Origin of the sequence: Lysinibacillus sp. RC46 (genome assembly GCF_041262385.1) — a bacterium.
Taxonomy (GTDB): Bacteria; Bacillota; Bacilli; order Bacillales_A; family Planococcaceae; genus Lysinibacillus.
Map to the genome: position 1 here is coordinate 346029 of NZ_JBGCCF010000001.1, position 44394 is coordinate 390422.

The following is a 44394-nucleotide window of genomic DNA, read 5'->3' on the forward strand; positions in this document are numbered from 1 at the left end:
TTTCTGGATTCGAGTTAATAATAATTGCTTCGTAGCCTGCTTCTTGAATTGCCCATACTGAGTGTACTGTTGCGTAGTCAAATTCTACCCCTTGCCCAATGCGGATTGGACCAGAACCAAGTACAATAACTGATGGCTTGTCTGATTTGATCGATTCGTTTTCATCCTCATATGTGCCATAGAAGTATGGTGTTTCAGATTCAAACTCCGCTGCACACGTATCCACCATTTTGTATACTGGGATAATGCCATTTTCTTTACGATATGCATATACTTCTTCTGGTGTTGTTTCCCAAAGCTCAGCAATTTTCTTATCTGCAAAGCCTAGTCGTTTTGCTGTACGTAACACTTCTTTATCGTCTTTATTGTCAGCAAGTGTTTGCTCCATATCTACGATGTTTTTGAATTTATTTAAGAAGAATAAGTCAATGGCAGACCATTCATGGATTTGCTCAATTGTTACACCGCGACGAAGTGCTTCACCAATGAAGAATAGACGCTCGTCACCTGCTTTGCGAATACGTTTTTCAATCCAAGAATCAGAGTTCTCTTCTGCATGTTTTAGCTCTAAGTGAACTTGACCTGTTTCAAGAGAGCGCACTGCTTTTAGCATAGCTTCCTCAAATGTACGACCAAGTGCCATTACTTCACCAGTCGCTTTCATTTGTGTACCAAGATTACGTTTTGCTGATTCGAATTTATCGAACGGCCAACGTGGAATTTTCGCCACGATGTAGTCTAAAGCTGGCTCGAAGCAAGCATACGTAGAACCTGTTACAGGGTTTTTGATTTCATCTAATGTTAAACCAACCGCGATTTTTGCTGCTAGCTTTGCAATTGGATAACCTGTTGCTTTTGATGCTAATGCTGATGAACGCGATACACGAGGGTTTACTTCGATCACATAGTAATTAAAGCTATATGGATCAAGTGCTAACTGTACGTTACAGCCACCTTCAATTTTTAGTGCTCGGATAATATCTAATGAAATATTACGTAGCATTTGGTTTTCTCGATCTGAAAGTGTTTGTGTAGGTGCCACTACGATAGAGTCACCTGTATGAATACCAACTGGGTCAACGTTTTCCATGTTACATACAACGATAGCGTTGTCAGCAGCATCACGCATTACTTCATATTCGATTTCTTTATAACCAGCGATTGATTTTTCTAGTAAACATTGTGTTACTGGTGAATATTTTAGACCAGATGTAACGATCTCCTCTAGATCTTGATCGTTGTAGCAAATACCGCCGCCTGTACCACCAAGTGTGAAGGCAGGACGAACGATTACTGGGTAGCCAATTTTCGCTACAAAGTTTTTCGCCTCGTCTAAGTTATGAATAATATCTGATTCAGGTACTGGAGCACCTAGCTCATACATTAAATTACGGAATAGATCTCGGTCTTCTGCTTTATGGATCGCTTCTAATTTTGTTCCAAGAATTTCAATATCAAGCTCATCTAAAATTCCTGATTTATCTAATTCAATGGCCATGTTTAAACCTGTTTGACCACCAAGTGTTGGTAGGATTGCATCTGGACGCTCTTTACGTAGAATTCGTGATACGAACTCAAGTGTAATTGGCTCAATATATACTTTGTCAGCAATTTCTGTATCTGTCATTATTGTTGCAGGGTTTGAGTTTATTAAGATAACGCGATAGCCTTCTTCTTTTAATGAAAGACAAGCTTGTGTTCCTGCGTAGTCAAATTCTGCTGCTTGTCCGATTACGATTGGACCTGATCCGATTACTAAAATAGTTTCAATATCTGTACGTTTAGGCATGTTGTTTCCCCTTCCCTGCTTCTACTTCCATCATTTCGATAAATTCATCAAATAAGTGATTTGAATCCTCTGGACCTGGTGATGCTTCTGGGTGATATTGCACCGTGAAGATTGGATATTTCTTGTGACGTACACCCTCACAAGTGCCATCATTTAATGCGATATGTGTTATTTCTAAATCTGTATCTTTTAATGAATCAATATCGATTGCATAACCATGGTTTTGAGATGTTAAGTCTGTACGACCAGTACGTAAATCTTTTACCGGATGGTTACCACCTCGGTGACCGAATGGTAATTTGAAGCTTTGTGCACCACATGCTAGCGAGAAGATTTGGTGACCTAAGCAAATACCGAACATTGGCACTTTTCCGATTAAATTACGTACGGTTTCAATGCCTTCTACTACGTCCTCAGGGTTACCTGGACCGTTTGACAGCATAATTCCATCTGGATGCCAAGCTAAAATTTCTTCTGCTGATGTATTGTAAGGTACTACAAGCACATCGCAATCACGTTTATTTAACTCACGAAGAATACCGTGCTTCATACCATAATCAATTAATACTACTCGTTTGCCACGACCTGGTGATGGGTAGGCTGCTTTCGGTGATACTTCACGAACATGATGTGTAATCGCTGGTGTTGCCTGTAATTTTGCTACGACTTCATCCACATTCACTTCTTCATCAGCCGCCGTTAAAATAGCCTTTACTGACCCTTTACTGCGAATAATGCGTGTTAATTTTCGTGTATCAATTCCTTCAATGCCCGGAATATCCTTTGAAGTTAAGTACTCATCTACCGTTAAATCACAACGGAAGTTTGAAGGGGTTTTTGCTAATTCACGAACTACAAACCCACGGATAGCTGGTGTGATTGATTCAAAGTCATCACGGTTAATACCGTAATTACCGATTAAAGGGTAAGTTAACGTTACGATTTGTCCGTAGAATGAAGGATCTGAAATTGTTTCCTGATAACCTGTCATCCCTGTCGTGAATACAACCTCACCTTGTGAAGCTCTCTCACTACCGAACGCTGTGCCTGTAAATACTGTGCCATCTTCTAAAATAAGTAAACGTTTTTTCATTACTCTGCCTCCTGGTATACGATATTGCCTTCAAAAATTGTTAGAACCGGCCACCCTTTTGCAACCCAACCATTGAATGGTGTATTGCGTCCTTTTGATACAAAGCCTTCTGCATCAATTGTTTGCTCTTTATTTAAATCAATTAAAATCATATCTGCCGAAGCACCAACTTCTAATGTGCCATATGGTAAATCGAAAATTTGAGCTGCCTTGACAGTCATCCAGTCAATCAACTGTTTTAACGACCATTTCCCCGTTTCTACAAACTGTGTGTAAAGCAGTGGGAACGCTGTTTCAAAGCCTACAATGCCAAACGGAGCACCAACCATACCACAGCATTTTTCTTCTACTGTATGTGGAGCATGATCTGTAGCGATACAATCGATTGTGCCGTCCAGCATAGCTGCGTGAAGTGAATCTTTATCATCTGCTCCACGTAATGGAGGATTCATTTTCCAGTTCGCATCATCTGATGGGATATCCATTTCTTCAAGTAATAAATGATGTGGGCAAACTTCTGCAGTGACACGAATACCCGCTGCTTTCGCATCACGTACTGCACGTACAGATTCCTTCGTTGATACGTGACATACGTGGTAGCGTGCTCCAGCTGCTTCTGCCAGTAGTACATCTCGTGCAATTTGAACAGATTCACAAATTGATGGAATTCCTGGTAAACCAAGCTCTTGATTACGCTTCCCTTCATGCATCACTCCGTCGTAAATTAATGAGTTATCTTCGCAGTGAGCTACAACTACCATATCGTGCTGTGCGGCATCCTTCATTTGCTCATACATTGTTGAAGCAAGCTGGATCCCAACACCATCATCTGAAAATGCGACAGCCCCATGTGCTTTTAATTCTTCAATATTTGTACGAACCTCACCTGAAATGTCCCTTGTTAATGAGCCGTATGGAAGTACTCGAATAGCTGCACTTTCTTTAATAAGTCCGTTAATCAGCTGCATGTTTTCTACTGAATCTGGTACTGGTTTTGTATTTGGCATCGCGCAAATTGTTGTGAAGCCACCTTTTGCTGCTGATGCTGACCCTGTAGCAATTGTTTCTTTATGTTCAAAGCCTGGCTCACGTAAATGTGTATGAACATCGACAAAGCCTGGTGCAACAACTAAACCATTTCCTTCGATCATTTCTGCGCCTACTACATTTACATTTTGACCTATTGCAGTAATTTTGCCATCTGTCATAGCGATATTTACTGTTTGTAGCTCACCTTGTTCATTTAGCATTTGTACATTTTGAAGAACCTTTGTCATGTTACTCTCTCCCCTTTAAAATTGTTTCAACTATAGCCATCCGTGTATAGACACCATTACGAACCTGCTCGAAAATTCTAGAACGCTCGCATTCTACTAGCTCTGACGCAATTTCTACATCACGATTGACCGGTGCTGGATGCATAATAATTGCCTTTTCCTTCATTTGTTTCTCACGTTCAATTGTTAAACCGTACTCTTGATGATAGCTCTCTTTTGAGAAGCTTTTATTTACCTTATGGCGTTCATGTTGCACACGAAGTAACATAATCACATCGCTTATTTCGATTAAATCATCCCAAGAATGATGCGCTTCGAAACTGCCTTCCCACTCTTCCGGACAAAGGAAATGAACATTTGCCCCTAAGCGCTGTAACGCTAACGCATTCGATTTCGCTACACGGCTATGGCATATATCTCCAGCGATTGTCACATTCAACCCTCTAAAAGAACCAAACTCTTTTTTGATTGTATAAAGATCTAATAATGATTGAGACGGATGCTGACCAGTGCCGTCACCTCCATTAATGATTGACACATTGATGCCTTCAAGTAATTCATTGTAATACGCATCTTCTTTTGCGCGAATGACTACTGCATCCATACCAATCATTTCTAGCGTCTTTACCGTATCGTACAATGTCTCCCCTTTAGAGACGCTCGAAAAGCTACCGTCAAATGGGATAACGATACAACCAACTTTGCGCTCTGCCATTTCAAAGCTTGTTTTCGTGCGTGTACTTGGTTCAAAAAATAAATTTGCGACGTTGTGTGGGCGAGATAATGATGATGCTTCACCATTCTCAAAAGCTTGCGCACGATCTAGAATGTTGTTAATCTCTTCAATTGTTAAATGTTCCATCGATAATAAGTTCTTCATCATGTACCTCCACTGGGTTGTGTTTCATGAACGTTATGTATAACTAACGTTTTATAAAATCAATTTCGCCTTGGCGTAATTGCGTCCGGATTTTGAATTGTACGAGCACAATTCATTCCTTTCAAAATCCGTGACATCCGCCGGAGGCTTTACCTTCATACATTTCACCTTCAGAGGTGGGATGCATGAAGATAATAAAAGCCCCGTTGATGTCATCAACGAGGCATAAGGAGGCGTGACAAACTACAGCAGGATACATTCCTACTACAAGCTTATCTACAACTTCCCTTTTTTTGCCTCTCTGGACAATTCATTAAAAGGTACTTCTATGAATTTTTATTTTGATTGTACGGTACTGGTATATCTGCTTCTTTTTTACCTGGTAGAATGGCATTTAAAACAACACCTATAATCGCTGCTAATGCCATACCTTCGATACTTAGTGATTCCGAAATAACGAACTTCGCACCACCGATGCCAATGACTAAAATAACAGAGGCAATGACCAAGTTACGACTATTCCCAAAGTCGATATGATTATCAACTAACATTCGTAATCCACTTGCTGCAATGATACCGAAGAGCAAGATGGAAACCCCACCAAGTACAGCTGTTGGAATCGTTGCAATAACTGCCATTGCTTTCCCGAAGAATGATAGTAAAATTGCTACGACTGCTGCACCTGCAATGACATACACACTGTAAACACGCGTGATTGCAAGGACACCGATATTTTCACCGTAAGTTGTTTTCGGTGGACCACCGATTAATGCACTAATAAATGTTCCAATTCCGTCCCCTAATAACGAACGATGTAACCCTGGCTCTTTAATATAATCTCGATTAACAACTTTCCCTAATACTAACTGGTGACCGATATGCTCTGAAATAGTGACGATAACGATTGGTACCATTGTTAGGAGTAGCTTTGTTGTGATTTCAAAGTCGTAATGAACACCTGGGATTAAAAACTCAGGCTTTGCAAAGAAATCTGCTTTGGCAATTGGTGAATAATCTACAATTCCGATCATCATTGAGTAAATATATCCCACGATTAAGCCAATTAAGATTGGCATTGTGCTTAAAATACCTCTAAAGAAAATCGTGAAAATAATAGCTGTAAATAATGTAACTAACGCTGCTGAGAAGTGTAAAAAGCTATATTTACCATCAACATTCATCGCCATACTTACCGCTGTCCCTGATAATCCAAGACCAATTACCATTATAACAGGTCCTACCACAATCGGTGGTAAAATTTTCATAATCCATTTGTAGCCGCTTTTCCAGATGATTAGGGATACGATACCATATGTAATCCCGACTGCCATTGCACCAATCATCGCATGACCTGGATTAACACTTGAACCATCTTTATTTAAACCACCTGCGACAAGTAAAATCGGGGCAATAAAAGCAAAGGATGAACCTAAATATGCTGGCACTTGAAATTTCGTAATTAATAAGAAGAACAGTGTAGCAATCCCACTTGTTAAAAGGGCAATCGCTGGACTAAGACCAACCAACTGAGGAACTAAGATCGTTGACCCAAACATGGCAAACATGTGCTGGAAACTTAATGTCACTAGTTGGACTGGGGTCGGTTTATCCTTAATATCTAATACTGCATTTGACATAATGTTTCCTCACTTTATAGTTAGTCTTCTTTAAAAATGATGACGCAATCTTCTCCGTCTACCTCTTGTAAATTTACGACAATACGCTCTGTTCCAGATGTTGGTACATTTTTGCCAACATAATCAGCTCTTATTGGTAGTTCTCTATGTCCTCTGTCAATCAGGACTGCGAGTTGAATTTGTGAAGGTCGTCCTAAATCCATTACTGCATCAAGTGCTGCGCGTACTGTACGTCCTGTATAAAGTACATCATCGACTAAAATAATTTTTTGATTAACGACCACATCATCAATATCTACTTGTTCAACATGTGCCTGTTCATTATCATGCTTTGTCGTTAAATCATCTCGATAGAGGGTGATGTCTAGCTCCCCCGTACGGATTGGTTTGCCTTCAATTTTTTCAATTCGTTCTGCAAGGCGTCTTGCAAGAAAGGCACCTCGTGTTTTAATACCAACTAAAATACATTCATCGATTCCTTTATTACGTTCAATAATTTCGTGTGCAATGCGTGTTAACGCTCTTGCCATAGATGGGCCATCTAATAGCTCATTTTGTGCCATGTAAGTTTCCTCCTCTCTTTTATTTATTGTTGGTCATGTGTCCATAAAAAAACCTCTCAAGGCGAATGGCCTGAGAGGGTTATATACGTGTTTAAATAGTATGTTGAAAAATTTGCAGCACAAATTTTTTACAACACATTCACATGTACCTTCTCAGCCTCTCTGGACTGTCATTAAAGGTGAATATTTAGTTAAGTTGTTCATTCACTTTCGTTAGTATAGACCTTCTTTTCCTATACGTCAATGCTTATTTCTTAAATCTAGTAATAATTGTTCATAATCAGCAGGAAGTGGTGCTTCGAACTCCATATATTCGCCTGATGTAGGGTGATCGAATCCTAAAATTCCTGCATGTAATACTTGTCCATTAAAGTCTATTGTCTTTTTTGGTCCATATTTTGGATCACCAACAAGAGGGTAGCCAATATATTTCATATGCACGCGAATTTGATGAGTTCGTCCTGTTTCTAAACGACATTCTACAAGAGTGTATTCACCAAAGCGTTCGATAACTTGGAAGTGAGTTACTGCATGCTTCCCTTTATCGACAACTGCTTGTTTTTGACGATCTTTTTGATCGCGTCCAATCGGTGCATCAATTGTGCCTTTATCATGTGCAATATGCCCGTGAACTAGCGCCGTATATTTACGTGTCACTGTTTTATTGACTAGCTGATTCACTAACGATTCATGAGCTGCATCATTTTTAGCAACCATCAATAATCCTGATGTATCTTTATCAATACGATGCACAATTCCTGGTCGCATAATGCCATTGATACCCGACAAATCCTTACAATGATGCATTAAACCATTCACTAGTGTACCCGTCATATGTCCAGGCGCTGGATGGACAACCATGCCCTTTGGTTTATTCACAACAAGGACATCTGCATCCTCATAAACAATATCAAGATCTAAGTTTTCAGGAATGACATCTAATGGCTCTGCTTCGGGTACATCAATTTCTACAATATCCCCTACTTTTACCTTATACTTCGCCTTGACAGTCTCTCCATTTACTTTGACAATACCATCAGTAATCCAATTCCCGATTTGTGTACGCGACCACTCTGATTGCACACCTGAAAGCGCCTTATCAATGCGCTCTCCCTGTTGTTGTTCTTCCATTGTATATGATACTTGCGTCATTCTTTCACCTGTTTCTTTCCTTTTTTATCTTCCATGATTATGCCAATCATTAATATTACTACCGCCATTGTTAAAGCTGCATCCGCAATATTGAAGATTGGGAAATCATAATTAATTACTGGAATTAATACATTTACAAAATCGACCACTTCACCTCTAAATATACGGTCAATAAAATTCCCTACAGCTCCGCCTAATAAAAGCATTAAGCCCACTTGAAAAATAGGTTTACCTTTAGCCTCTTTATGATAAAAATATAGGATGGCACAAATAACACCTATCGTAACAATGCTAAATAACCACATTTGGCCTTCTAACATTCCCCATGCTGCTCCTTTATTTCGATGAGACAATATCCCAAACCACGGATCCCATACTGAAATTCGTTCGCGTAACTCCATATTTTTCACAATTAGCCATTTCGTCCATTGATCTAAAAGAATCACGAATGCGGCCAATCCATAATATTTATACACAGACACTCCTCCGTTCGCTCAACATCTAACCTATTCTACCATAACAGCCCATCTCAGAATAACTAATATAGCATGAAAATATGGATCAATACCATTGTGTGGGGTTGATTTTCATTCCGACCAAGCGCTTTCCTGCGGATGTTTGTTGAGCTATCCCTCGCTTTGGTGGTTCTATCCATCATTTTGACTCTTCTTTCCGTCACTCTGGTTTCAATCCGTCATTCTGGCTCTTCTTCCGTCTCTCTGGTCTTTCTATCCGTTGTTCTGGCTCTTCTTTCCGTCACTCTGGTTTCAATCCGTCATTCTGGCCCTTCTTCCGTCTCTCTGGTCTTTCTATCCGTTGTTCTGGCTCTTCTTTCCGTCACTCTGGTTTCAATCCGTCATTCTGGCCCTTCTTTCCGTCGCTTTGGCATTTCTATCCGTCGTTCTGGCTCTTCTTTCCGTCACTCTGGTTTCAATCCGTCATTCTGGCTTTTCTTTCCGTCGCTTTGGCATTTCTATCCGTCGTTTTGACTCTTCTTTCCGTCGCTCTGGTTTTCTTCCGTCGCTTCGGCTCTTCTTTCCGTCGCTCTGGCATTTCTATCCGTCGTTTTGACTCTTCTTTCCGTCGCTCTGGCCTTTCTATCCGTCGCTCTGGTTTTCATCCGTCACTTCAGCTCTTCTTCCGTCGCTTTGGCATTTCTATCCGTCGTTCTGGATCTTCTTTCCGTCACTCTGGTTTTCTTCCGTCACTTCGGCTCTTCTTTCCGTCGTTCTGGATCTTCTTTCCGTCACTCTGGTTTTCTTCCGTCACTTCGGCTCTTCTTTCCGTCGCTCTGGACTTCCTATCCATCGCTTTGACTCTTCTTTTCGTCGCTCTGGTTTTCTTCCGTCGCTTCGGCTCTTCTTTCCGTCGCTCTGGACTTCCTATCCGTCGCTTCGGCTCTTCTTTCCGTCACTCTGGTTTTCTTCCGTCGCTTCGGCTCTTCTTTCCGTCGCTCTGGACTTCCTATCCGTCGCTTCGGCTCTTCTTTCCGTCACTTTCGTCTTTCTATCCGTCGCTTCGACTCTTCTTTCCATCGCTCTGATTTTCATCCGTCGCCTTGGCTCTTCTTTCCGTCGCTCTCGACCTTCAAAAAAAACGCAAGCCCCCATTACCAAGGAGACTTGCGTTACTAATTATATAGAATGCAGATTCTTATTTTTAAGCGTAATACTTTTCTACAACTTCTGCACAACGCGCACATACTGTTGGTTGTGCTTCATTTGAACCGACTGTTTCAGAAATAGACCAGCAACGCTCACATTTTTCACCTGTTGCTTTTTCAACAACAATCGATGCATGCTCTAGAGCTAATGCATCTGCAGGTGCAGCTTCAATTGACGCTACTTCAAAAGCAGAAACGATTGAAAGTTGTGCAAAATTAATGCTTGCATCATTTAATAATGCCGCCACATCTTCTTTCGCATAAACTGTCACTTTCGCTTCAAGTGATTTACCGATTGTTTTTGCATTACGAGCTTCCTCTAATGCTTTTAAAATATCATCACGAACATCAATAATTTTTACCCATTTTGCACGTAGACTTTCGAAGTTTTCATGTTCATCTACCTCTGGGAAGTCTGTTAATTGTACAGATACCTCTTCTACAACACCTTGAGCATGTAAGTAAGACCACATCTCGTCACTTGTATGAGGGATAATAGGTGACATGACTTTTACTAATGTCATTAATGTGTCATAAATAACTGTTTGCATCGCACGGCGATCTTTGTTGTCATGGCCTTCGATGTACACAACATCTTTTGCAATATCTAAATAGAATGAAGATAATTCTACTGCAACAAAGTTATTCACTGCATGATAAACAGCTGCGAAATCATAGCGATCATATGCAGCACGTACAGTTTTTAATACATCCTGTAAGCGCATATAAACGTACTGATCCATTTCACGAAGATCCTCATATGCTACTCGATCTTTCGTTACATCGAAATCAGCTACATTTCCGTGTAAGAAACGGAATGTGTTACGGATTTTTCGATAAACCTCAGATACTTGCTTTAACATATCCATTGAGATACGAACGTCGGCTGTATAATCTACAGAAGCAACCCATAAACGCAGAATATCTGCTCCATATTGATCCATAACTTTTTTCGGGATAATGACATTCCCTAAAGATTTACTCATCTTACGACCTTCACCATCCAGCACGAAACCATGTGTTAATAGTCCCTTATATGGTGCATAGCCATTAATAGCTACAGAAGTAATTAATGATGAGTTAAACCATCCACGGTGTTGGTCAGAACCCTCTAAATATAAATCAGCTGGATATTTCATACCACGTTCTACTAGCACACCTTGGTGAGAAGAACCTGAGTCAAACCAAACGTCCATAATATCGTTTTCTTTTGTAAATTCACCGTTCGGGCTACTTGCATGTGTGAAGCCTTCAGGTAATAATTCTTTAGCTGTTTTTTGGAACCAAATATTTGATCCATGCTCACGGAATAATGCTGAGATATGGGCAATTGTTTCTGGTGTAATAATTGGCTCTCCATTTTCAGCATAGAAAATTGGAATTGGCACACCCCATGCACGTTGACGTGAAATTACCCAGTCTCCACGGTCACGAATCATATTATAAAGACGAGTTTCACCCCAAGCAGGTGTAAATGTTGTTGATTTTACTGCGTCTAGTAACTCATCACGGAATGCATCTATTGACGCAAACCATTGTGGTGTTGCACGATAAATAACTGGTTTTTTCGTACGCCAGTCATGTGGATAAGAGTGTGTAAAGAAGTTAAGCTTTTCTAATGCACCGACTTCTTTTAATTTTTCTGTGATTAATTTGTTTGCATCATTGTAGAATACACCTTCAAAACCAGGTGCTTCATCTGTATAGCAGCCGCTATTATCAACAGGGCTAAGAATTGGTAGACCATATTGCTTACTAATATGATAGTCATCTTCCCCGTGTCCTGGTGCTGTATGAACACAGCCAGTACCCGCTTCAGCAGTTACGTGCTCTCCAACCATCACAAGAGATTCACGGTCATAGAATGGATGCTGTGCAACAATTCGATCTAATGCATCACCTTTAATTTCTTGAACAACTTCGTATGCTTCCCACTCAAGTTCGTTAGCAACTTTTTCTAATAATTCTTTTGCAATAATGAATTTTTTATCTGCAACTGCGACAACCACATAGATAAATTCAGGGTTCACAGAAATCCCTAAGTTTGCAGGAATTGTCCAAGGCGTTGTTGTCCAAATGATCATTTTAGCATCTGCTGGGACAACACCTTTAGCATCTTTAAGCGCAAAGCTTACATAAATAGAAGGAGATTTAATATCTTTATATTCAATCTCTGCTTCTGCAAGTGCAGATTCAGATGATGGAGACCAGTAAACTGGTTTTAAACCTTTATAAATATAGCCTTTTTCAGCCATCTTTCCGAAAACTTCAATTTGACGAGCTTCAAATTCAGGCTTTAATGTAATATATGGATTTTCCCAATCACCACGAACACCTAAACGGCGGAATTGTGTACGTTGGTTGTCGATTTGCTCGTAAGCATACTCTTCACATAATTTACGGAATTCAGCAACAGACATTTCTTTGCGCTTTACACCTTTATTCGTAAGTGCTTGCTCAATTGGTAAACCATGTGTATCCCAACCTGGAATATAGTTTACATGGTAGCCAGTCATAGAGCGATGACGCGTAATCATATCTTTCAGTACTTTATTTAAAGCATGGCCGATATGGATATCACCATTCGCATATGGAGGTCCATCGTGTAACACATACTCAGGGCATCCTTCTGTACGCTCCATTTGTAATTTATTAATGTCCATTTCATTCCATTTTTCTTGCATCTTCGGTTCATTTGCCGGTAAGTTCCCACGCATTGGGAAATCTGTTTTTGGCATTAATAAAGTATCTTTGTACTCAACCATTTTTCAATTCCTCCTTTATTTTACAAACAAAGAACATATGCACTTAGGCGCTCATACAATTACGACAGTTATTAGGCTTATCATTATAACGTGTGGTTGATTTCCGTTCCGGCCGGGCGCTTTCCTGGGGGCGTCCGATGAGCCGCTTCGCTTCGCTGCAGGGTCTCATCTGTGACGCTAATCCCCAAGGAGTCGCCCAGCCTACACTCCAATCAACTTATATACATGACATACGTTTTGTGAAATACCATCCTCAAGTTCTATTTATCGGCAAAATCAACACGTTTTAACAACAGAAGTATAAGTTACCTCCATTTGAACATAAAAAAGCCTCTCAATCCCTCAAAGGGACGAGAAGCTTATACTCGCGGTACCACCCTAATTGTAGCACAAAATTGTACTACCACTCTTAAAGCACGTTAACGTTGTGCATCACGAAATAACTTACTACATTCAGTTATTTTAGCTCAGAAGTGATGTTCATTGTTATTTGCTTGTTCGGGCTCACACTATCCCCAAATCGCTTAACTACGCCTAACAAATACTGTCTTCGTCTCTGCCTGTTTTGCATATGTGTTCAAAATAATTACTATTACATTAGTATATGAAAATCATACAATCACGTCAAGTTTCACTTATTGCTACCTAATATAGGATTAAACTTGATCGGCTTCCTGTGCTTCTTCAACAGATGCTTGAATTTCAGTAAGGTCAATATCGTATTGTAGCAAATGGTCCCAATCGTCTGCATTTAGTAAATCCAGTTGTGCCTCTACAAGCATTTTAAAACGATTACGGAATACCTTTGATTGCTTTTTCAGCTCATCAATTTCAATTGTTACTTTACGAGCCTTTGTTAAAGCCTCATTGATAATACGATCAGCATTTTTTTCTGCTTCCTTCACAATGAGTTTAGCCTCTTTTTGAGAATTTCTTCGTACTTCATCAGCTGCTTCTTGTGCAACAACAATTGATTTTTGTAACGTTTCCTCTAATGTGTTAAAATGTCTCGCTTGTTCTAAGGAAATTTCTAGTTGTCTGTCTACTTCCTTTTTTTCACGTAACAAAATTTCATAATCTTTGATAATTTGATCTAAAAATTCATTTACTTCATCTTCAGCATAACCTCTGAAAGATTTAGTAAACTCCTTATTATGTATATCAATAGGTGATAATGGCATACGATCCTTCTCTCCTTTACATGTACATTCGTACTTTCTATTATACAATTGTTCCAACAACTTAGCAGTAAAAATTAATGAAATTTACTTGATTTTTAGCTTTTTTGGGTCAATCGACCGATTTGTAAACGAATTTTATCTTTTTTTGTACGACCTTCAGTCATCATCATTTTTATTCGACCGCTTCCGCGTACAGATAAAATATCTCCTTCTTGTAATTCAAAAGCAACTGTATCCCGTTCAGTCCAATTGACACGTACCTTTTTACCTGTAATTAATGCTTGTGCCTTCTGACGAGAAATTTTTAAAACCGTTGAGATAATCACATCTAAACGCATAGAAGAAACCGTATGAGATTCTTCTAGCCACTCATCCTCGTTTTGTAGCAATGACTCCGTCTCTTTAATCGATTCTACATGTACCTTTACCTTGCCGATGCCTGTTAAATGTAAGCGTACATAATCAGCTACCTCAATCGCTACTACAAATTGTACAAGATGGTCATTGACACGAATATCACCGAATTTGCCACGATCCAATCCTAAAGATAACAAAGCTCCAAGGACATCTGGATGTCCTAATTGGACAAATTTCACAGGATATTGAATCGTAAATACTGTAAGCTGAAAATCTTCCTCCATAGGCTCATAATAAGTAGGATAAATCAGCATGCGTTGTCTTTCTGCTTCATCAAAGAGCCCAGCACTAGCTGTTTTTAATGTGTCATACTGTCCAATTATCGATGCTACAATAAAGCGCTGTCGAGGATCTAGAAAATCCGTAAGCTTTGGAGCATATCGATCCTCTACCTCATGCTGCCAGCCCATAACCTGTTCAATGAAAGGCTGTTCATCTTTTCTAAAATGCTGTATTAAATGCTCCATATAACTTCACCTCTATTATCACTCTTTTATTTGTACAATTTCATTGGTATTTTAAGGATATCTAAAAAATAGGCTCACAGGGGGCACGGGGCGTCCGACGAGCCGCCTCGCTTCGCTCCAGGGTCTCGCTACTCACGCTTAGGAATTCTAGGGGATCACCACTAAATTGTTTAAATTAAGTATTCCCCATAAATAAAAAATCCCCACCATTCGTGAGGATTTCTTATATTAAAACATAAAGTATATTTTTTGAATTACAATAAAAAGCCCATTTTTAATAAAATTAAGCATAAAAATTGCCACAATTGGTGAAATGTCAATCATCCCGATTGGAGGGATGAATTTCCTGAAAATCCCCAAATAAGGCTCGCATACTTTTTTAAGGAAACGGCCAATTGCTGAATCTTGTACAGCAGGCACCCATGACATTAAAACATATCCAACTAACATATAAGAATACACGTTAAATGCTAATGATATATAACCTAGAATTATCCATAAATCCATATAAACTACAATCCTCGCTATTAATTATCGTCTAAAATAAAATTCGAAATTTCGCCAGACACTTCTACATTATCAGGTGTGCATAGGAAAATATCTTTACCGATTCTTTGAATATCACCGCTAAGCGCATAAACTGTGCCACTTAAAAAATCAATAATCCGTACACCTTGTTCTCGCTCAATACGTTGTAAATTGACAATCGTTGCACGCTTATTTTTTAAGTGTTCCGCAATATCCTGAGCTTCGGCATAAACTCTAGGTTCAACTAAGACAACTTTTGCGCCTTTAGAATTCATGGCTGCCTGCAAACTTACTATGTTGTTTGTAGGTGTTGTACTTTGCGGAAAAATTTCCTGAACCGGTGCTTTACGCTCCTTCATCATTTTTTTAGGCTTCGCAGATTGAATCTGTTGCTGTTGTTGTACGGGTTGTTGCTGTTGAATAGGAGCTTGCGTGATTTCTTCTTCTAGTTCTTCCTCAAGATAAAAGAAATTTTTAATTTTATTTTTCATGCTCATCCTGTTCCCTTCTTTCATTTCCAACAAGAGCCGTTCCAACTCGAACAAATGTAGCCCCTTCTTCTACCGCAATTTCAAAGTCATTAGACATGCCCATTGATAACTCGGTACAAGGAGCGTGCGCGAATCCTTGCTCGGCTATTTGCTGTTGACATTGTTTTAATTGCTTAAAAACAGAGCGAATAATTGTATCCTCATCTGTGTTTGGTGCCATTGTCATTAAACCAACAACTTGAATTTTTGTAAAATCCTTTAATGATTCAATAAAAGGCAGAACTTCTTCAATCGATAAACCATGTTTTGCTTCTTCGCCAGATACATTAACTTGTACAAAACATTTGACAGGTTTGTCTGCTCTTTTTTCAATTTCCTGCGCTAAACCTAAACGATCTAATGAATGTAAAAAATCAATACTGTTAATAACTTGTCTGACCTTACGTGTTTGTAAAGACCCGATATAATGCCAATGTACATCAGCTTGAATCGTTTCAATTTTACGATTTAAGCCTTCAGGACGATTCTCACCTAAATGTATAAGCCCTGCATCAATTGCTTCTTGTGTTCTTTCTACAGAAACTTCTTTTGTCACTGCAATAATTTGGACTTTTTCTGTTTCACGATTTGCACGTTTTTTTGCTGTTTGTATAAGATCATTAATTTTCTTCAAATTTGCTAAGATTTTTGTCAATGTTTTTCCCAACTTTACAACAATAGTTTCTTTTATTGTAACAAGCAATGCTTGAATTATCAATGAATAGCCTGACCTATGTGAAAGTCCTTATACCCTACCTATGCTTTAAAATTGCTTAAATATTTTAATATGCAAAATATTTTTCTCTTTAGGATAATGCTTTTACTAAAATTACATCTTTCCCCACTACAAGTACATCTTTCATATACACTTTCCTAACAGATTCTTCTCCGCGAAAAAAGCCTAGATATTTACGGGGTTCAGCGATCATAAAAGCCGTTACATAGCCTGTTTCTTTGGATACCTCTGCATCTACCACAAATCCTAAAAAGCGTCCATTGCCTGCTTCAATAACTTCTTTTTGCTGTAACATTGAGAAACGCATTTTATCCCTCCCTAAATCAATTACTCTCAACATCGTTTTATCTCAACAAACTATGTTTTCTCTTTATATTTATGTGTTTATTGTTGTTTAAATGAACATGAATTGATTAAGGAATCTCTCTTTGGCAAAAAGAAGAGGTAATTTCCGTTCCAGACTACTCGCTTTCCTGTGGGCGAGCGTCGAGCCGCTTCCTCCGCTTTTGTTTTCGCACAGAAAACATCCGCTCCGTGCAGGGTCTCACCTGTCTCGCTTTTCCCATGAGAGTCGAGTAGCCTTCCATTCCAATCAATGATAGTGCAGTACTTTTAATTTATGCAATTAAGAATGAACGCTATGGCCACTTACCATAATCAAACAGAATAGAGAATGTTATTGTACATCTGCTGCGCAAACATTTTGCATACTATCACTATAAATTAAAGAGTGAAATGCTAAAAGACACTTACTAATGAATTGATTGGAGTCGAGACTGGGCAACATAAAAAAGTAAAAGGATTCACTCACAGTTTTGTGTGTGAATCCTTTTTGTTCTTCTGAAGGAGGATGTCGATAAAAATTAAAAGTTAGGTGATAAAACGTGAAAGTTGGTAGATAAAATTTAAAAGTTGGTAGATAAAACATGAAAATTGGTAGATAAAATTTAAAAGTTGGTAGATAAAACGTAAAAGCGGCTCATCGGGCGCCCCAGGAAGCTTTGCTCTTCGCGAAAGCGAAGCGGCAGCTACAAAGCGCCCAGTCGGAACGGAAATCAACCCCTGCCCTACTTAATTTATCCCATTGATATAAATTAAAATGCGCACCCTGAATTCGGATGCGCATTGTTTTTTACTTATAATCTTTCTGCATTGTTTCAATTGCATTTTTTTCTAGACGTGAAATTTGCGCTTGAGAAATCCCCAATTCTTTTGCAATTTCAGTTTGTGTCTCACCGTAATAAAAACGCTTTGCAACAATCATTTGTTGACGATCATCTAACTTCTGCAAACTTTCCTTTACTGACACGTAGGCAACCCATTGATCTTCTGATACATCATCATCACGTAATTGGTCCATCATATAAACAGCGTCTCCACCGTCTGAATAAATGGGTTCCTGTAAGGAAACTGGGTCTTGAATGGCATCTAAAGCAAATAAAACATCTTCCTTTTTCATGTCAATCATCTCAGCAATTTCTTCAATTGTTGGCTCTCGTAAATTATCGGTTATCCATTGTTCTTTTGCCTGCATTGCCTTGTATGCAATATCTCTTAGAGAACGAGAAACGCGCAATGCATGATGATCACGCAGATGGCGACGAATTTCACCAATGATCATTGGAACAGCATATGTTGAAAATCGTACATTATGCTTCAAATCAAAATGATCAATAGCTTTCATGAGGCCAATACAGCCTACCTGAAATAAATCATCTGCCTGTTCACCCCTGTAGGCAAATCTACCGACTATACTGAGCACTAACCTTAAATTGCACATTACAAGCTCTTCCCTAATCTCATTTTCTCCAGCTTGTAAACGAATGAATAGTTCCTTCATTTCCTCGTGTTTTAAAATTGGCAAAGTCGATGTATCTAAGCCGCAAAGATCAACTTTAGTTCGCATATTCGATTCCTCCGGATGTTATTCTCTGACTAAACCGTTACATCAGTTTGTCCGAGAGAAACGAGAATATGCACAAAAGCTACGACCAATTTTAGGTAGGTTAAATTTCCCTCCCTAAGATATTGGCTGATTCAGATTTTCACGTAAATCTTGAATAATTTTCTTCTCTAATCGGGAAATATAAGATTGCGAAATGCCTAAATGATCAGCAACTTCTTTTTGAGTCATTTCAATTTTTCCATTGAGACCAAAACGACATTCCATAATATATCGTTCACGTGCACCTAGTAAATTTATGGCATGAAACATATGTTGACGCTCAATTTTCTTCTCTACATTGTCTAAAATAATATGCTCTTCCGTTCCTAAAATATCAGACAATAACAACTCATTTCCATCAGCATCAGAGTTTAATGGTTCATCTAGTGAAACTTCACCCTTCATGCGACTTGTTTTACGTAAATGCATCAAAATCTCATTTTCAATACAACGAGATGCGTATGTGGCAAGCTTAATATTTTTATCTGTATTGAACGTTTCAATCGCCTTTATTAAACCGATAGAGCCAATACTTATTAAATCCTCAATCGGCGTACCCGTATTATCAAAACGTCTAGCAATATAAACAACAAGACGTAAATTACGTTCAATTAGTGTATCTCTAGCACGTAAATCACCATTCATAAAGGATGCAATGACTGTAACTTCTTCTTCTCGACTTAATGGCACTGGCAATGAATCATTTCCCCCTATATAGTACGTTTCACGACTCCGAAACTTACTCCAAAATTTTTTCAAGCTAGCAAGTAGCCTAAGAAGCAATAGTTCTCCCCCTCTATGAGTTATTTGAAAGCGCTGAAAAATGTAAAATTGCTGCTGTGCTATGCGGAAAATTTTTAGCCTTTTTTGTTAAAACGATATATTCATTCGATTTCACTTGTGAGTGCTCCCCCTTTATATGCCACTCTTCAAAGCGAAAACCTAATACAACCGATTGCTGTTGTACTGTATTGACATGAATAAATCGAATGTAACGCTGATAATCTTCTGAAAACATGGATACATTATACGGATCAGTTTCTTGCCATTCTAACAATGATTTGCTAAATGCTGCAGGTAAATGTGGACGTAATGCTGAATAAGAGACAAAGTGAACAGGTTTTCCTGAAAGTGGCTCAATCGCTTGATTTCCCGTATCCACAAATGCAGAAAGCGGTATCTTTACATCAAAAATTTTTAACGTTGTATCAAACACAAACTGACCACTTAACCGCTCAAGCTTTACAAATCCCCATTGCTTATAAAAAGCTACAAGATTACCAACAGCTAATAGTAGGCAAATAATTATAAAATGGACAACAGAAAGATTCTTTAAATACGGTTGTAATGCTGTTAATAATCCACCAATAATAATTGTTGCTGTTAAAACGATCGGTCCTTGCTTTTGAAAGCTTCGAATCTTGAAGCGAAAAGCTAGTCCAATCAGTAAGATAAAGCTCAGTAGCGTCGTCAACAGCATTTGTCCACCTATTACAGCTACAAAACTACTACAAATAGAACTCATTAATAATCTCGTGTTCTTTACAAAAACCCCTGTTACTTTTGCCGTAAACTTGAGTATCGCTAGATTAAAAAGTGTATTAATGAGCACCAGCCATTCTCCATACATAACAGCCGCCTCCTACATACAAAGTTAGCATGTTACTCCCACAAATATTGTCAAACAATCGCATCATTTCATTAAAATGTTTTGACAAAATACATCTTTTCCTTACACATTTGAACATAATTAATTTTTTAGACGTTGAAAATGGTCAGGGAGATTTTTACGAATGTTGGAGCGTTTTATATGAGGATGATTTCTGTTCAGGCTATTCGCCGCTTTTCTGAGAGGCGACGTCGAGCCGTTTCCTCCACTATTGCTGTTGCCATGTGAATCAGTTGCTTTACGTTCCGACTAGGCTACATAATGAATCCTTTTTTTGCTCTTTTGAAGGTGGATGTCGATAAAAATTAAAAGTTGGTTGATAAAACGTGAAAGTTAGTCGATAAAATTTAAAAGTTGGGCGATAATTCCTGAAAGTGTTTCGATAAAACTAAAAAGTTGGATGTCATTTTGTTAAAAGGTATGTCATGTGAATTGGTTGATTGGAGTGAAGACTGAGCGACTCCTTGGGGATCATCAAATAGAGGAACGAAGGCTAAAACCATCACGTCCTGTGATAACGCCTTCATGACCAACATCGGTGCTGCTGCCGCTTCGCTTTCGCGCAAAAAACATCTGTTGGCCCGAGACTCTGCAGCGAAGCGAATGTTTTCTGTGCGAAAGCGTAGTGCTAACGTAGCGGCAGCAACAAAGCGGCTCATCGGACACCCCCAGGAAGCTCTGCTCTGTGCGAAAGCACAAAGCGCTCAGTCGGAACGGAAATCAACCCCTCGTTTTGCAGAAAAGCCATACTTTATTTAATGTTTCATATCAACACAAAAAGCTCGTATTTCACATAATGTAAAATACGAGCTTTTTAGAAGGTTGGATGCTGATTTATCCGCGATTTTTACGGTTACGTAAAAATGCTGGAACCTCAAGCGTGTCATCCTGTACATAATTTTGTTGGTTTTGACGTGGTTGCTCTTGTTGTACGTGCACCTCTTGACGTTGCTCACGAATCGGAGCTTGCTGTTGCGGTGCAGCATTTCTATTTGCATTTAACGTCGGTCTTGTAACATTACGCTGTTGCTGTAGAGCTTCCTCTGAGAAACCAGTCGCAATTACTGTCACAATAATTTCATCCTTTAGATTTTCGTTAATAACAGAACCGAAAATCATATTTACTTCTTCATCTGATGCTGATGCTACAATATCTGCAGCCTCTTGTACTTCAAATAGGCTAAGATTTGAGCCACCAGTAATATTCATGAGGACACCTTTAGCGCCATCAATTGATGATTCAAGTAAAGGACTTGAAATAGCTTTCTTAGCTGCTTCTGCAGCACGGTTTTCACCTGTAGCAATACCAATACCCATTAACGCTGAACCTTTGTTAGACATAATAGTTTTTACGTCTGCAAAGTCTAAGTTAATAAGACCTGGTGTTGCAATTAAATCTGAAATACCTTGTACACCTTGTCGTAAAACATTATCTGCTTCACGGAAGGCCTCTAGCATTGGCGTAGATTTATCGACAATTTGTAATAGCTTGTCGTTCGGAATGACGATTAAAGTATCAACAGACTCTTTCATGCCACCAATACCACCGATAGCTTGTGTTTGTCGTTTGCGACCTTCAAACGTAAATGGACGCGTTACAACACCGACTGTAAGAGCTCCTAAATCGCGAGAAATTTGTGCGATTACTGGCGCGGCACCGGTACCAGTTCCTCCGCCCATTCCAGCTGTAACGAATACCATATCTGCCCCACGTAGAACCTCTTCTAATTGTTCACGACTCTCTTCAGCAGCTTTTTTCCCTACTTCAGGATTTGCACCTGCACCTAATCCACGTGTAAGTTTTGTACCAATTTGTAGCTTTATTTCTGCTTTCGATAAATTTAGCGCCTGTGCATCTGTGTTTACTGCGATAAAGTCAACACCTTGTACACCATGTTCTATCATTCGGTTGACAGCGTTGTTACCGCCGCCACCAACACCAATGACTTTTATTACTGCAAGTTGATCAACACTTGTATCAAATTCTAACATTTCTTTTTCCTCCCACGGTAACTCGACTCTGTATCATTCATTACGCATTCAAGATCAATTATGCCTCGGTATAATTGCGTCCGGAATCGGCTTTGTGCTGGCACAAAGAACTCCTTTCCGATTCCGTGACATCCGCCGGAGGCATTAACTTCTTTCAGCAGGTGTTTGGACATCTGCTGAAAAGTAGCTTAAATCCGCATTCATCTCTCACCACCTATAGAGGTGGGAGACTTCTGCTGAAAGAAGTTAATCAAAAAATTTATCAAATAATTTTTTTGCTCTTCCGATTACGCTTCCTTTTGATTCTGAAGGTGCAGCATATTCTTGCTTCTTAGGTGTGGCTGTAGGGGATCCTACAACTGCATATTCAATAGGCTGCGTATTAGTACCTTTTCCATAAAAATCATCTTCTAAATAGGCGTAACGAATAAGTCCAACTGCCGTCGTAAATGAAGGCTCTCTAACGCCAATATAGTCAGGTGTATATATTCTAACACGTGTTTGCAGAATCTGGCGTGCCAGTTGAGCAATTCCCTCAAGCTTTGCAACGCCTCCTGTCAAAACAACACCGCCTGGTAAATCTCTAACACCTAGACGGGCTAACTCGTCGATGACTAACTCAAATAATTCTTCCAAACGAGCGCCAATTATTTCTGATATAAAGCGCTGACTGTACTGATCTGTTGAATCTGTCCCTACAACCGGTACTTCGAAGAGTTCATCATCTGATGCGTCATCATAAAAGGCATGTCCAAATTGATGTTTAATTTGTTCTGCCTGTTCTGTTGGGGTTTTTAAGACGATTGAAATATCTTTCGTAATATGATCGCCACCAACTGGAATGACACCCGTATGAGTTAACAGTCCTTCTTCGAATACTGTGATAGTCGTTGAACCGCCTCCTAAATCAATGAAAGCGGTACCTTGGTTTTTTTCATCCTCTGTTAATGCAAAGTAACCTGCTGCTAATGGTTGTAAATAGATTTCTCGAATACTTAGACCTGCACGTTCTACACAACGTAATACATTGTGTAAAAGTGTTTTGGAAGTTGTGATCATTGTGGCATCCATTTCTAAACGAATACCAATCATACCTCGTGGATCTTTGATTTCATCTAAATTATCCACAATAAATTGTCTTGGAATAATATTTACTAATTCACGTTCAGGAGGTATTGACATGACTTGTGCAGATTCTACCACTCTATCTAAATCATCATCTGTAATTTCTCTATTTTCACTATTTACAGCGACAACACCTTTAACTAGCTGTAACATCGTCTGGTTAGCAGGAACCCCTAAAACGACTTCATTAATTTGATACCCTGTCATTCGTTCAGCTTGCTCTATTGCTTTTCGAATCGATTGAACTGTTGCATCAATATCAACAATTGCACCTTTTCGAACTCCATTCGATTTTACATTTCCGACACCAATTACATGTAATTGGCCGTCGCTCATTTCACCTATTAATACCTTGATAGAGGAAGACCCTATATCAAGAGAAATATATAAATCTTGCTGATTCAATTAGCTGCACCTCCTTGAAAAAATGCTCTTATTCTCATTCTATTGTAAATTCGGCATAATGTCTAAGCAAATCGAGTATTTTGCTCAATTTTTCTCTCATTCTATGGAATTTTTGTTCCTTTTGTGACGTTTCTCATCTAAGCGAGTTAGTAAAATACGCCTAATAATTGCTATATTCTGGAACAAACGTACTCCGAAGGCAAAAATAGCAGCTAAATACAAATCTATCCCTAAATACACACCTAAAAAGGCTAATCCCGCTGCCAAAGCTATATTAAAAAAGAATCCTGACACAAATACTTTATCGTCATATACTTGCTGTAATTGAGCACGAATACCGCCAAATAATGTATCTAAAGCTGCTAAAACAGCTATTGACAGATAATTTTCATATATAGAGGGTATTTGTATATTTGTTAACAAGCCAAGGGCAAGTCCAAATATCAAACCTAAAAATGGTAGCCACATATATTATTCTCCTTTTTCCACCTCTGTTAAATAATCATTTGTCAATGGCTGCTCAAATGCTGGGATTGTTAAATGCTCAGTTGGTTCCTCTATTATTAAATTAAAGTTATCCAAATAAAAGGAATCGATAAATGTAGAAGCTTGTAACGAGTTGTACATTTTTTGAGCTTCTTTAAAAGAGCTTGTCCCAACATAAATTTCAAAGGGTGGTGCGGACAGTGGTACACTGTTCACTGTAGTCTTTCCATTTATGTCTCGAATGGCTGTCGTCTGAACAACGCGGTTTCCATCTATCGAGACACTCGCTGCATTGTTTTTAAACAGAGCATTTAGTAATTGGGTTAGTAAATCAGGTGTAATTTCTTTGATTTCAAACCCCATTTCAACTAATTCGGGTGCTGGTTCAACTCGAAGTATAACTCCTGGACCTGTGACTTCTGTTAGCCCGGCCTGTAGTTTTAAACGATTCAGCGTTTCATTTAATGCTGACTGTAAATTTGCTTTCTCAGATTGCTCATAGCGACCCACTACTTCATTAAGTGAGCGAATTTCTGCTAATAATGCGGAATGCCTTTGCTTCTCTTCTGCTAATTCCTCTCTTATGGCCCAAATATCTCGTGTATCTCGCTCAGCTGGTTGCTTTATGGTATTGTATTGTACCGCTATCATCAAACCGATAATAAATAGCACGATCGTTATTCGGGTAAACATATTTTTTTTCAAAATAGCCCCTCCTAGACGTATCGTAACCCCTCACAGATTTACGCCTTAGATCTTGAATTATGCAAAATTATCTATAAGCTACCTAGAGGCTATAACCAAATTTAATCTGTAAATATTAACTAGTAATCGTTTAACTTTCTACTTTTGCTTTTGGCATTGTAAGCTTTTGATCTTCTTCTAATGAAACAACAATATTGTCGTTTAATAATTGATCCACAACGCCACCAGTTAAGTTTAAGGAAGCTATTAACGTTGCTGAATCTCCTACAGCTTCGACGACGAATGGAGCTGGATGTTGCTTGCCATCAATAGTGATGACTGGTCCATTACAGCGTATATAAGAATTCGCCAAAACACGTTGACCATTAATAGCAATTGCTTGCGCACCAGAAATTTTAAGCTCATTGAGCAATTTAAAAATATGACTTTCATGCACGATATAATCATTAGGATTAGCGGACTTTGGATTGTAATCACCATCTTGAAGGGTAATACGTATCCCTTTTCCTTCTGAATTTAAATCGCCTAACAATAAACGTAAATCCTCTGCTTCTTCAACAAGCTTTGTATAATCCTTTTTGCTTGCGACAAATGATTTTTCATACTTGCGAATTTTTTCTTGCAAAGCATTCGCCTCTTCTGATAATTCTTTATTGCGCTCTTGCTGTGCAATTAACTCCTCACGATAAGAATCCTCTTGTTCGAAAAGCTTCTTATTAGTCGAACCTGCATCTCGATTATCTTTTGCCTGGTTGTAGGAATAGCCAATGATAAACCCCATAGTTATACAAACGATAAGCAACTGAAATTGTTTTCTTGAAAAGAAATTTTCTTTGCTATTCTTTTTCTTGTTGTTCATCTTTTTTCACTTCCTGGTTGGCCGCATCTTTATCCATATCAAGGTTTGCTTGGTTGTACTCATTATTGAAAGGGCGATAATACGAGCCGACCTCTAAATCGATAACCCCCTTTTCCAAATTTGGAATTTGTGCTACAAGTGAGGGGTAATGATTTAGTTTTTCTGCTAAAGTTTGAATAACAGCACGAACTTCGTAGCCATCGTTCATATAGAGCTTGATTGCATTAGGATTTGTCTCATTACTATTTGTATTGACTTGAGAAATTAAAGCTAATACTTCTGGTTTTAATTGAGCTAATTGCTTGACCAGCTTCTTAATTGTCTTTTCGCCAGTTATGCCGATAAATACAGGTGCATCAATCGGGATATCATCCCCAGCTTGTTCAAAGCGCTTGCCATTTTCAAGCAATGGATAATAAGTACCGTCACCAGCTAAGTACGCAACCTTTTTCCATTCTTTAATTTCTATTGTCACGCCTTGAAGCCAATTACGTTTAACATGTGCTTCTTTCACCCATTTATCCTTTAGTAATAATTTCTCTACGTCTTCTACTTTAAATCCCCACATCGACTTCCCAGTTGTAAGAGTACTTGTCTTCATATAATATTGTTCTTCTACTAATCGAGCACCGTTGACTGTTATGTTGTTGATTTTACTGTAAGGAGATTGAAAATAAAGGAGTACTGCTAACACGATAAAGAAAAGTAATATTAGCACTATAAATTTCCGATTTGTACGCTTTTTTCGTCGCTTTTTTAGCGTAGGTATGCGATCTTCTATGTCAATTACTTTCTCCAAAAAAGTACTCCTCCTTTATATTTATTTCGCTAATTGATAAATAATACCTATTATTAGCCACATTGTTACTAAAGATGTTCCTCCATAGCTGATAAAAGGCAATGTAACACCTGTTACAGGAACTAAGCCAATCACGACTGCTATGTTTAGAAATGCTTGTACGGCCAGCATTGTTACTAGTCCAATGATTGCGTAATATGATGTTCTTGTTTTAGCCCGCACTGCAAATTTATAGCCTGCATAAATCACCAGTACGAAAAGTGCTAAAATAACAAGTCCACCAAGCAATCCAACCTCTTCAAGAATTATTGCGTAAATAAAGTCATTTTGTGGTTCGGGTAAATATAAAAACTTTTGCCTACTTTGTCCAAAACCATGCCCGAAAATTCCAGCAGGGCCTATAGCCATTAATGATTGTACAGCCTGAAACCCACTACCTAAAGGATCGACCCACGGATCGATAAATGCCTGAATCCGCTTTAGTCGGTATGGCGCTGTGACAATCAAGCCTACTAATCCAGCAATCCCAACAACCATAAACATCGCATAAAGCTTTAAAGGATACCCTGCCACAAAAAACAATAAAAACACAGACACTACGAGAATAAAAACTGACCCAAAATCAGGCTGTAGCATAATAAGTACAACAGGCAATAATAAAATCAATCCATGCCGCCAATTAATAATCGACGTACCAGTTTTATGCTGCGCTAATATATGGCTCATGTATACAATGACTGTAATTTTCGTTAGCTCTGCTGGCTGAATTGTTAAAGGACCTAAGCCAATCCAGCTTTGAGAACCATTACGAACTAGTCCAATTCCTGGTATAAGTACGAGGACTAGTAAAATTAACGAAAATATATAGGCCATTTTCCAAAAGGACTGCTCTTTCAAAATATTTAATCGAATAGTGATTAAAAACACTACAATAGCTACCGCAAAGTATAGACTTTGCTTCATATAAAACGGCATTTTTCCACTATAATGAACGGCACTCCAATAGGTACCTGCAGAATAGACGAAAATAATGCCGATTATAGAAAGCATCAATGTTGTGACGAGCAATAAATAGCTTTCTTTCCCTCTCAGTATTGCCATCCTTCCAAGTCAAGTATATTCTAAAATAGTTACAAGCTCATTACAGCTTCATTACAGCATCAATAAAAACATCGCCTCGTATTTCAAAGCTGTCATATTGATCCCAACTTGCACATGCTGGAGATAATAGAATAACATCGCCTTCTGCTGACATTGGCGCCGCGTAATGTACTGCATCCTCAACATTTTGGGCAATGACAGTTTGTTGTACACCACATGATTTTGCAAATTCTACAAAGCGTAGTCCTGTTTCTCCAAAGGCAACAACACCCTTTACATGGCTCATGCATGGACGTAATTCTTCAAACGAATGTCCTCGATCTAGGCCACCTGCCAGTAAAATAACTGGTGCTTGGAATGCATCTAAAGCACTTTTTGTCGCTAAGCAGTTTGTTGCTTTTGAGTCATTGTAAATCTTGCGGCCGTTCCATTCACGCACGAACTGAGTACGGTGACGAACTCCTCCAAACGTCGCTAAAACTTCTTCCATTTTAGCTTTGTCACAGCCGACTAAAATACAAGCTGCGACAGCCGCTAAAATATTTTCTAAATTATGCTTACCAGGCAAAGCGATATTTGCTCGATCTAGATAAGGCTCGCCTTGCCAGTAAATTGTTGTATCATCCGCACTAATTCCTTCATCCGTACGTCCTTTTGAACTAAATGGTACCTTTTTAGCTTTTGATTGTGCTGCATAGCCAACAACAATCGGCTGATCAGCATTATAGATAAAATAATCGCTTTCATCTTGATTACGTGTAACACCAAACTTAGCCTCTGCATAGTTGTCAAACGTCCCATGATAATCAAGATGCGCATCATAAAGATTTGTTAATATAGCAATTTTCGGCTTAAAAGTTTTTGTGCCCATTAATTGGAAAGACGATAACTCTGTAACAATTACATTATCCTTATGTGCTTCTCTTGCAACACCACATGCGACTGTTCCTATATTCCCTGCAATTAACGGTTCTAAACCACCGTTATTCAGCATGTCGAAAATTACTGTTGTCGTAGTTGTTTTACCGTTTGATCCTGTAATACCGATAAACGGCGCTTCACTAATTAAATAGGCAAGCTCAATTTCTGTACATACGGGGATTCCACGATTTATTGCATCTGCTACTATTTTGTTGCTATAAGGAATCCCTGGATTTTTCACTACTAATTCAAAGCCTTCATCAAGTAAATCCTCTGGGTGACGGCCACAAATAACCGTAATTCCCTTTTGCAATAGACCTTGCGCATCTGGACTTTCATCAAATGGTTTGGAATCATTGACCGTCACAAAGGCGCCGAGCTCATGTAAAATCTCAGCTGCAGCCACACCACTTTTAGCTAGACCTAAAACAAGGACTTTTTTATGTTGTAAATCTGAAAAGTTTCTCATAAGAACGCCTCCGATAAAACTGCAATCAATGCTACTGCTAAAGCAGTTGACCAAAAGACAAGTACTACCTTCCATTCTGACCAACCTGATAATTCAAAATGATGATGAATAGGACTCATTTTAAAAATACGTTTTTTACGAAGTTTGAAGCTACCTACCTGTAAAATAACGGATAATGTTTCAATAACAAACACCAATCCAATTAATAACAGTAGGAATTCTGCTTTTTCTAAAACAGAGACCATAGCTAAAGCTCCGCCTAATGCTAACGAACCCGTATCCCCCATAAATATCTTTGCAGGATTCGCATTAAAAAGTAAAAATCCTAGTAATGCACCTGTTACTGCAAATGTAAATAAGGCGATATCAGCTTGATCTTGGAACAGAGCAATAACACCAAATGCTGCAAAGGCAATAGATGCAGTACCTGCTACAAGTCCATCTAATCCATCTGTTAAATTTACTGCATTCGAGAAGCCCACTAACCAGAAAATTAAAAAGGCTACATAGAAAATACCAAGATCGATCGTCCAATCTGTAAATGGTATAGCAAGTGTTGTATCAAACGATCCTACATTTAGTAAGAAATAGGCCAAGACCGCAATGACAATCTGACCAATAAGCTTTTGAAGTGATGTTAGTCCTAGGTTACGTTTAAAAACAACCTTTAAGCTATCATCTAACAAGCCGATTACCCCAAACCCTACTAATACTAATAACAGTATGAAGGTATATGATGTAAATAAATCTAAAAAGCTACCTACACCAACAGTAGTGAGGATAATGGCAAGTAAGAAAATAATGCCCCCCATTGTTGGTGTACCAGCTTTTTTCATATGGGATTGTGGTCCCTCTTCACGAATACTTTGACCGAACTTTAATCGGCGAAGAAGTGGAATACTAATTGGTGCCAGGATAACTGTTACTATAAAAGCAAGAGCTAAAATGGTAAGTGTTGTTGCGAGTTTCATTGAAAAATCTCCTTTAAATCTTGTTTCACTTTCTTCTTGAAGAAAAAAGCACAAACTTTCATGTATTTATTACTACCCTTCATTATAATAGTGGTTCTTTCCCATTTTTTAAAGGTAAAGTTATATTAGTTCTCTAAATAAAGGTGAATGGTGCCATCTTGGTTAATAACACTATCCACTTCAGGCAGTTGATTGCCAATTTTAGTTCCTTCTCCATGCCATTCAATACGGAATGGATATTGTTGCTTGGCAATATCGTCCTTCGTTTGACCAATAAAACTTGGTACCTTCACAGTGATTGGGTCACCCCAACGATAATCCTTTTCAAGCTGTTCCTTCGATTTTTCAATGCCAACAAAAGGTGCAACGTCTTCAATAATTTGACCAACGATTGGCGCTGCTATCACACCACCAAACTGTGTTCCCTTTTTCGGGTTATCTACTGCTACATAAACGACAATTTGCGGATTATCCGCAGGTGCGAAGCCAATAAACGATACAATATATTCACCGTCTTTATAACGACCATTCTCTACCTTTTGTGCTGTACCTGTTTTGCCACCAATTCGTAATCCATCTCGGTAAGCTTGACGTCCTGAGCCCTTTGCAACAACAGATTCTAATGCGCCTCGTACCTTTGCAGACGTCTCCTCACGAATAACCTGTTTTTTAGCTTCCGGTTTAGTCTCTTTTATAATTTCTCCAGTATTAGGATTAATAATTTTCTTCACAACATATGGCGTATAAAGCTTGCCCCCATTTACTGCTGCGGCTACTGCTTGCACTTGCTGAATTGGTGTAACGGCAACACCTTGGCCAAATGAAGTTGTGGCCTGCTCAACTGGTCCAAAAGAATCCTTGGAGAATAGAATCCCTGAAGATTCGCCAGCGATGTTAGAACCTGTTTTTTGGCCAAAACCAAAATCTTTAACATATTGTAGTAGTTTTTCATTACCTATTCGCTGACCTAATTCAATAAAACCAGGGTTACAAGAATTTTCTACAACTTCAAGGAAGGTTTCAGAACCATGACCTTCACGCTTCCAACAGCGCAATCTTGCTCCTGCAACCATTGAATAGCCTGGATCATAAAAAGTATCCTTCTCTAAATCCACTACATTTTCTTCTAAAGCAGCACTAAGAGTTATAATTTTGAACGTCGACCCTGGCTCATATGTCATCCAAACTGGTAAATTCCGATTGTAGATAGCAGGCTCTACCGTTTGATATGCTGCCGGATTGAAAGTTGGATATGAGGATAACGCTAAAATCTCGCCAGTGTTTGGATTCATGGCAATCGCCATTGCTTGGTCAGCATCATAACGCTCCATTGCCTGTGACAGCTCACGCTCGACTACCTGTTGTACATCTACGTCTACCGTTAGCTCGATCGTTGCACCATCTTCACCAGCCTTCCAGGCGCTCTTTACGTTCGGTAAATTATTTCCTTTCGCATCTGTAAAGATCCGTATTGCAGAAGAATTAGCCTGTAACAACTTATCGTATTCATATTCAATTCCTGCTAAACCTTGGGCATCATAACCTGTGAAGCCTAAAAAACGAGATAGTAGGGTACCGTATGGATAATCCCTTGAGTAATCGACACCACTATATAATCCCTCAATCTGCATACCTTGTAACTCTACTGCTTTTTCATAGGGAATGTTTTTTCCTTCAGGTGCCAGCTTTACTAAGTATTCTTTTTCCTTCATTTTTTTTAACAGCTTTTGTTCATCTACTCCCAAAACTTGTGCAATTTTCGCTGCCGCTCCTTCAATATCCTTACTTTGCGAAGGCATGAAATATAAAGTTGGCGCAAGCTTATTTGTGACAATATTTTTCCCCTTACGGTCAGTAATATGCCCTCGCTCATTGGCGAAAGGAATTTCTCGGTCCCAATTCTCTTCGGCTTTCTTTGTCAGATCTTTTTGATCTAATACTTGTAAGAAGACAAGCCTAATAACAACCGCAACAGCTACAAACATAAACAATACATATAAAATACGCAATCGCTTTTTAGAATGGATAGAAATCCACTTCATTCGACATCACACCTTGTTTTTTACAACGTATGAAATAAAGTGGGCTTCTATTCAGGGTTTATTCAGTTGTTTCACCCTCGGGTGGGGTCTCTACATCTTGCTTAAAGCTTTCAGCTGGCGTTTTCAGCTTCACGACAATCGGTGAACTATCTGAAATTACCGTACCTGCCGAGACGCTTTGACTATCTACAAAGCCCTCTCCAACAACTTCAATTTCTAAATTTGCCATTGTCTTAAAAGCAAGTACATTACGTAACGACCAATTGGTGAAGTCTGGCAACGTTATATCACCCTCAGTCTTTAAAAATACAAAATTACCTTTTACAAGTTTTTGAGGACCCTTTGGATATTGATCAATAATTTTACCGCCACTACCAACAATAACAGGCTGTAGACCATCGTTCGCAAGCTCTACTTGTATAGCCTCAGCACTTTGACCTGTGTAATCTTGTATTTTTGTATTGTCAACATGCTTTACATCTTCGGTATTCACATTTAAATACTTTAAACTATTTAACATAACTGGTTTAAATACTTTTGAAACTGGTACAGAACCAAGGTCACCCTTTAGCTTTGGCCTTTTTACGGAAACATACACAATGAGCTGAGGGTTATCTACAGGAGCCATTCCTAAGAAAGAATATAAAAATTCATTTGCTCCCCATGAATAGTTGCCATTTCCTAATGGAATTTGGGCAGTACCTGTTTTCCCTGCAACTTCATATTCATCAAGGATAAAATCCTTCGCCGTACCAAACTCAGATGTTAATGTAGATGCAAGGATTTCTTTTACTTGCTTCGCTGTGTCGGCTGAAACTGGTTTTCCTTTTTCAATCGGCTCATGCTTTTTAATCGTTTTTCCTGTCGAAGGGTCAACGATACGATCTATGACATAGGGTTGCATCATTTTCCCGTCATTCGCAATCGCTGTCATTGCTTGAATTAACTGAATCGGCGTTACTGTAGAACCTTGACCGAACGTTGTTGTCACTCGTTCTACTGGATATTTCGATAAAAGTGTACCCGATGCTTCATTCGGTAAATCAATGCCTGTTTTCTTACCAAATCCAAATCGATCTAAATAATCAAAAAAAACATCCTCACCAATTCTCTTTAAAAGGTGAGCCATTGCCGTATTAGATGAACGTTGGAAGCCTTGTAAATAAGGAATCGTACCCCAACCATACCCATTATTATGGTCTCTAATAGGTTTACCATAAACCATGTATGTTCCTGACGGATATCTTGCATTTGGATCCCACGCACCTGTATCAATAGCCGAGGCAAGCGTGAACGTTTTCATCGTCGAGCCTGGTTCAATGGTCTCTTCAATAGCCTCGTTCAGCCATTTCATATTATCGCCTTCACGTGTATCAGGATTAAACGTAGGTCGTTGTGACATCCCTAGGATTTTACCAGTCTTCGGATCTGCCACAATAGCTGTCATCGATTCAGGGTTATATTCCTTTTCAACCGCTGTCATCGCTTCCTCTAAAAAGCTTTGAATCGTTTTATCAAGTGTTAAATAAATGTCATCACCATTTTTCGCAGGTGTCACCATTTTTTCACTATTCGGCAATAAATAACTGAAAGCATCTGTCTCATATTCAACCTTGCCGTCTTTTCCGGTTAGTTCTTTGTTATAAGTAAGCTCAAGACCCATTTTTCCTTTTGTCGTGAACGAACCATCCTTATTTTCTTCTTTTAGTGCAAAACCAACTAAGTGCGAGGCGAATATACCATTTGGATAATAACGTTTTAAATCGTTTACAAATAAAATCCCCGGTAATTTCTCCGCTTTAATTTTACTCATAATCTCATGACTTATTCCACGGCCTGCACTTCCAAATTCAACTTGATAAGGCTTTTCGCCCTTATCATTTACCCTAGTAAGTTGTTTATAGATTTTTTCTTCATCCATAGCAGGAATATATTCATGTAATATTTTCGCAGTTTTTTCAGCATCTACTACATGTCGAGGGTTTTTTGCATCCGTCGTGGCTTGTTTATTGACGACTGCGATTAGTCGATAACTAAGTGTATCCTCCGCGATAACTTGTCCATTTGTATCGTAAATTTTCCCACGGCTTGCTGATATTGCACTTTCTTTGCTATATTTCGCTGCTGCTCTTGCCGCAAGCTCTTGTCCTTCCACTTCACCTGTCGCTTGTAACATAAACATTCTTGAGAACAATAGAAAAAAGAGCCCTCCATAAAAAATTAATAATAGAAAGGCTCCCCATTGGAATCGAAATCTCTTTTTTTTCATTCTCCCGGCACTACCTTTACATTTTTCTCATTTTGAGTTAAACCGAGTTCTTTAGCTTTTTTCCATATGTTGTCGTATGTAGAAAGTTCACTCACACGAACTGTCAAGTCAACATTCTTTTTTGCAATCTCTCCTGCTTCAGTTTCGATTTTTTGAATGTCCATGCTTGTCGTTTGAATTGCTGCTTGCTTGTTCAAAACTAGTACCGATAATACAGCAACAATGCTAACTAAAAAAATTAGCATTGTTTTTTCAAACTTCTGGTTCGTTTTTTTGCGACGTATGATAGTGGGTTGTGGACTAGGGGGTGTTATCGGTTGTTGCACTTGTTGTTGCTGGTGCTGCCTTACACGAACTGCTGCCATTTACTCACGCCCTTTGTCGTTAATTTTCTCCACCACTCTAAGCTTAGCTGAACGAGCACGATTGTTTACTGCCAATTCTTCATCAGAAGGAAGAGTCGGCTTTCTCGTGATAAGCTTTAAAGTTGGCTTCATGTCATCTGGAATCACTGGTAAATTCGGTGGTAATTCCGGTAATGATGACGCTTCCTTAAAAATAGTCTTGCATAGGCGGTCCTCCAATGAATGGAACGTAATGACACTAATGCGTCCACCTACGTTTATCATATCAATCGCATCGACTAATGAATCCTCTGCCGCGCCTAGCTCATCGTTAACAGCAATTCGTATTGCTTGGAATATGCGCTTCGCTGGATGTCCACCTTTACGGCGAGCCGCTGCTGGAATACCCTCTTTAATAAGTTCTACAAGTTGGCCGGTTGTTTCAATCGATGCCACCTTACGTGCTTCTTCGATTTTACGAGCAACTTGCTTGGAAAATTTCTCTTCTCCATAACGGAAAAATATACGTACTAAATCTTCATATGCCCATTCATTCACAACATGAAATGCTGTAAGTGGTGCCGTTTGGTCCATGCGCATATCTAGAGGTGCATCATGGTGATAACTAAAGCCACGTTCTGGTGTATCAAGCTGAGGTGAAGATACGCCTAAATCATATAAAACACCATCAACTTGCTCAATACCAAGCGCTAATAGCTCTTCTTTTAAATAGCGGAAATTCGAATGAACAAATGTCACACGCTCAATATATGGCGCCAATCGAATTTTTGCATTGTTAATAGCTGTCATATCTTGATCGAAGCAAATTAGACGCCCTTTTTCAGACAATTGTTGTACTAAATATTCACTGTGTCCTGCTCCACCTAACGTACAGTCCACATATACACCATCAGGATCGATGTTCAACCCATCAACAGTTTCTTTTAATAACACGGTTGTATGATCGAACATACCACTCGCTCCCTTCTGGCCTTAACTAAAAAAATTTAGAAATCAAAGCCAATCATATTTTCTGCAATTTCATTAAAGGATTGTTCCGACTCACTAAAGTAAGCTTCCCAAGCATCTTTCGCCCATATTTCAATTCGATTCGAAACTCCTAACACGATACATTCTTTTACAAGATGTGCATGCTGCATAAGAATTGAAGGAATGTTAATGCGCCCCTGCTTGTCTATCTCTACTTCCGTTGCCCCAGAAAAGAAAAACCTTGCAAATGCACGTGTATCCTTTTTGGTCATCGGTAAGCCCTTTAATTTTTCTTCGAGTTTTCGCCATTCATCCATAGGATAGCCAAATAAACAATTATCAAGTCCGCGTGTTACAACAAACGTTTCACCTAAGGCGTCACGAAATTTTGCGGGCACGATTAGTCGTCCTTTCGCATCAACAGAGTGTTGATATTCTCCCATGAACATGCTATTCACCCCACTTTATTAAATAATGTACCACATCCCCCCACTTTCCACCACTTTTTTTAAAAAAAACTTGACATTTTAACACTTAATACGTGAATAGACCTTTAACAAATTATTGAACCCATGATAAATGACACAAAAAAAGAGCTACCCTTAGTAGGATAGCTCTCCATTTACTATTTATGTCGTCATTGTTCATCAAATTAACATTGTATTAAATTGTTAATTAGGTATAAAGTTACAAACATTGGAATTATAAATAAATTAAATAATGGTGATTGCCAATGCTATAATTTTGTTTCAGCATTTCAGTAATTAGCATAGGTCCAAACTCATTAAAATATTGATAAGGATTATAAGTTCTTTCCTGGAATCCTTCATTTGGATACAACTCATTTTGTAGCGTCATAAATTTTCGAATTGTCGTTTCATGCTTGTTTAGAACAGTTTGTTCAACCTTTTGCTGTAAATACTCAAATTGCTTTAGATGATTCTCTTTATTTTTCACAAGAATTTTATCTAGTAATAGTTGTTGCTCTTCTAAATAAAGTTGAAGGGCCTCATACTTTTCTAAAAGATCTTGTTGCATCACCTGAATTTGATGCTTCGCTTCAGTATCCTGTATTTCAGCAATAAACTGTTCTTTAAGCTGTACCGCTTTTCCATCCCAAACATCGGCAACATTTAAACGATATTCACGCAAAAGTTGTTCTACGTGACGTGTGACAATCGTGATATGAAGACGCGGAGCAAAAATCGGCATTTGTAAACCTAATACCGCAAACGCATCTTTCAATGTCGCCCAGTATGCAAGCTCCCCTGGTCCACCAACAAACGCAAGCACAGGCAATGTCATTTCCTGCATTAGCGGACGCGTCACAACGTTATTACTTAACTGCTCAGGATGTTTTTCAGCAATTTCTAAAACTTCCTCACGTGATAGCTTGATATTTGCAGCTAGATTTACAAATTGCTGATTTTTTCTTTCTAAAAGATGACGCTCCCCATCTTCTACATAGAATAAATTGGCCGCTTCATTTGATGCCAAAATAGGAGTGCCATAGCCTGCACGTTCAAGCTCCGCTTCTTTTTCTGTCACCACTCTAGCAATTTCTTCATTTTTATGAATGATACGGGTAAAATTATCACGCTCATATTGGCGGAATTTAAAGTCTGCTGCATCAATCATCAATAAACCTTCATCTTTAAACAATTGGTTCATAAGTTGCGCAAAGAAGTCCGTAAATGTTTCACACTCATTAAGAGTATCCACTAATTGTTTCACAAGCATTTCAGTGAATTCTGTTTCGCCCATATCCTTCGCAATCGTATTAATTAATTGTGTCATTGATTCTTTGTTTATACTTGTTTCAGAAGCCATCGTTTTACGTCTTGAACGTTCACCGTAAACACGTTTTTTAATATCTTCACCACGTACTGTATACGTATGGTTAATTTCCTCTAAATCATGATCTTCACCAGCTATCCAAAAAACAGGAACAACCGGTCGTTGAAGTTTTACACTTTGCTCTTTTGCTAATGCAATGACCGAAATCGCCTTATGCACTGAGAAAAGAGGGCCTGTTAAGATACCCGCTTGTTGCCCACCGACAACTGCAACAGCCCCTTGCTCTAGTTGCTGCAAATGTTCATTCGCTTTCTTTGATAAACCGAGCGGCTCCATAAATTGACGTATGATGGCTGTTAATTCTTTTTGATCATATGCATGCTGATCTAAATATTGCGCTCGTTTTTCAAAAGATTTATCGTTATATGCGTATTCAAAAAACTCATGGATGGCAGTATTCGACGACCAATAATCTGCTAGCAAACGATTTTTTATGGGTACTTGGATTGACTCCAGTTTCATTTAACACAAACTCCTCTACTCACTAAATCATCTTCTTACTCTTCATAAGCAAACTTGAAATAAAATAAATCCCTTTTCATACTACTAAGCAATTAGAACGTTTATCAAACCGACAATTCCCAACAAATATTTAGAAAAACAGTATACGATTTTTGTCAGATACTCAAACGTTGTCGTACATTGGAATTTTATTTAATTTTTTGCACATATAGAGTTATTAATATAAAACAATCTTTAATGCTATTATTTTAACGCTTATGGCTTCAACATGAAAAGAAAATGCTTAGACAGCCTGTAAATATTCTATAACAGATCGAATAACACCTACTATACAAATAACAATATACGCCGTACTTAACACTAAAAATTGAAAGCGCCAAATTTTTCTAAGTAGCGATTTCACTTCAATTTCCTTTTTCGTTCGCCAATCAATATATGTAAAAATCATTGCCATCATTATCGCCAACGTTATTAATAGCGCACTAACATTGACATGCCACAGCACACCAATTGCTAGTGGTACTGAAAAAAACAAACAGACCGTTGTCACGTCGGATGCCACTCCAAAAGCATGAGTACCTCGAATTTTAACCTTTCGACTAATTAAATAGACAATCACAAAAAGGAGTATTGGACAAAAAATAATGATACTTATTATTATATGTAAAAAATCTTTCAACGTCTTTCACCGCTCTCCTCTATCGCAAGTACTTGGTGGTATAAAGTACGTAAAGTAGGCAAATCATGACCTTTTGCTAGAGCTTTTTCTAGTATTACTCCTACAATCGTGTCAATTTCACTTTTCCTCCCATGTATCCGATCCGCTAGCATAGATGATGTATTACTTGCTGTTTTTTCACATAACTCTATCACCTTGAAAAAAGGTATAGCTTGTTCTATGCCTTCAAAAGCATCTGTTAATTCTTGATAGATAGTTTGCATTAATAAAAATGCTCGCTTATTCGTTACTAATTCTCCATTCCTCACTTGCAATATGGCCGTTAAAGGATTAATCAAACAGTTGAATACAGCTTTCTCAAACAACATTTGTTCAGCATTAGCAACCAATTCAACTGGATACAAGGAATTTCCAAATTGCAACAAATCGTTAAAGGCATCACTATCCCCTCGCTCTATCGCAATTTTACAAGGACCTACACCCCTATGTTGCACGGTTACCTGATCTATCATTTGAGCACCAAATGACACAGAACAAAAGGCAATATTTTTTTGTGGCAAACGCAGTGCTTCATCAAAATGCGCTAAACCATTTTGCATAAACAACAACGAAACTGTACTTGGTAACGCAGATAATTGTCCATAAAGCTCTTGTAATTGACCATACTTAACAGCGATTACAATTAAATCTTGCTGTGGTAACTCCATTAATTTCGTAGTTGAAGCAACTTTTTGCACAGTTTTCGTTCCATCAACATTCTCTCGTGTTAAATACTTCGCATTAAGTTCATCTACCTGCTCCGGCCTTCTTGCAACCAACGTTACAGACATACCAGACTCAGCTAAAAAACTTGCCGTTAACAAACCTACAGCACCTGCACCAATAATCGCTACATCCACAATCCATCACACCTCCCATATATACAATGGACAATCTAACATAAGAGAACGCCCTCCTAAACAGTTCTACCGCAATTACATCTTAGCCGCTGCCGACCACCAATCAATTATGCCTCGGCATAATTGATTGGTGGTCGCTTCGCTTTCGTACAGAAAACATTTGTTGCTGTCTCTTTGCTTTCGTACAGATAAATTGCCACAGGACGTGACGTTCGGACTGAGTTCCTCTATTCCAGCAGATGTTTGGACACCTGTACCTGTCGCTACAAAAGACATCCGTAACTGCCGTTTCACTTACGTTACATTAGACATTCGCTGAAAGAAGTTAAATGATCCTTTTCGTCCCTTTCTACAGAAGGAGGTGCCTTAGAATGACCTCTAAGGCACCTCCTATGCAGCTTCTTTTATTATACAGGATTGACTAAGTGTTTACGATAATATAATAAGCGAAACTTTCATCAGTGGTTTTTTCTCACTAATTATCAGCCTTCACCTATTGGAATTTTACGGACCGTTAATGAGGGATAAATATTTTTTGAAACACTCAGCGCAGCATTATGTTTTCATTCAAGTTTACATTTTTTCTAAGTACCTTACTCTACAGCACTTTTAACTTTCGTCAGATTCCTTATTTTAATCTTTCATTAAAGAATACCCTTGCTGCAACCATTTCACTAGTTTATCGTGCTCATTTTGTAATTCGCGGTGCCTTACTTCGAGACTTTGATAGGCTTCTGTTAATTCATCAAAACTTGTTAATGCCAACTTCAAATGGCTTCGCATCGATTGTTGTGGCTGATTTCGGACAGCTAGTAGTGACTGACTATATTGACTACGTAATGTTTTATTCCAACGGAAACCACAAGCTTGTTTTGTACGACCTAGTTCAGTAGCAGCCAATTCAAAAGCTTCTAGCTGTGTTTTGCCATTTTGCACATTATGCAACACAATTTCTGCTAATCTTTCATCGTCTTCCTTTGTCCATTGATCTTTTCTTTTTTTCAATTCCATAATCTATCACCCTCGCATTTTTTACTACTATATGCGTGAGCGAGCAAAATAGAATCATCGAATTAAAAAAGACAGTGATTATGTTTTCTTATAATCACTGCCGTTATACATTATTTATTGTTTTTCTTTGTTAGGAAATTAGCAACTGCCTCGTGGTGAGCTTCACTTTCCCACAATTTCGCACATGTTCGAACTTCCTCCATAACACGTTCATACATATTACGTTCACGCCACTTACGAAGCTCAATTTCTTTATAAGCCTTATGAACAGAAGGATGAATTTTACGCATATGTTCGATAAAATCGTTCAATGCCGCTTCTTTTGAACCTTCAAAAACGCGCATTGCCCAACCAATCTCATATAGTAATTCCGCCGGATAAGGCTTCGCATCGACTAGCATCTTCATCGCACGATCATGGCGTAATCCTCGTTCGAATAAGTATGTACCGCCACCCCAACCGCTTGTAATTGCTAATGTCCCCTGTATAAAACCGCACTTCGCATAACTTGCCACTAGACGAAAATCGCAAGCTGTTGCAATTTCACAACCTCCACCAACCGCTGTTCCGTTAATTAACGCAATCGTAGGTACAGGCAATGTTGCAAGGTCATATAATATTTTACCCATCTTACCTAACATCCCGAACGCTTCATCCTCTGTTTCAAGCGAATGAAACTCAGATAAATCGCCTCCTGAGCAAAATGATTTATCCCCCGCGCCCGTCACGACCAAGAAACGAACATCATCATGATTACGAATATATGTAATGACTTCTTGGAGCCCATCCATAACCTCATCATTAACCGCATTCCGTTTTTCTTCTCGATTAATCGTAAACGTCATAATACCTTCTTTGTTATCAATTATGTAAGCCACACTATTTCCCCCTTTGTCCCGATGGATAAATTGTATCATACAATTATTATAGTACTATATATCTTTTCGTTATTGCCGGAAAATTCCGTCTCTTCAAACTAACAAAAAGGCTAGTAAAGAGCCATGGTCTCTCTACTAGCCTTTTAAGTGAGCAAACACTGTATTATTTGCTTACTACTTCTTTACCTTTGTATTGTCCGCAAGCTTTGCAAACACGGTGTGATAATTTTGCTTCCCCACAGTTTGGGCAAGCTACCATACCAGGTACAGATAGTTTGAAATGCGTACGACGCTTTCTTTTTGCAGTTTTAGAAGTTCTTCTAAATGGTACAGCCATTGATGGCACCTCCTTACAGATCGTCTATTCGTCTGTTTGATCAAAATACTTAGCTAAATTAGCAAGTCTTGGATCCACTTTTTGTGTGTCAGCTTTTTTGTGTAGTTCAACGTCTTCATCTGTTGCGTAAGACCAGTTTTTACCACCTTGCACTTGTCCTTCGGTATTCTCCTTGAACACTTGCAAAGGTATTTCAAGAAGCACTAACTCCTCGATAACCGGCTTCATGTCGATTACTTCACCATCAATATAGTGAATTTCTCCGTCATCTTCCCCTCGTTTATCCTCGTCAATCCAGCTGAAAATTTCAACTGTCTCAACTTCGATAGGAAACTCAACATCTTCCCATGTGCGTGCACATGGTAGTGTTAACGTCGCTGTCACAGTTAGCTGACATGTCATTTGCGATGCACCGAAAGTACATAGCCCTTTTACATGAACGGGCGAAATTGCTCGAATATCCTGGTTTCGCTCCATCACCTCGTCCAACTGGACATAGGCATCGATTGGCATCCCGTTTTGGCGGTATTTAGATAATTGATGAATTGACCATTTCATTCGTTTAATCACCTCGAGACAACAATGTTGATTATATAATGTGTAAAAATAGATGTCAAGATAATTTCTTGTCACCACAATAAAACCCACCTATAATTATATATTATACTAAGTGAATTTGCTCCAAATCGTTCTATAATAAGCAAAAGGCTCCAAATTTATAAGAACGAGAAGCAAATGAAAAAGGGGGCTTAAATTTGCAAGCAGTCGGAATAGTTGTTGAATACAATCCTTTTCACAACGGACATGCCTATCATTTGGAACAGGCAAAAAAAGTAGCACAAGCGGATATTGTCATCGCCATCATGAGCGGGGATTTTTTGCAGCGTGGTGAACCAGCCATGGTCGATAAATGGACACGTACAAAAATGGCTCTAACAGGTGGCGTTGATATAGTCATCGAGCTACCCTACGTTTATAGTACCGCACCTGCAACCGATTTCGCAAAAGGTGCAATTTCCTTATTATCAGCAATTGGTTGCGATTCTTTTGCCTTTGGAAGCGAAGATGGTTCCATTCAACCCTTTATGAATACGTTTCAGCTCATTAATAATCATCGCACTGAATATAACACTCTTATTAAAGAAAGCCTTAAAACGGGTGCAAGCTATCCTAAAAGTCTACATTACGCCTATGAGCAGCTTTCTCAAAAATTCCCTGCAACATACATTGATTTGGGACAGCCAAACAATATACTTGGTTTTCATTATATTGAGGCTGCCAAAGTGCTAAGTAGTAACATTAAGCCTTTAACAATCCCACGCATCGTTGCAGGTTACCATGACGCTTTACAAGAAGGTGCATCTATTGCTAGTGCCACAGGAATTCGCAAGGCTCTAGCAACAACTAGCACCCTACAAAGTGTGGAAGATTTTCTCCCTAAAGCATCGTTTGATTATTTAGCTGATTGGCACGAAAAATATGGGGAATTTGCAAGTTGGGAAACTTTTTGGCCATTGTTACAGTTTACGCTTATTCGGCACACACCTCATGAACTTACGCGCTATGCTGAAGTAACAGAAGGCATTGAGAATGCTCTAATTAAAGCAGCGAAAACAAGTCATTCATTCAGTAGTTTTATGGAGAAAATTAAATCAAAACGCTATACTTGGACGCGTCTTCAACGTATGCTCACACACATTTATACTGGGTTTACAAAGGAACAATTGCAAAGCTTTGACGCTCCATCTAGTATACGTTTACTTGGTATGAGCAAGAAGGGACAAGGCTATTTAGGCATGCATAAAAAAGATATACCTTTACCTTTAATCAGTCGTGTAGCCGCTATGGATGATGCTATGCTTGCTGTAGATATTCATGCTGCAGAGGTATACAATTTAAGTATAGAACAAGGAATAAAAGAGCAAAGTCTTCCTAAAGATTATCAAACACCACCGATTCGTTTTTAAGTAACGAAAAAGGATGCCAGAAATTCTTCTAGCATCCTTTTATGTTGTTGACAAACAAAATGGTCAAGAAATGTCGTGGCGCTTTAAATGAGGGTGATTTCCATTCCAGGCTACTCGCTTTCCTGTGAGCGAGCGTTGAGTCGCTTACGTTGCTTTCGCACGGAAAACACTCGCTCCGCGCAGGTCTCACCTGTCTCGCTTTCCCACGGGAGTCGAGTAGCCTTCCATTCCAATCAATGATAGCGCAGTACTTTTAATTTATGCAATTAAGAATGAACTCTTTGGCCACTTACCATAATCAAACAGAATAGAGAATGTTATTGTACATCTGCTGCGCAAACATTTTGCATACTATCACTATAAATTAAAGAGTGAAATGCTAAAAGACACTTACTAATGAATTGATTGGAGTCGAGACTGGGCAACATAATAAAGTAAAAGAGGCTGGGACAAAACCCATCTCTAAACTAAAAAGCCGGCGAAATTTTACGATCAGTAAAATTTCACCGGCTTTCAATTTTTTTCATAAAAAAT

General features: G+C 38.7%; 43 protein-coding genes and 1 other annotated feature (1 of these 44 cut by a window edge). Of the genes, 3 read left to right on the top strand and 40 right to left on the bottom strand.

From position 1 onward, the window contains the following. The 8 genes from carB to lspA all read right to left on the bottom strand — a co-directional run. On the bottom strand, positions 1–1789 hold the 5' portion of the coding sequence (gene carB, locus ABH966_RS01695; protein WP_370075298.1) for a carbamoyl-phosphate synthase large subunit. Its footprint begins 1409 nt before the window's first position; only the first 1789 of its 3198 coding nucleotides appear in the window; its start codon is at positions 1787–1789; its stop codon lies off the left edge, out of view. Further along, entirely contained in the window at positions 1782–2882 is a 1101-nt protein-coding gene (locus tag ABH966_RS01700) for a carbamoyl phosphate synthase small subunit (RefSeq protein ID WP_049668365.1), read from the bottom strand. Before ABH966_RS01700 ends, carB begins: the two co-directional genes overlap by 8 nt. Then, on the bottom strand, positions 2882–4159 hold the full coding sequence (locus ABH966_RS01705; RefSeq protein WP_370075299.1) for a dihydroorotase: 1278 nt from the start codon (positions 4157–4159) through the stop codon (positions 2882–2884). Before ABH966_RS01705 ends, ABH966_RS01700 begins: the two co-directional genes overlap by 1 nt. A 1-nt stretch (position 4160) precedes the next feature. Beyond that, entirely contained in the window at positions 4161–5039 is an 879-nt protein-coding gene (locus ABH966_RS01710; RefSeq protein WP_370075300.1) for an aspartate carbamoyltransferase catalytic subunit, read from the bottom strand. 326 nt (positions 5040–5365) lie between these two features. Next, positions 5366–6676: a solute carrier family 23 protein gene (locus tag ABH966_RS01715; protein WP_370075301.1), complete on the bottom strand. Its 1311-nt coding sequence runs from the start codon at positions 6674–6676 to the stop codon at positions 5366–5368. Positions 6677–6696: 20 nt separating this feature from the next. Continuing rightward, positions 6697–7239 (bottom strand): bifunctional pyr operon transcriptional regulator/uracil phosphoribosyltransferase PyrR, encoded by a 543-nt coding sequence (gene pyrR, locus ABH966_RS01720; RefSeq protein ID WP_370075302.1) that lies wholly within the window; start codon positions 7237–7239, stop codon positions 6697–6699. 240 nt (positions 7240–7479) lie between these two features. After that, the gene (locus ABH966_RS01725; RefSeq protein WP_370075303.1) at positions 7480–8391 is read right to left on the bottom strand and encodes an RluA family pseudouridine synthase; all 912 of its coding nucleotides are present in this window, start codon (positions 8389–8391) and stop codon (positions 7480–7482) included. Next, a complete protein-coding gene (lspA, locus tag ABH966_RS01730; protein ID WP_370075304.1) occupies positions 8388–8867 on the bottom strand; it encodes a signal peptidase II in 480 nt (159 codons plus the stop codon). The genes ABH966_RS01725 and lspA overlap by 4 nt, the downstream gene beginning before the upstream one ends. A gap of 138 nt (positions 8868–9005) precedes the next feature. On the opposite strand from lspA, the gene ABH966_RS01735 reads away from it, so the two are divergent. Together ABH966_RS01735 and ABH966_RS01740 are read left to right on the top strand one after the other, a co-directional pair. Continuing rightward, positions 9006–9380, top strand: a complete 375-nt coding sequence (locus tag ABH966_RS01735) for a hypothetical protein (protein WP_370075305.1) — start codon at positions 9006–9008, stop codon at positions 9378–9380. After that, positions 9356–9934 carry a hypothetical protein gene (locus tag ABH966_RS01740; protein WP_370075306.1) on the top strand — a complete coding sequence of 193 codons (579 nt, stop codon included), beginning with the start codon at positions 9356–9358 and terminating at the stop codon, positions 9932–9934. Before ABH966_RS01735 ends, ABH966_RS01740 begins: the two co-directional genes overlap by 25 nt. Positions 9935–10050: 116 nt before the next feature. On the opposite strand, the gene ileS is transcribed toward ABH966_RS01740, so the two are convergent. From ileS to ABH966_RS01900, 32 genes are all read right to left on the bottom strand, one after another. After that, complete coding sequence (gene ileS / locus ABH966_RS01745) at positions 10051–12819, bottom strand: isoleucine--tRNA ligase (protein ID WP_370075307.1); 2769 nt, start codon at positions 12817–12819, stop codon at positions 10051–10053. Between the two features lie 343 nt (positions 12820–13162). Next, positions 13163–13385, bottom strand: a binding site (T-box leader). A gap of 90 nt (positions 13386–13475) precedes the next feature. After that, entirely contained in the window at positions 13476–14000 is a 525-nt protein-coding gene (locus tag ABH966_RS01750; protein ID WP_142507538.1) for a DivIVA domain-containing protein, read from the bottom strand. Positions 14001–14095: 95 nt separating this feature from the next. After that, the gene (locus ABH966_RS01755) at positions 14096–14884 is read right to left on the bottom strand and encodes a YlmH family RNA-binding protein (RefSeq protein WP_370075308.1); all 789 of its coding nucleotides are present in this window, start codon (positions 14882–14884) and stop codon (positions 14096–14098) included. A 228-nt stretch (positions 14885–15112) separates the two neighbouring features. Next, positions 15113–15391: a YggT family protein gene (locus ABH966_RS01760; protein ID WP_370075309.1), complete on the bottom strand. Its 279-nt coding sequence runs from the start codon at positions 15389–15391 to the stop codon at positions 15113–15115. A gap of 20 nt (positions 15392–15411) precedes the next feature. Beyond that, positions 15412–15909 carry a cell division protein SepF gene (locus ABH966_RS01765; RefSeq protein WP_370075310.1) on the bottom strand — a complete coding sequence of 166 codons (498 nt, stop codon included), beginning with the start codon at positions 15907–15909 and terminating at the stop codon, positions 15412–15414. After that, complete coding sequence (locus ABH966_RS01770; RefSeq protein ID WP_370075311.1) at positions 15893–16597, bottom strand: YggS family pyridoxal phosphate-dependent enzyme; 705 nt, start codon at positions 16595–16597, stop codon at positions 15893–15895. Before ABH966_RS01770 ends, ABH966_RS01765 begins: the two co-directional genes overlap by 17 nt. Positions 16598–16748: 151 nt before the next feature. Continuing rightward, positions 16749–16985 (bottom strand): PRC-barrel domain-containing protein, encoded by a 237-nt coding sequence (locus ABH966_RS01775; protein WP_049668351.1) that lies wholly within the window; start codon positions 16983–16985, stop codon positions 16749–16751. A gap of 825 nt (positions 16986–17810) precedes the next feature. After that, positions 17811–18584 carry an RNA polymerase sporulation sigma factor SigG gene (gene sigG / locus ABH966_RS01780; RefSeq protein WP_142507543.1) on the bottom strand — a complete coding sequence of 258 codons (774 nt, stop codon included), beginning with the start codon at positions 18582–18584 and terminating at the stop codon, positions 17811–17813. A gap of 114 nt (positions 18585–18698) precedes the next feature. Beyond that, positions 18699–19406 (bottom strand): RNA polymerase sporulation sigma factor SigE, encoded by a 708-nt coding sequence (sigE, locus tag ABH966_RS01785; RefSeq protein WP_049668349.1) that lies wholly within the window; start codon positions 19404–19406, stop codon positions 18699–18701. Between the two features lie 13 nt (positions 19407–19419). Further along, a complete protein-coding gene (locus tag ABH966_RS01790) occupies positions 19420–20253 on the bottom strand; it encodes a sigma-E processing peptidase SpoIIGA (protein ID WP_370075312.1) in 834 nt (277 codons plus the stop codon). A gap of 386 nt (positions 20254–20639) precedes the next feature. Continuing rightward, on the bottom strand, positions 20640–20951 hold the full coding sequence (locus tag ABH966_RS01795) for a hypothetical protein (RefSeq protein ID WP_370075313.1): 312 nt from the start codon (positions 20949–20951) through the stop codon (positions 20640–20642). A gap of 175 nt (positions 20952–21126) precedes the next feature. Then, positions 21127–22284 (bottom strand): cell division protein FtsZ, encoded by a 1158-nt coding sequence (gene ftsZ, locus ABH966_RS01800; RefSeq protein ID WP_370075314.1) that lies wholly within the window; start codon positions 22282–22284, stop codon positions 21127–21129. Between the two features lie 246 nt (positions 22285–22530). Continuing rightward, on the bottom strand, positions 22531–23814 hold the full coding sequence (ftsA, locus tag ABH966_RS01805; protein WP_370075315.1) for a cell division protein FtsA: 1284 nt from the start codon (positions 23812–23814) through the stop codon (positions 22531–22533). A gap of 96 nt (positions 23815–23910) precedes the next feature. Beyond that, positions 23911–24282, bottom strand: coding sequence for a small basic family protein (locus tag ABH966_RS01810; protein WP_370075316.1), 372 nt, complete (start codon positions 24280–24282; stop codon positions 23911–23913). A gap of 3 nt (positions 24283–24285) precedes the next feature. Beyond that, positions 24286–25005 (bottom strand): DUF881 domain-containing protein, encoded by a 720-nt coding sequence (locus ABH966_RS01815; RefSeq protein ID WP_370075317.1) that lies wholly within the window; start codon positions 25003–25005, stop codon positions 24286–24288. A gap of 130 nt (positions 25006–25135) precedes the next feature. Then, a complete protein-coding gene (locus ABH966_RS01820; protein ID WP_370075318.1) occupies positions 25136–25864 on the bottom strand; it encodes a DUF881 domain-containing protein in 729 nt (242 codons plus the stop codon). After that, the gene (locus tag ABH966_RS01825) at positions 25842–26663 is read right to left on the bottom strand and encodes a cell division protein FtsQ/DivIB (RefSeq protein WP_370075319.1); all 822 of its coding nucleotides are present in this window, start codon (positions 26661–26663) and stop codon (positions 25842–25844) included. Before ABH966_RS01825 ends, ABH966_RS01820 begins: the two co-directional genes overlap by 23 nt. Before the next feature lie 21 nt (positions 26664–26684). Continuing rightward, positions 26685–27764, bottom strand: coding sequence for a putative lipid II flippase FtsW (gene ftsW / locus ABH966_RS01830; RefSeq protein WP_370075320.1), 1080 nt, complete (start codon positions 27762–27764; stop codon positions 26685–26687). 40 nt (positions 27765–27804) lie between these two features. Further along, positions 27805–29154 (bottom strand): UDP-N-acetylmuramoyl-L-alanine--D-glutamate ligase, encoded by a 1350-nt coding sequence (gene murD / locus ABH966_RS01835; RefSeq protein ID WP_370075321.1) that lies wholly within the window; start codon positions 29152–29154, stop codon positions 27805–27807. Continuing rightward, positions 29151–30125, bottom strand: coding sequence for a phospho-N-acetylmuramoyl-pentapeptide-transferase (gene mraY / locus ABH966_RS01840; RefSeq protein WP_370075322.1), 975 nt, complete (start codon positions 30123–30125; stop codon positions 29151–29153). The genes murD and mraY overlap by 4 nt, the downstream gene beginning before the upstream one ends. 125 nt (positions 30126–30250) lie before the next feature. Continuing rightward, positions 30251–32167 (bottom strand): stage V sporulation protein D, encoded by a 1917-nt coding sequence (locus ABH966_RS01845; RefSeq protein ID WP_370075323.1) that lies wholly within the window; start codon positions 32165–32167, stop codon positions 30251–30253. Between the two features lie 58 nt (positions 32168–32225). Further along, on the bottom strand, positions 32226–34436 hold the full coding sequence (locus ABH966_RS01850) for a penicillin-binding protein (protein WP_370075324.1): 2211 nt from the start codon (positions 34434–34436) through the stop codon (positions 32226–32228). Next, complete coding sequence (ftsL2, locus tag ABH966_RS01855) at positions 34433–34801, bottom strand: cell division protein FtsL (RefSeq protein WP_370075325.1); 369 nt, start codon at positions 34799–34801, stop codon at positions 34433–34435. The genes ABH966_RS01850 and ftsL2 overlap by 4 nt, the downstream gene beginning before the upstream one ends. Continuing rightward, positions 34802–35752 carry a 16S rRNA (cytosine(1402)-N(4))-methyltransferase RsmH gene (gene rsmH, locus ABH966_RS01860; RefSeq protein ID WP_370075326.1) on the bottom strand — a complete coding sequence of 317 codons (951 nt, stop codon included), beginning with the start codon at positions 35750–35752 and terminating at the stop codon, positions 34802–34804. Between the two features lie 35 nt (positions 35753–35787). Next, the gene (mraZ, locus tag ABH966_RS01865) at positions 35788–36219 is read right to left on the bottom strand and encodes a division/cell wall cluster transcriptional repressor MraZ (protein WP_370075327.1); all 432 of its coding nucleotides are present in this window, start codon (positions 36217–36219) and stop codon (positions 35788–35790) included. Between the two features lie 253 nt (positions 36220–36472). Next, positions 36473–38089 (bottom strand): bacillithiol biosynthesis cysteine-adding enzyme BshC, encoded by a 1617-nt coding sequence (gene bshC / locus ABH966_RS01870; RefSeq protein WP_370075328.1) that lies wholly within the window; start codon positions 38087–38089, stop codon positions 36473–36475. Positions 38090–38372: 283 nt separating this feature from the next. Continuing rightward, entirely contained in the window at positions 38373–38768 is a 396-nt protein-coding gene (locus ABH966_RS01875; protein WP_370075329.1) for a DUF3397 domain-containing protein, read from the bottom strand. Further along, a complete protein-coding gene (locus ABH966_RS01880) occupies positions 38765–39667 on the bottom strand; it encodes a ketopantoate reductase family protein (RefSeq protein WP_370075330.1) in 903 nt (300 codons plus the stop codon). Before ABH966_RS01880 ends, ABH966_RS01875 begins: the two co-directional genes overlap by 4 nt. Before the next feature lie 633 nt (positions 39668–40300). Further along, positions 40301–40678, bottom strand: a complete 378-nt coding sequence (locus ABH966_RS01885; RefSeq protein ID WP_249073236.1) for a transcriptional regulator — start codon at positions 40676–40678, stop codon at positions 40301–40303. 110 nt (positions 40679–40788) lie between these two features. Further along, positions 40789–41556, bottom strand: coding sequence for an enoyl-CoA hydratase/isomerase family protein (locus ABH966_RS01890; protein WP_370075331.1), 768 nt, complete (start codon positions 41554–41556; stop codon positions 40789–40791). A gap of 163 nt (positions 41557–41719) precedes the next feature. Further along, on the bottom strand, positions 41720–41893 hold the full coding sequence (gene rpmF / locus ABH966_RS01895) for a 50S ribosomal protein L32 (RefSeq protein WP_010858320.1): 174 nt from the start codon (positions 41891–41893) through the stop codon (positions 41720–41722). Between the two features lie 24 nt (positions 41894–41917). After that, complete coding sequence (locus ABH966_RS01900; RefSeq protein WP_370075332.1) at positions 41918–42451, bottom strand: YceD family protein; 534 nt, start codon at positions 42449–42451, stop codon at positions 41918–41920. 197 nt (positions 42452–42648) lie between these two features. Here ABH966_RS01900 and ABH966_RS01905 point away from each other — a divergent pair, with 197 nt between their 5' ends. Continuing rightward, positions 42649–43860: a nucleotidyltransferase gene (locus tag ABH966_RS01905; RefSeq protein ID WP_370075333.1), complete on the top strand. Its 1212-nt coding sequence runs from the start codon at positions 42649–42651 to the stop codon at positions 43858–43860. Positions 43861–44394 lie beyond the last annotated feature (534 nt).

Coding starts and splice junctions, on each gene's coding strand:
- ABH966_RS01700 (WP_049668365.1), bottom strand. CDS start 2,882: ATGAAAAAACGTTTACTTATTTTAGAAGATGGCACAGTATTTACAGGC.
- ABH966_RS01705 (WP_370075299.1), bottom strand. CDS start 4,159: ATGACAAAGGTTCTTCAAAATGTACAAATGCTAAATGAACAAGGTGAG.
- ABH966_RS01710 (WP_370075300.1), bottom strand. CDS start 5,039: ATGAAGAACTTATTATCGATGGAACATTTAACAATTGAAGAGATTAAC.
- ABH966_RS01715 (WP_370075301.1), bottom strand. CDS start 6,676: ATGTCAAATGCAGTATTAGATATTAAGGATAAACCGACCCCAGTCCAA.
- pyrR (WP_370075302.1), bottom strand. CDS start 7,239: ATGGCACAAAATGAGCTATTAGATGGCCCATCTATGGCAAGAGCGTTA.
- ABH966_RS01725 (WP_370075303.1), bottom strand. CDS start 8,391: ATGACGCAAGTATCATATACAATGGAAGAACAACAACAGGGAGAGCGC.
- ABH966_RS01735 (WP_370075305.1), top strand. CDS start 9,006: ATGTTTGTTGAGCTATCCCTCGCTTTGGTGGTTCTATCCATCATTTTG.
- ileS (WP_370075307.1), bottom strand. CDS start 12,819: ATGGTTGAGTACAAAGATACTTTATTAATGCCAAAAACAGATTTCCCA.
- ABH966_RS01750 (WP_142507538.1), bottom strand. CDS start 14,000: ATGCCATTATCACCTATTGATATACATAATAAGGAGTTTACTAAATCT.
- ABH966_RS01755 (WP_370075308.1), bottom strand. CDS start 14,884: ATGGAGCATTTAATACAGCATTTTAGAAAAGATGAACAGCCTTTCATT.
- ABH966_RS01760 (WP_370075309.1), bottom strand. CDS start 15,391: ATGGATTTATGGATAATTCTAGGTTATATATCATTAGCATTTAACGTG.
- ABH966_RS01765 (WP_370075310.1), bottom strand. CDS start 15,909: ATGAGCATGAAAAATAAAATTAAAAATTTCTTTTATCTTGAGGAAGAA.
- ABH966_RS01775 (WP_049668351.1), bottom strand. CDS start 16,985: ATGCGTTTCTCAATGTTACAGCAAAAAGAAGTTATTGAAGCAGGCAAT.
- sigG (WP_142507543.1), bottom strand. CDS start 18,584: ATGCGAACTAAAGTTGATCTTTGCGGCTTAGATACATCGACTTTGCCA.
- ABH966_RS01790 (WP_370075312.1), bottom strand. CDS start 20,253: ATGTATGGAGAATGGCTGGTGCTCATTAATACACTTTTTAATCTAGCG.
- ABH966_RS01795 (WP_370075313.1), bottom strand. CDS start 20,951: ATGAGCCGCTTTGTTGCTGCCGCTACGTTAGCACTACGCTTTCGCACA.
- ftsZ (WP_370075314.1), bottom strand. CDS start 22,284: ATGTTAGAATTTGATACAAGTGTTGATCAACTTGCAGTAATAAAAGTC.
- ABH966_RS01810 (WP_370075316.1), bottom strand. CDS start 24,282: ATGTGGCTACCATTTTTAGGTTTGATATTTGGACTTGCCCTTGGCTTG.
- ABH966_RS01820 (WP_370075318.1), bottom strand. CDS start 25,864: ATGAACAACAAGAAAAAGAATAGCAAAGAAAATTTCTTTTCAAGAAAA.
- ftsW (WP_370075320.1), bottom strand. CDS start 27,764: ATGGCAATACTGAGAGGGAAAGAAAGCTATTTATTGCTCGTCACAACA.
- murD (WP_370075321.1), bottom strand. CDS start 29,154: ATGAGAAACTTTTCAGATTTACAACATAAAAAAGTCCTTGTTTTAGGT.
- mraY (WP_370075322.1), bottom strand. CDS start 30,125: ATGAAACTCGCAACAACACTTACCATTTTAGCTCTTGCTTTTATAGTA.
- ABH966_RS01845 (WP_370075323.1), bottom strand. CDS start 32,167: ATGAAGTGGATTTCTATCCATTCTAAAAAGCGATTGCGTATTTTATAT.
- ABH966_RS01850 (WP_370075324.1), bottom strand. CDS start 34,436: ATGAAAAAAAAGAGATTTCGATTCCAATGGGGAGCCTTTCTATTATTA.
- ftsL2 (WP_370075325.1), bottom strand. CDS start 34,801: ATGGCAGCAGTTCGTGTAAGGCAGCACCAGCAACAACAAGTGCAACAA.
- rsmH (WP_370075326.1), bottom strand. CDS start 35,752: ATGTTCGATCATACAACCGTGTTATTAAAAGAAACTGTTGATGGGTTG.
- mraZ (WP_370075327.1), bottom strand. CDS start 36,219: ATGTTCATGGGAGAATATCAACACTCTGTTGATGCGAAAGGACGACTA.
- bshC (WP_370075328.1), bottom strand. CDS start 38,089: ATGAAACTGGAGTCAATCCAAGTACCCATAAAAAATCGTTTGCTAGCA.
- ABH966_RS01885 (WP_249073236.1), bottom strand. CDS start 40,678: ATGGAATTGAAAAAAAGAAAAGATCAATGGACAAAGGAAGACGATGAA.
- rpmF (WP_010858320.1), bottom strand. CDS start 41,893: ATGGCTGTACCATTTAGAAGAACTTCTAAAACTGCAAAAAGAAAGCGT.
- ABH966_RS01900 (WP_370075332.1), bottom strand. CDS start 42,451: ATGAAATGGTCAATTCATCAATTATCTAAATACCGCCAAAACGGGATG.